The sequence below is a fragment of the Streptomyces sp. TOM-9 genome (genome assembly GCF_056858595.1).
This window is the reverse complement of the sequence record NZ_JBXEQB010000001.1, coordinates 7,807,481-7,863,224: the sequence shown is the minus strand read 5'-3', so window position 1 is coordinate 7,863,224 and position 55,744 is coordinate 7,807,481. Positions and strand designations below refer to the sequence as shown.

54 protein-coding genes (2 of these 54 cut by a window edge) are annotated in these 55,744 nt (G+C 73.4%); 21 read left to right on the top strand and 33 right to left on the bottom strand.

What is annotated here, in order from left to right; genetic code table 11:
* On the bottom strand, positions 1-555 hold the 5' portion of the coding sequence (locus AC1VWI_RS36240) for an NUDIX domain-containing protein (RefSeq protein ID WP_499515244.1). The gene continues 291 nt to the left of window position 1, outside the view; the window shows 555 of its 846 coding nt (coding positions 1-555); its start codon is at positions 553-555; the stop codon falls past the left edge of the window.
* A gap of 142 nt (positions 556-697) precedes the next feature.
* Here AC1VWI_RS36240 and dnaK point away from each other — a divergent pair, with 142 nt between their 5' ends.
* Together dnaK and grpE are read left to right on the top strand one after the other, a co-directional pair.
* Positions 698-2,566: a molecular chaperone DnaK gene (dnaK, locus tag AC1VWI_RS36235; RefSeq protein ID WP_499515243.1), complete on the top strand. Its 1,869-nt coding sequence runs from the start codon at positions 698-700 to the stop codon at positions 2,564-2,566.
* Entirely contained in the window at positions 2,563-3,258 is a 696-nt protein-coding gene (grpE, locus tag AC1VWI_RS36230) for a nucleotide exchange factor GrpE (protein ID WP_499515242.1), read from the top strand. The genes dnaK and grpE overlap by 4 nt, the downstream gene beginning before the upstream one ends.
* 29 nt (positions 3,259-3,287) lie before the next feature.
* Here grpE and aroQ read toward each other — a convergent pair whose 3' ends face one another.
* Genes aroQ through AC1VWI_RS36215 form a run of 3 tightly spaced genes read right to left on the bottom strand, consistent with a single transcriptional unit; the run spans position 3,288 to position 5,745 of the window.
* Entirely contained in the window at positions 3,288-3,755 is a 468-nt protein-coding gene (gene aroQ, locus AC1VWI_RS36225) for a type II 3-dehydroquinate dehydratase (RefSeq protein WP_499515241.1), read from the bottom strand.
* A 22-nt stretch (positions 3,756-3,777) separates the two neighbouring features.
* The gene (locus AC1VWI_RS36220; protein ID WP_499515240.1) at positions 3,778-4,539 is read right to left on the bottom strand and encodes a pirin family protein; all 762 of its coding nucleotides are present in this window, start codon (positions 4,537-4,539) and stop codon (positions 3,778-3,780) included.
* Positions 4,540-4,599: 60 nt separating this feature from the next.
* A complete protein-coding gene (locus AC1VWI_RS36215; protein WP_499515239.1) occupies positions 4,600-5,745 on the bottom strand; it encodes a helix-turn-helix domain-containing protein in 1,146 nt (381 codons plus the stop codon).
* A gap of 69 nt (positions 5,746-5,814) precedes the next feature.
* Here AC1VWI_RS36215 and AC1VWI_RS36210 point away from each other — a divergent pair, with 69 nt between their 5' ends.
* The 3 genes from AC1VWI_RS36210 to AC1VWI_RS36200 are packed head-to-tail and all read left to right on the top strand — an operon-like array spanning position 5,815 to position 9,515.
* Positions 5,815-7,572: an FAD-dependent oxidoreductase gene (locus AC1VWI_RS36210; RefSeq protein ID WP_499515238.1), complete on the top strand. Its 1,758-nt coding sequence runs from the start codon at positions 5,815-5,817 to the stop codon at positions 7,570-7,572.
* Between the two features lie 12 nt (positions 7,573-7,584).
* Entirely contained in the window at positions 7,585-8,451 is an 867-nt protein-coding gene (locus AC1VWI_RS36205) for a dioxygenase family protein (RefSeq protein WP_499515237.1), read from the top strand.
* Positions 8,448-9,515: a maleylacetate reductase gene (locus AC1VWI_RS36200; protein WP_499515236.1), complete on the top strand. Its 1,068-nt coding sequence runs from the start codon at positions 8,448-8,450 to the stop codon at positions 9,513-9,515. Before AC1VWI_RS36205 ends, AC1VWI_RS36200 begins: the two co-directional genes overlap by 4 nt.
* Positions 9,516-9,651: 136 nt before the next feature.
* On the opposite strand, the gene AC1VWI_RS36195 is transcribed toward AC1VWI_RS36200, so the two are convergent.
* Complete coding sequence (locus tag AC1VWI_RS36195; RefSeq protein WP_499515235.1) at positions 9,652-9,843, bottom strand: hypothetical protein; 192 nt, start codon at positions 9,841-9,843, stop codon at positions 9,652-9,654.
* Between the two features lie 49 nt (positions 9,844-9,892).
* On the opposite strand from AC1VWI_RS36195, the gene AC1VWI_RS36190 reads away from it, so the two are divergent.
* Entirely contained in the window at positions 9,893-10,348 is a 456-nt protein-coding gene (locus AC1VWI_RS36190) for a hypothetical protein (protein WP_499515234.1), read from the top strand.
* A gap of 320 nt (positions 10,349-10,668) precedes the next feature.
* Here the strand turns inward: AC1VWI_RS36190 and AC1VWI_RS36185 are convergent, their stop codons facing one another.
* Positions 10,669-11,580 carry an alpha/beta hydrolase gene (locus AC1VWI_RS36185; RefSeq protein WP_499515233.1) on the bottom strand — a complete coding sequence of 304 codons (912 nt, stop codon included), beginning with the start codon at positions 11,578-11,580 and terminating at the stop codon, positions 10,669-10,671.
* Between the two features lie 230 nt (positions 11,581-11,810).
* Here AC1VWI_RS36185 and AC1VWI_RS36180 point away from each other — a divergent pair, with 230 nt between their 5' ends.
* Positions 11,811-12,842, top strand: coding sequence for a saccharopine dehydrogenase family protein (locus tag AC1VWI_RS36180; RefSeq protein ID WP_499515232.1), 1,032 nt, complete (start codon positions 11,811-11,813; stop codon positions 12,840-12,842).
* A gap of 247 nt (positions 12,843-13,089) precedes the next feature.
* On the opposite strand, the gene AC1VWI_RS36175 is transcribed toward AC1VWI_RS36180, so the two are convergent.
* Genes AC1VWI_RS36175 through AC1VWI_RS36165 form a run of 3 tightly spaced genes read right to left on the bottom strand, consistent with a single transcriptional unit; the run spans position 13,090 to position 16,949 of the window.
* Positions 13,090-14,241 (bottom strand): glycosyltransferase, encoded by a 1,152-nt coding sequence (locus tag AC1VWI_RS36175; RefSeq protein WP_499515231.1) that lies wholly within the window; start codon positions 14,239-14,241, stop codon positions 13,090-13,092.
* Positions 14,241-15,500, bottom strand: coding sequence for a nucleotide sugar dehydrogenase (locus AC1VWI_RS36170; RefSeq protein ID WP_499515230.1), 1,260 nt, complete (start codon positions 15,498-15,500; stop codon positions 14,241-14,243). Before AC1VWI_RS36170 ends, AC1VWI_RS36175 begins: the two co-directional genes overlap by 1 nt.
* 18 nt (positions 15,501-15,518) lie before the next feature.
* Positions 15,519-16,949, bottom strand: coding sequence for a glycosyltransferase (locus tag AC1VWI_RS36165; protein ID WP_499515229.1), 1,431 nt, complete (start codon positions 16,947-16,949; stop codon positions 15,519-15,521).
* A 62-nt stretch (positions 16,950-17,011) separates the two neighbouring features.
* Here AC1VWI_RS36165 and wecB point away from each other — a divergent pair, with 62 nt between their 5' ends.
* From wecB to AC1VWI_RS36145, 4 genes are read left to right on the top strand one after another with little or no spacing between them, the layout of a single operon-like run.
* Positions 17,012-18,097, top strand: coding sequence for a non-hydrolyzing UDP-N-acetylglucosamine 2-epimerase (gene wecB / locus AC1VWI_RS36160; protein WP_499515228.1), 1,086 nt, complete (start codon positions 17,012-17,014; stop codon positions 18,095-18,097).
* A complete protein-coding gene (locus AC1VWI_RS36155; protein ID WP_499515227.1) occupies positions 18,090-18,731 on the top strand; it encodes a class I SAM-dependent methyltransferase in 642 nt (213 codons plus the stop codon). Before wecB ends, AC1VWI_RS36155 begins: the two co-directional genes overlap by 8 nt.
* Positions 18,731-20,548, top strand: coding sequence for a hypothetical protein (locus AC1VWI_RS36150; protein ID WP_499515226.1), 1,818 nt, complete (start codon positions 18,731-18,733; stop codon positions 20,546-20,548). The genes AC1VWI_RS36155 and AC1VWI_RS36150 overlap by 1 nt, the downstream gene beginning before the upstream one ends.
* A complete protein-coding gene (locus AC1VWI_RS36145) occupies positions 20,545-22,707 on the top strand; it encodes a glycosyltransferase family protein (RefSeq protein ID WP_499515225.1) in 2,163 nt (720 codons plus the stop codon). The genes AC1VWI_RS36150 and AC1VWI_RS36145 overlap by 4 nt, the downstream gene beginning before the upstream one ends.
* Here the strand turns inward: AC1VWI_RS36145 and AC1VWI_RS36140 are convergent.
* Positions 22,688-23,209, bottom strand: a complete 522-nt coding sequence (locus AC1VWI_RS36140; RefSeq protein WP_499515224.1) for a hypothetical protein — start codon at positions 23,207-23,209, stop codon at positions 22,688-22,690. The two genes, AC1VWI_RS36145 and AC1VWI_RS36140, sit on opposite strands and share 20 nt — an antisense overlap.
* Positions 23,210-23,327: 118 nt before the next feature.
* Between AC1VWI_RS36140 and AC1VWI_RS36135 the strand changes: the two genes are divergently transcribed.
* A complete protein-coding gene (locus tag AC1VWI_RS36135) occupies positions 23,328-23,552 on the top strand; it encodes a hypothetical protein (RefSeq protein WP_499515223.1) in 225 nt (74 codons plus the stop codon).
* A 31-nt stretch (positions 23,553-23,583) separates the two neighbouring features.
* A complete protein-coding gene (locus tag AC1VWI_RS36130) occupies positions 23,584-24,507 on the top strand; it encodes a carbohydrate kinase family protein (protein WP_499515222.1) in 924 nt (307 codons plus the stop codon).
* Here the strand turns inward: AC1VWI_RS36130 and AC1VWI_RS36125 are convergent.
* Positions 24,483-25,559 (bottom strand): DUF6745 domain-containing protein, encoded by a 1,077-nt coding sequence (locus AC1VWI_RS36125; protein WP_499515221.1) that lies wholly within the window; start codon positions 25,557-25,559, stop codon positions 24,483-24,485. The two genes, AC1VWI_RS36130 and AC1VWI_RS36125, sit on opposite strands and share 25 nt — an antisense overlap.
* 21 nt (positions 25,560-25,580) lie before the next feature.
* Positions 25,581-25,907: a DUF8820 family protein gene (locus tag AC1VWI_RS36120; RefSeq protein WP_499515220.1), complete on the bottom strand. Its 327-nt coding sequence runs from the start codon at positions 25,905-25,907 to the stop codon at positions 25,581-25,583.
* A 190-nt stretch (positions 25,908-26,097) separates the two neighbouring features.
* On the opposite strand from AC1VWI_RS36120, the gene AC1VWI_RS36115 reads away from it, so the two are divergent.
* The 6 genes from AC1VWI_RS36115 to AC1VWI_RS36090 are packed head-to-tail and all read left to right on the top strand — an operon-like array spanning position 26,098 to position 32,251.
* On the top strand, positions 26,098-27,051 hold the full coding sequence (locus AC1VWI_RS36115) for an STM4015 family protein (protein WP_499515219.1): 954 nt from the start codon (positions 26,098-26,100) through the stop codon (positions 27,049-27,051).
* A 7-nt stretch (positions 27,052-27,058) separates the two neighbouring features.
* Positions 27,059-28,024 (top strand): STM4015 family protein, encoded by a 966-nt coding sequence (locus AC1VWI_RS36110; protein ID WP_499515218.1) that lies wholly within the window; start codon positions 27,059-27,061, stop codon positions 28,022-28,024.
* Positions 28,005-29,162 (top strand): STM4014 family protein, encoded by a 1,158-nt coding sequence (locus AC1VWI_RS36105; protein ID WP_499515217.1) that lies wholly within the window; start codon positions 28,005-28,007, stop codon positions 29,160-29,162. The genes AC1VWI_RS36110 and AC1VWI_RS36105 overlap by 20 nt, the downstream gene beginning before the upstream one ends.
* Position 29,163: 1 nt before the next feature.
* Entirely contained in the window at positions 29,164-29,973 is an 810-nt protein-coding gene (locus AC1VWI_RS36100; RefSeq protein ID WP_499516999.1) for an STM4013/SEN3800 family hydrolase, read from the top strand.
* A complete protein-coding gene (locus AC1VWI_RS36095) occupies positions 29,970-31,349 on the top strand; it encodes an STM4012 family radical SAM protein (protein WP_499515216.1) in 1,380 nt (459 codons plus the stop codon). The genes AC1VWI_RS36100 and AC1VWI_RS36095 overlap by 4 nt, the downstream gene beginning before the upstream one ends.
* 11 nt (positions 31,350-31,360) lie before the next feature.
* Entirely contained in the window at positions 31,361-32,251 is an 891-nt protein-coding gene (locus AC1VWI_RS36090) for an STM4011 family radical SAM protein (RefSeq protein WP_499515215.1), read from the top strand.
* Positions 32,252-32,272: 21 nt separating this feature from the next.
* On the opposite strand, the gene AC1VWI_RS36085 is transcribed toward AC1VWI_RS36090, so the two are convergent.
* On the bottom strand, positions 32,273-33,079 hold the full coding sequence (locus AC1VWI_RS36085; protein WP_499515214.1) for an SAM-dependent methyltransferase: 807 nt from the start codon (positions 33,077-33,079) through the stop codon (positions 32,273-32,275).
* An 85-nt stretch (positions 33,080-33,164) separates the two neighbouring features.
* Complete coding sequence (locus tag AC1VWI_RS36080; RefSeq protein ID WP_499515213.1) at positions 33,165-34,031, bottom strand: Sco1979 family transcriptional regulator; 867 nt, start codon at positions 34,029-34,031, stop codon at positions 33,165-33,167.
* Between the two features lie 214 nt (positions 34,032-34,245).
* Between AC1VWI_RS36080 and AC1VWI_RS36075 the strand changes: the two genes are divergently transcribed.
* Positions 34,246-34,626: an ATP-binding protein gene (locus AC1VWI_RS36075; protein WP_499515212.1), complete on the top strand. Its 381-nt coding sequence runs from the start codon at positions 34,246-34,248 to the stop codon at positions 34,624-34,626.
* A gap of 42 nt (positions 34,627-34,668) precedes the next feature.
* On the opposite strand, the gene AC1VWI_RS36070 is transcribed toward AC1VWI_RS36075, so the two are convergent.
* Complete coding sequence (locus AC1VWI_RS36070; protein ID WP_499515211.1) at positions 34,669-35,460, bottom strand: SGNH/GDSL hydrolase family protein; 792 nt, start codon at positions 35,458-35,460, stop codon at positions 34,669-34,671.
* A gap of 245 nt (positions 35,461-35,705) precedes the next feature.
* On the opposite strand from AC1VWI_RS36070, the gene AC1VWI_RS36065 reads away from it, so the two are divergent.
* Positions 35,706-36,530, top strand: coding sequence for a tyrosine-protein phosphatase (locus tag AC1VWI_RS36065; RefSeq protein WP_499515210.1), 825 nt, complete (start codon positions 35,706-35,708; stop codon positions 36,528-36,530).
* A 20-nt stretch (positions 36,531-36,550) separates the two neighbouring features.
* Here the strand turns inward: AC1VWI_RS36065 and AC1VWI_RS36060 are convergent, their stop codons facing one another.
* From AC1VWI_RS36060 to AC1VWI_RS35975, 18 genes are all read right to left on the bottom strand, one after another.
* Positions 36,551-36,676: a DUF6126 family protein gene (locus AC1VWI_RS36060; RefSeq protein ID WP_499515209.1), complete on the bottom strand. Its 126-nt coding sequence runs from the start codon at positions 36,674-36,676 to the stop codon at positions 36,551-36,553.
* A 14-nt stretch (positions 36,677-36,690) separates the two neighbouring features.
* A complete protein-coding gene (locus tag AC1VWI_RS36055; RefSeq protein WP_499515208.1) occupies positions 36,691-37,308 on the bottom strand; it encodes a helix-turn-helix domain-containing protein in 618 nt (205 codons plus the stop codon).
* An 83-nt stretch (positions 37,309-37,391) separates the two neighbouring features.
* Complete coding sequence (locus AC1VWI_RS36050) at positions 37,392-38,795, bottom strand: aspartate aminotransferase family protein (RefSeq protein WP_499515207.1); 1,404 nt, start codon at positions 38,793-38,795, stop codon at positions 37,392-37,394.
* Entirely contained in the window at positions 38,776-40,701 is a 1,926-nt protein-coding gene (dxs, locus tag AC1VWI_RS36045; RefSeq protein ID WP_499515206.1) for a 1-deoxy-D-xylulose-5-phosphate synthase, read from the bottom strand. The genes AC1VWI_RS36050 and dxs overlap by 20 nt, the downstream gene beginning before the upstream one ends.
* A 37-nt stretch (positions 40,702-40,738) precedes the next feature.
* Entirely contained in the window at positions 40,739-41,905 is a 1,167-nt protein-coding gene (gene ispG, locus AC1VWI_RS36040) for a flavodoxin-dependent (E)-4-hydroxy-3-methylbut-2-enyl-diphosphate synthase (RefSeq protein WP_499515205.1), read from the bottom strand.
* Positions 41,906-41,912: 7 nt separating this feature from the next.
* Positions 41,913-42,941, bottom strand: coding sequence for an adenosyl-hopene transferase HpnH (gene hpnH / locus AC1VWI_RS36035; protein ID WP_499515204.1), 1,029 nt, complete (start codon positions 42,939-42,941; stop codon positions 41,913-41,915).
* 5 nt (positions 42,942-42,946) lie between these two features.
* Positions 42,947-43,549, bottom strand: a complete 603-nt coding sequence (locus AC1VWI_RS36030) for a phosphorylase family protein (RefSeq protein ID WP_499515203.1) — start codon at positions 43,547-43,549, stop codon at positions 42,947-42,949.
* On the bottom strand, positions 43,549-45,576 hold the full coding sequence (gene shc / locus AC1VWI_RS36025; RefSeq protein WP_499515202.1) for a squalene--hopene cyclase: 2,028 nt from the start codon (positions 45,574-45,576) through the stop codon (positions 43,549-43,551). The genes AC1VWI_RS36030 and shc overlap by 1 nt, the downstream gene beginning before the upstream one ends.
* A 98-nt stretch (positions 45,577-45,674) precedes the next feature.
* Positions 45,675-46,796: a polyprenyl synthetase family protein gene (locus tag AC1VWI_RS36020; RefSeq protein WP_499515201.1), complete on the bottom strand. Its 1,122-nt coding sequence runs from the start codon at positions 46,794-46,796 to the stop codon at positions 45,675-45,677.
* Positions 46,793-48,238 (bottom strand): hydroxysqualene dehydroxylase HpnE, encoded by a 1,446-nt coding sequence (gene hpnE, locus AC1VWI_RS36015; protein ID WP_499515200.1) that lies wholly within the window; start codon positions 48,236-48,238, stop codon positions 46,793-46,795. Before hpnE ends, AC1VWI_RS36020 begins: the two co-directional genes overlap by 4 nt.
* Positions 48,239-48,424: 186 nt before the next feature.
* Positions 48,425-49,333: a presqualene diphosphate synthase HpnD gene (gene hpnD / locus AC1VWI_RS36010; RefSeq protein ID WP_499515199.1), complete on the bottom strand. Its 909-nt coding sequence runs from the start codon at positions 49,331-49,333 to the stop codon at positions 48,425-48,427.
* Positions 49,334-49,359: 26 nt separating this feature from the next.
* On the bottom strand, positions 49,360-50,289 hold the full coding sequence (hpnC, locus tag AC1VWI_RS36005) for a squalene synthase HpnC (protein WP_499515198.1): 930 nt from the start codon (positions 50,287-50,289) through the stop codon (positions 49,360-49,362).
* A 572-nt stretch (positions 50,290-50,861) separates the two neighbouring features.
* Positions 50,862-51,653 (bottom strand): ABC transporter ATP-binding protein, encoded by a 792-nt coding sequence (locus tag AC1VWI_RS36000; protein WP_499515197.1) that lies wholly within the window; start codon positions 51,651-51,653, stop codon positions 50,862-50,864.
* The gene (locus AC1VWI_RS35995) at positions 51,646-52,569 is read right to left on the bottom strand and encodes an ABC transporter permease (protein ID WP_499515196.1); all 924 of its coding nucleotides are present in this window, start codon (positions 52,567-52,569) and stop codon (positions 51,646-51,648) included. Before AC1VWI_RS35995 ends, AC1VWI_RS36000 begins: the two co-directional genes overlap by 8 nt.
* Before the next feature lie 72 nt (positions 52,570-52,641).
* Complete coding sequence (locus tag AC1VWI_RS35990; protein ID WP_499516998.1) at positions 52,642-53,487, bottom strand: glycosyltransferase family 2 protein; 846 nt, start codon at positions 53,485-53,487, stop codon at positions 52,642-52,644.
* A 53-nt stretch (positions 53,488-53,540) separates the two neighbouring features.
* Entirely contained in the window at positions 53,541-54,326 is a 786-nt protein-coding gene (locus AC1VWI_RS35985; RefSeq protein WP_499515195.1) for a CDP-alcohol phosphatidyltransferase family protein, read from the bottom strand.
* The gene (locus tag AC1VWI_RS35980) at positions 54,304-55,365 is read right to left on the bottom strand and encodes an iron-containing alcohol dehydrogenase family protein (RefSeq protein ID WP_499515194.1); all 1,062 of its coding nucleotides are present in this window, start codon (positions 55,363-55,365) and stop codon (positions 54,304-54,306) included. Before AC1VWI_RS35980 ends, AC1VWI_RS35985 begins: the two co-directional genes overlap by 23 nt.
* On the bottom strand, positions 55,353-55,744 hold the 3' portion of the coding sequence (locus tag AC1VWI_RS35975) for a phosphocholine cytidylyltransferase family protein (RefSeq protein WP_499515193.1). The gene runs 358 nt beyond the window's last position; 392 of the gene's 750 nt are visible here — the last part of the coding sequence; its start codon lies off the right edge, out of view; it ends in the stop codon at positions 55,353-55,355. The genes AC1VWI_RS35980 and AC1VWI_RS35975 overlap by 13 nt, the downstream gene beginning before the upstream one ends.

The window sequence follows — 55,744 nt, the reverse complement described above, 5'->3', positions numbered from 1 at the left end:
CAGCCCGGTCTCCTCCGCGAGTTCGCGCAGGACGGCCGTCTCGGGGGTCTCCCCCGGCTCGACCCCGCCGCCGGGGATCTCGTAGTAGTCGCCGCGCCGGTGGCGGTAGCGGATCAGCAGCATGCGCCCGTCGCGGACGATCACCGCGCCGGCCCGGGTCCGTTTGGGCGGCCGGCCGAGCGGGTCCTCCAGTACGAGGCGGCCCCGCCACCAGGGCGGGCCGTCCCAGGACCGCAGGATGGCCTCCCACGCCGTCCAGGGCGCGAGCGGCAGGTGCAGGGCCTCGGACCTGCTGAGCAGCCGGGTGGGCGGGGGGCCGGACGGCAGCGGCACGGCGGCCCGGTAGTACAGATGGGTGCCGCCGGTCGCGCGGACCTCCAGGCAGGGCCGGAGGTCGGTCCTGACGTCGACGCCGAGGCCGTCGCGGGCCGCCGCACGGGCGGTCTCCGCGGGGTCGCCGCGAGGCGGGACGGGGGCCTGCGGCAGGCTCAAGTCGCTGTGTACGGCGAGGCGTTGGTCGTGGAAGAGGATCACTCCCGCATGCAGTGAGGACATCCCGCCGACGCTAGCAGCGCCCGCTGTCCGGGCCCCGCGATTATTCCGGGACATTGCCCTGCGCTCCCCGGTGCGGGTTGCGGCGGCCGTCTGGTGGTCGGCCCGCGCGCGTCGCACCCTGGAGGGGAGGAGGCGAGCTGACATGACACGTCCGGTCGGTATTGACCTCGGCACCACCAATTCGGTGGTCTGCGCTCTGGAGGGCGGTGAGCCCACCGTCATCACCAACACGGAAGGGGCACGGACCACACCTTCGGTGGTGGCCTTCAGCAAGGGCGGCGAGGTCCTCGTCGGCGAGATCGCCAAGCGCCAGGCCGTGACCAACGTGGAGCGGACCGCCCGCTCGGCCAAGCGGCACATGGGCGACCCCGACTGGCGGTTCCCCGATTCCGGCACCATCGACGGCAAGCGCTACACGGCCCAGGAGATCTCGGCCCGGGTGCTGCAGAAGCTGAAGCGGGACGCGGAGGCGTACCTGGGCGAGGACGTCACGGACGCGGTGATCACGGTGCCCGCGTACTTCGACGACGTCCAGCGCACCGCGACCAAGGAGGCCGGGGAGATCGCCGGCCTGAACGTGCTGCGGATCATCAACGAGCCCACGGCCGCGGCCCTGGCGTACGGCCTGGACAAGGAGAACGACCAGACGATCCTCGTCTTCGACCTGGGCGGCGGCACCTTCGACGTCTCCCTGCTGGACATCGGCGAGGGCGTGGTGGAGGTCAAGGCCACCAACGGCGACACGGAGCTGGGCGGCGACGACTGGGACCAGCGGGTCGTCGACCACCTCGTGGAGCGCTTCAAGAACGCGTACGGGCTGGACCTGGCCAAGGACAAGATGGCGCTGCAGCGGCTGCGCGAGGCGGCCGAGCGGGCGAAGATCGAGCTGTCCTCGTCCACCGAGACGACGATCAACCTGCCCTACATCACGGCCTCCGCCGAGGGCCCGCTGCACCTGGACGAGAAGCTCACCCGCGCCCAGTTCCAGCAGCTGACCGCGGACCTGCTGGAGCGCTGCAAGGGTCCCTTCCACCAGGCGGTGAAGGACGCGCGGATCAACGTCGCCGACGTCGACCACGTGATCCTGGTGGGCGGTTCGACCCGGATGCCGGCGGTGACGGAGCTGGTGAAGTCGCTGACCGGCAAGGAGCCGCACAAGGGCGTCAACCCGGACGAGGTCGTGGCGATCGGCGCCAGCCTCCAGGCCGGGGTGCTCAAGGGCGAGGTCAAGGACGTCCTGCTGTTGGACGTCACCCCGCTGTCCCTCGGCATCGAGACCAAGGGCGGCATCATGACCAAGCTGATCGAGCGCAACACGACCATCCCCACGAGGCGCTCGGAGATCTTCACGACGGCCGAGGACAACCAGCCGTCGGTGCAGATCCAGGTCTACCAGGGCGAACGCGAGATCGCGGCGTACAACAAGAAGCTCGGGGTGTTCGAGCTGACCGGTCTGCCGCCGGCCCCGCGCGGTATCCCGCAGATCGAGGTCTCCTTCGACATCGACGCCAACGGCATCATGCACGTGACGGCGAAGGACCTCGGCACCGGCAAGGAACAGAAGATGACCGTGACCGGCGGCTCCGGGCTGCCGAAGAGCGACATCGACCGCATGATGCGCGAGGCCGAGCAGTACGCGGAGGAGGACCACAAGCGCCGTGAGGAGGCCGAGACCCGCAACAACGCGGAGAGCCTGGTCTACTCCACCGAGAAGCTGCTGCGGGACAACCCCGACAAGGTCCCGGGCGACCTAAAGTCGGAGGTCGAGTCGGCGGTGGCGGACCTGAAGGAGCAGCTGAAGGGCGAGGACTCCGCCGGCATCCGCCGGGCGACCGAGCGGCTGACCGCCTCGGCGCAGAAGATCGGCACGGCGATGTACGCCCAGGCCCAGGCGGAACGGTCCGCGGCGGGCGAGGGCGGGGCCCCGCACGCGGCGCCGCCGGAGGGCGACGAGGACGTGGTGGACGCCGAGATCGTCGACGACGACAAGCGGGAGGGAGGCACGGCGTGAACCGGGCCGGTCCGCCTCCGGGCGGCGGGCTGCGGGCGCGGCTCGTCGAACGCACGGCGGACCTGCAACGGCTCAAGGCCGAGTACGACAACTACCGCAAGCGCGTGCACCGGGACCGGCTGGCGGTGCGGGAGATCGCCGTCGCGAACGTGCTGCACGGACTGCTGCCGGTGCTGGACGCCGTCGACCGGGCGCGGGAGCTGGGCGAGGTGACCGGCGGCTTCCGCGCCGTGGTCGAGGTGCTGGAGGCGCGGCTGGCGGAGCTCGGCCTGCGGTCGTTCGGCGAGCCCGGGGATCCCTTCGACCCGGCGCGTCACGAGGCGGTCGGCTCGTCGGGCGCCTACGGCGCGGACCGCCTGGTCTGCGGCACCGTCGTGCGCTCCGGCTACCGGGTCGGCGGGCACCTGCTGCGCCCCGCGGAGGTGGTGGTCACCGGACCTGCGGGGGCACCGGCCCGGGTGCACCCTGGAGGCATGGAGACAACCCACAAGGTCGACGTGGCCCCGCTCGGGGCCGACCACCGTTACCGCAGGGTGCACATCCGGGGTGTGGGCTGGGAGCAGTTGGAGCGGGAGGAGTTCGAGCTGCGGGTGCGCGGGACCTTCCCGGACATCGACGTGTCGGACCCCGATCAGGTGCACTGGGCCGACCACCCCGGCGAGTGGCCGGACTGGCAGCCGGGCGAGGCCTGAGCGCGGCCCGGCGCTGGTTCAGCGGCGGTTCAGCGGGCGCCGGCGTCCAGGAGCGCGGCGATCCGCTCGACGGCGAAGGCGTAGCCCTGGACGCCGCAGCCCGCGATCACGGCGTCGGCCCGCGCCGAGACGTAGCTGTGGTGCCGGAAGGCCTCACGCCGGTGGATGTTGGAGATGTGGACCTCGATCACGGGCAGGCCGTCGCAGGCGCTGAGGGCGTCCAGGATCGCCACCGAGGTGTGGGAGTAGGCGCCGGGGTTGATCACGACGCCCGCGTGGTGCTCGCGGGCCTCGTGGATCCAGTCGATCAGCTGTCCCTCGTGGTTGCTCTGCCGGCAGTCGGCGGTCCCGCCGAGCCGAGCCGCCGTCGCGGCGCACAGGGCCTCGACGTCGGCGAGGCTCTCGGAGCCGTAGATCTCGGGCTGCCGCCGGCCGAGCAGGTTGAGGTTGGGACCGTTGAGGACCATGATCGGCGCGCTCGCGAGGGTGCGGGTCATGGCCCCAAGGTCTACCACGTGATCACCCGAAGCTGACGGCGGCGTCCATCTCCCAGACCAGCACCTCGGCACCCTCGGCGCCGGCGGTGAGCCGCTGGCCCTCGGCCCCGGTGACGCGCACGGCGTCGCCCTTGGCGAGCAGACCGGCGCCTTCGACGGCGACCTCGCCCTTGGCGACGTACAGGTGCACCAGGGGGGCGGTGGGCAGGGCCAGGGTCTGCTGCGGCGCCATGCGCGCGGCCTGCAGCGCGGCGTGTTTCTGGGCGATGGAGATGGCCCGCTCGTCGCGGTCGCGGTCCATTCCGGAGGCGACGGTGACCCAGCCGCCGCGGGCGAGTTCGTCGTTGATGTCGAGCTGCTCGTAGCCAGGCTTGATGCCCTGCTCGTCGGGGAACACCCACATCTGCACGAAGTGCACGGGGTCCTTGTGCTCGGGCGCGCCGGTCAGCTTCCAGCTGTCGTTCTTCTCGCTGTGCAGGATGCCGGTGCCCGCGCTCATCCGCTGGGCGAGGCCCGGGTAGATGACGCCGTTGTGGCCCTCGGAGTCCTGGTGGACCAGGCCGCCGTCGAGCACCCAGGTGACGATCTCCATGTCCCGGTGCGGGTGCGTGTCGAAGCCGGTGCCGGGGGCGACGACGTCGTCGTTGGAGACCAGCAGCAGACCGAAGTGGGTGTTCTTCGGGTCGTAGTGGTGGCTGAAGGAGAAGCAGTGGTGCGAGTCGAGCCAGCCGGCGCGGGTGTGGAACCGCTGGCCGGCGCGGCGGACATCCAGCTGGGTGGCCATCGGGGATCTCCTTCTGCGGGGTGTGTCTCTGTCGCCCAACCTAACATGTTGAATCTCGAACTATATTCCTTGGATGCCGTAGCTCCGCAGCTTGCGGTAGACCGTGGCCCGCGCGATGCCCAGCGCCTTCGCCGCCCGCGCCTTGTTGCCGCCGTGGGTGCGCAGCGCCTCCAGGATCGCGTCCCGCTCGGCCCGCTCCAGGCTGCCCAGACGGCGGCCGCCGGCCCCGCCGCGCACGGCGTCCGGCAGCTCCTCCGGGCGCACCGGACCGCTCAGCCTGCGCTCGTCCGCGAGGGTCCTGACGACCGTCGCCAGCTCGGCGACGTTGCCCGGCCAGGTGTGCCGCTCCAGGGTGCGCCGGGCCTCGACGGTCCAGGTCAGCGGCGGGTGGCCGGGCGCCGGTCGCGGGCTGAGGGCGGCGAGCAGCACCGGGAGGTCCTCGGGGCGCTCGCGCAGCGGCGGTACGGACAGCGAGCGCGCCGCCAGCCGGCCCAGCAGGCGGTCCAGGCACGGGTCCGTACGGTCCCCGGGGGTGTGGGTGGCGGTCAGCCGCAGGACGGGGCGCTGTTCGAGGAGCGCCACCAGCGCGGCCGCGGCGCCGGCGTCCAGCGCCTCGACGTGGCGGACGAGCACCCGGCCCGGCACGGGGCGCACGGCCAACCGCCGCACCCAGTCACGGGCCGCGGCACCGGTCACCAGCGCCGCGTCCAGCTCCACGTCGCCGGCCCGGACGGCGCGGGCCAGCGCCGTCTTGCCGGTGCCGGGCTCCCCCGTCACCAGCAGCGGCCCCTGCTCGCCCCCGAGCCGCACCGCGCGGGCCACCGCCGCGCGCCAGGACAGCGACGCGCCCACGAGCCCGGGCAGCCTCGGCTCGGGGACCGCCGGCGGCCCGCCGGAACCCTCCGCCGCCGCGGACAGCACGGCGACGGCGCCGATGACCTCGCCGGAGTCCAGGACGGGGCTGAGCCGGGCCCGCCAGCCGCCGTCCGGCAGCGGCAGCTCGTACCCCTCGGTCCGGCCGTCGCGGACCATGCCGCCGGCCCGCCGCTCCAGCAGCGCCAGCGACTCGTCGGACAGCCGCCGCGCGGCCTCGGCGCTCACGATCCGCGTCCTGCCGTCGGCCGCGACGACCGCGCGGCCGTTCGGCCGCTCGCGCAGGTAGGCGCCGAGCAGCAGCTCTTCGGGGGATGTATCGGATTGAGACACGCCGGCGGTCTCCCTCTGATCCACGATCGGTTCGTTGCCATTTCAATTATCCGTCAAGGAGCCGCGTTGATGGAGACCGTCGAGACCGACGTGCTGATCGTGGGCAGTGGGCCGGCCGGCGCGGGCGCCGCGCTCGCGCTGAGCACGTACGGGGTGCCGAACATCGTCGTCACGCGCTACGACAGGCTGGCCGACACGCCTCGGGCCCACATCACCAACCAGCGCACCATGGAGGTGCTGCGCGACCTCGGCGTCGAGCAGGAGGTCGTCGCCAAGGCCACTCCCCAGCACCTGATGGGGAACACCGTCTTCTGCACCAGCCTCGCGGGCGAGGAGCTGGGGCGGCTGCGCTCATGGGGCAACGACCCGCTGGTCCAGGCCGCGCACGACCTGGCCAGCCCGAGCCGCATGTGCGACATGCCGCAGAACTGGATGGAGCCGGTGCTGGTCGAGGCGGCCGTGGCGCGCGGCACCCGGCTGCGCTACGGCACCGTCTACAAGTCCTTCGAGCAGGACGCCGACGGCGTGACCGCCGTGGTGGAGGACCGGCTGCGCGGCGACGAGTACGCCATCCGCGCCAAGTACCTGATCGGCGCCGACGGCGGACGCAGCAAGGTCGCCGAGGACGCCGGGCTGCCCATGGGCGGCAAGATGGGCGTGGCGGGCAGCGTCAACATCGTCTTCGAGGCCGACCTGTCCCGGTACGTCGCCCACCGCCCCAGCACCCTGTACTGGGTGCTCACCCCCGGCGCGACCGTCGGCGGCATCGGCGCGGGCCTGGTGCGCTGCGTGCGGCCGTGGAACGAGTGGCTGATCGTGTGGGGCTACGACGTCGAGGGCGCGCCCCCGGACCTCACCGAGGAGTACGCCCTGTCGGTGGTCCGGCAGCTCATCGGCGACGACGACCTCCCGGTGACCATCCGCTCCTCCTCGGCGTGGACGGTCAACGAGATGTACGCCGAGACGTACTCCCACGGCCGGGTCTTCTGCGCGGGCGACGCCACCCACCGGCACCCGCCGTCCAACGGGCTCGGCTCCAACACCTCCATCCAGGACGCGTACAACCTGGCCTGGAAGCTGAAGCTGGTCCTGGACGGCACCGCCGCGCCCTCGCTGCTGGACACCTACACCGCCGAGCGGGCGCCCGTCGGCAAGCAGATCGTCACCCGCGCCAACAAGTCGATCGGCGAGACCGCCCCGGTCTTCGACGCGCTGGACCTGCTCGCCCCGCAGAGCCCCGGGCAGCTGATCGCCAACATGGAGTCCCGCAAGGACGCGACCCCGGCCGGCGAGAAGCGGCGCGCACGGCTGCGCGAGGCGATCGACTTCAAGCGGTACGAGTTCAACGCGCACGGCGTGGAGCTCAACCAGCGCTACGCCTCGGCCGCGGTCGTCCCGGACGGCACCGCAGACCCGGGCTTCGACCGCGATCCCGAGCTGTACCACCAGCCGAGCAGCCGCCCCGGCGCCAAGCTGCCGCACGCGTGGCTGACGGCGGGGACCCGCACGCTGTCCACCCTCGACCTCGGCGGCGGGGGCCGGTTCGCGCTGCTGACCGGCATCGGCGGCGAGGCCTGGGTGGCGGCGGCCCGCGCGGTCGGCACCGAACTGGGGCTGGACATCGCGACCGCGGTGATCGGCCCCGGCCGGGAGTACGAGGACCCGTACGGCGACTGGGCGCGGGTGCGCGGCATCGGTGACACGGGCGCGCTGCTGGTCCGGCCGGACCTGTACGTGGCCTTCCGGCGCGCCGACGGGGCCGCCGACGACGCCGAGGCGCGGTCCGTGCTCGGCTCCGCGCTGCGGCGCATCCTGGGACGGGACTGACGAGGAGAGAGCATGGACTTCACCGAACAGAGCGCGACGCCGGCCGTCGTGGAGAGCTTCGCGCGGACGCCGGACCCGCGGCTGCGGGAGATCCTGGGCAGCCTGACCCGGCACCTCCACGACTTCGTCCGGGACGTCGAGCCGACGATGGGGGAGTGGGAAGGGGCGATCGGCTTCCTCACCCGCACCGGCCAGGCGTGCACCGACACACGGCAGGAGTTCATCCTCCTGTCCGACGTGCTCGGGGTGTCGATGCTGGTCGAGACGATCAACCAGCGGAAGTCGGCCGGGGAGGGGGCCACCGACTCCACCGTGCTGGGCCCGTTCCACATGGTCGACTCCCCCGCGCGGGAGTTCGGCGACGCGATCGACATGATCGGCTCGGGTGAGCCCTGCGTGGTCACCGGGCGCGTGGTCTCCGTGGACGGCACACCGCTGCCGGGCGCCACGGTGGACGTCTGGCAGGCCGACGAGCACGGCTTCTACGACGTCCAGCAGCCGGGCGAACAGCCCCGGGGCAACGGGCGCGGGCTGTTCGAGGCCGACGGGGAGGGCCGCTTCCGGTTCCGCACCGTCGTGCCCGCGCACTACCCGATCCCGACCGACGGCCCGGTGGGCGACCTGCTGGACGCCACGGAGCGCCATGCGTACCGGCCCGCGCACATCCACTTCATCGCGGCCGCCGCCGGCCACCAGCCGGTCACCACGCACGTGTTCGTCCAGGACAGCCCGTACCTGGACTCGGACGCGGTCTTCGCGGTGAAGAAGAGCCTGGTCCAGGAGTTCGCCGAGGTGGACGACCCGGAGCGGGCGGCCGGGTACGGGGTTCCCAACCCCTTCCGGCTGGCGACCTTCGACATCGTGCTGCAGCGGTCATGAGCCGGGAGTTCGTCCACGAGGCGCTGCCGATGCGGGTCGTCTTCCGACCCGGGGCCGCCACCACGGCCGTGGCGGAGGAGGCCGGCCGGCTCGGCCTGCGCCGCGTGCTGGTGCTGTCGGGCCGGCACGGTGAGGACACCGCGCGCTCCGTCGCCGCGTCGCTCGGGGCGGTCTGCGTGGGCGTCCACCCGGGCGCGGTGATGCACGTGCCGGTGAAGGTGGCCGACGAGGCCGTCGCGGTGGCGCGGGAACTGGACGCCGACGGGCTGGTCGCGGTCGGCGGCGGTTCCGCGGTCGGCCTGGGCAAGGCGGTCGCACTGCGCACCGGGCTGCCGCTGCTGGCCGTTCCGACGACGTACTCGGGCTCCGAGATGACCCCGGTCTGGGGCCTGACGGAGGACGGCGTCAAGCGCACCGGCCGCGACCGCCGCGTCCTGCCGCGCAGCGTCGTCTACGACCCGGAGCTCACCTTGTCGATGCCGCCGGCGCTGTCGGGTACCAGCGGCGTCAACGCCCTCGCCCACGCCGTCGAGGCGCTGTACGCCCCCGACGCCACCCCGATCGTGTCGCTGATGGCCGAGGAGGGGGTGCGCGCCCTGGCGGACGCGCTGCCGCGTGTCGTCGCCGACCCGGGCGGCCTCGACGCGCGCGGACACGCCCTGTACGGGGCCTGGCTGTGCGGGGCGTGCCTCGGGGCCACCACGATGGGCCTGCACCACAAGCTGGCCCATGTGCTCGGCGGCGCCTTCGACCTGCCGCACTCCGCGACGCACACGGTGCTGCTGCCGTACGTCCTCGCCTTCAACGCCCCGGCCGCCCCGGCCGCGACGGCCGCGCTCCGCCGGGCGCTGGGAACCGAGGACCCGGCGCGCGCAGTGCACGAGCTGGGCGGGCGGCTCGGCGCGCCGCGCTCGCTGGCCGAGGTCGGTCTGCCGGCCGACGGCATCGGCCGCGTCGTGGAGCTGGTGGGCGCGGCCTCGTACGCCAACCCGCGCCCGGCGGACGCGGAAGAGCTGCGCGCGCTGCTGACGGCGGCGTACGAGGGGGCGCCGCCGACGGGCTGACCGGATTCCGGCCGGGCATTCCCCCGTACGCACACGAACGCCTTTGCGCTTTTCGGCCGTGCTGCCGAGCGCATTCCCCGGCAGCGGTCCCGGAATTCCCGGCGGAACCCGTGTTCCGCCGGCGCGCGGGAATCCCTCAGCCCCGGCGCCGGGCCTCCCGGTCCGGGGCCGCGGGCGGCCCGCCGCCGTAGTCCAGCCGCTCCGCCGTCCTCACCAGCCGTTCGAGTGCGGCACCGTCCCGCGGCCCGCCGTGCAGGGCACGGCGGGCCCGCGCGACAACGCCGCACAGGCGTACGGAAAACAGGCGTTTCGCGCTCCAAAACGCCATCCCCCGCCACCCCTTCCGCCGGTTAGAAATATCTACCAAGGTTGAGCGTATGAGAAATGCGGCACCGAAACAGGCAATGGAGTGGCTGGCCGCCGCCGCGGCGGATCCGCGGGCGTGCAAGCGGGAATGGGAACACGGCGAGAGCGGGACCGTCCTGCTGCCCGCCGGGCGCTTCTGGGACGTGCTCAGCGTGCCCGAGGACCTCGGCCTGCTGGCCCTCGACGCCCTGCTGCGCCTCCCCCGCACGGAACCCGGGCCCACCCTCGCCGACACGGCCTCCCGCCGGGTCGGCTTCTTCCTCCCGCCGGACCCCGTCAGCAGATGGGTGGGCACCGGGATCCGCTACGCCGGCAGGGGCGCCTGGATCGCCGTCCCGCCCCCGTACCGGGCCGCGGGGGCCCTGCGGTGGCTGGTACCCCCCGACGGAACGGGCACCCTCCACACCCCTACCGTGGTGGAACTGGCCCTGTTCCAGGCAGCAGTTGCGGCAGACTGCCGCCGCTGAAGGAGGCCGCGCGCGGTACGTCCGGCCCCGCGTAGCCGGGGAGGGCGCGCCCGTGGGCCCGCCAGTCGGCGAGGAGTTCGGTGTAGATGGGCGGGTCCATCCAATAGGCGCCGGTGAGTTCGGCGAAGGTCCGGTGGTGGTCCGGGTGGCCCTGGAGAAGGCATCCACGGGTCGAGGATGTGCTGCTGTCCATGTCCCCTTGCAACGCGGCTCGTGCGCCGGTGGTACGTCCGGAGCAGGCAGCGCCACTGGATCGAGTGAGCGCGCCCCCCTCGTTAGGGGCCTTCCTCTCACCCTCTGACCCGCTCATCGTCTCATCGTCACGCGACGGGAGGTCCCGGCAGCCCGAGCGCGTGGGCGAGCAGCGGCCAGGCCGTCGCGAACTCCTGTCGCCAGTAAGCCCATTCGTGTCGGCCGCCCTCGTAGTAGTGCGTCGTCACCGGGATGTCACGGAGTTCCAGCGCGGTGGCGAAGACATGCGTGGCGGGCCACAGGGTGCTCTCCAGCACCTCCGGCAGCAGCTCGGTGCCGCCGCCCGCGGCCGGGGCGGCGGCACCGCTTCCGCAGGACACGTACAGCGCTGTGCCGCGCAGCCCTCCCGCGCGCGCCGTGGGGTTGAAGGACCGCCAGGTGTCCCACCGGTCCACGGGGTCGCCCCACAGGGACCCGGGGCAGAGGCTCTCGCGGAGCAGGAGGGCGTCGAGGGCGGTGGGCACCCCGGCGAAGGTGGTGTCCAGGACGCCGCTGAAGGAGGCGGCGGCGCGGAACGCCCCCGGGTGGCGGGCCGCGTGGGCCATGGCGCCGTGGCCGCCGGTCGAGACGCCCGCCACGGCCCGTACGCCGGAGGCCCGGTAGTCGCGGCGCAGCAGCCCGTCGACCTCGCCCAGCTGGAAGGTCTCGTAGTCGGAGCCGTCGAGCCAGTGGCTGGACAGGCCCGCGGGGCCGCAGTCCGGCATGGCGAGGATGAGGCCGCCGCCCTCGGTGAGCCGCTCGACGCCCGCCTGCCGGCTCCAGGCGGTGTGGTCCTCGTGCGGCCCGTGCAGCAGGTACAGCACCGGCCAGGTGCGCCCGGGCGCACGCGCGAAGTCCGTGGGCAGGACGATCCGCACCGCCGCCGGGCGGCCGAGCGCCGCCGAGGCGACCGTCAGGTCCCAGGTGCGTGCGTCGACGCGGGTCGCGGCGGCCACCTCGGCGGCGGTCCCTCCGGGCGCGCGTGCGGTGCTGGGGGTCATGGGGGTGGCTCCTCACAGGACAGGTGCGCGACGGGGCGCGCACGGACCGGGCGCACTCCCTTTACCCGGGGTAACGGACGGCGGCCGGGAGTGGTTCAACGGCTGCCGCGGTTCCCCCTCGGCGCGCCGCAAGCCCGCGACGCGCCGGGGGCGAAGTGCGGTGACCGACCGGTAGGTTCGGTGCCGGGGCCCCGCCGCGGGGGCCGGAACCGACGAGGGAGCACACGCGCATGACCTGGTTGCTGTACGGAGCCACGGGCTACACCGGCCGCCTCGTCGCACGGGAGGCCGTGGCCCGTGGGGAACGCCCGGTGCTCGCGGGCCGGTCGGCCGCCGCGCTGGCCCCGCTGGCGGCCGGACTGGGCCTGGACCACCGGGTGGTCGGCCTCGGCGACGCGGCGGCGCTGCGCGCAGCGCTCGCGGACGTGGACGCCGTGGCCCACTGCGCGGGGCCCTTCTCCGCGACGGCGCTGCCGATGGCCGAGGCGTGCCTGGACACCGGCACGCACTACCTCGACATCACCGGCGAGATCGACGTGCTCGAGGCGCTGCACGCGATGAGCGCCCGGGCCCGCGCGGCGGGTGTGGTCCTGCTGCCCGGGGCGGGGTTCGACGTCGTCCCCACCGACTGCCTCGCCGCGACCGTCGCCGCCGCGCTGCCCACCGCCACCCACCTGGACATCGCCTTCGTGGCCGGCGGGGGTGCGAGCCCCGGCACGGCGCGCTCCGCGCTCGAGGCGCTCGACAAGGGCGCCGGCGGCCGCGCCCGCGTCGACGGGGTGATCCGCGACGTCCCGCTCGGGCACCCCCGGGTGACCGCGTCCTTCCGCACCGGCCGGCGCCAGGTCGCCGGCATCGCCTGGGGCGACGTCAGCACGGCCTACCACTCGACCGGCATCCCCAACGTCTCGACGTACACCTGGCTGCCGGGCGCCCCGCTGGCGGCACGCGTGCTCCGGGTCGGCCCGGTACGGCGGCTGGCCCGCGCGGGGGTCGACCGTTTCCTGACGGGCCCCGGCGAGCGCGCGCGGGCGCGCACCCGTTCCCAGGTGTGGGCCCGCGCCCGCGACGCGCACGGCGGTGCGGCCCAGGCGGCGCTGTCGGCCCCCAACGGCTACGCGCTGACCGTCGATTCGGTGCTGCGCATCGTGACCCGGCTGCCGCGGCTCCCGCACGGCACCCAGACCCCCTCCTCGGCCCTCGGCGCCGACTTCGTCCTGGAACTGGACGGAGTACGCCGGGACGGACCCCACGTCAGCTGATCCCCCGCGGCTACGACGGACGCGCCGCCGCGGGACGCGGTCGCCGAGGCCGACCCGCGCCGCGGTCGGCCGGTCCCTGCAGGGCTACGACAGAAGGGCGGTACCACGCGCCCACTCCCGCGACCGGGCGCACGCACCCGCGCCAGGCACAGCAGCAAGGTTCGGACGACGACGTGGGCCCCCGACCCTGCCGCCGAACCCGCGGCACCGGTCCGCGACCGGGCCCCCGCGCCGGCCGAGACTCCCGCTACGACGGACGCGCCGCCGAGGCGCGCGCCGAGGCGGCGGTGGCCGCCGCCACCGCCCAGCCCTCCAGGCTCGTGACGAAGTGCCCGGCGCAGTCCGGCCAGTGCAGCCCGCCGCGGGCGGCGGCGTGGCCGCGGGCGCCCATCGCGCGGCGCAGTTCCGGATCGTCGCGCAGCCGCCGGACCGCGTCCGCGGCAGCCGCGGGGTCCTCGAAGGGGACGAGGAGGCCGCAGTCGTGCCCGCGGACCAGTTCGGCGGCGAGGGGGTTGGGGGTGCTCACGACGGGGATGCCGTAAGCCATGTACTCGACGACCTTGGTGGGCCGCGAGTGGCGGTAGTTCGCCTCGTCGCGCAGCAGCGACACCCCGGCGAGGGCGCCGCGCAGCCGGCCCAGGGCCGCGTCGTTGGGCAGGAAGCCGTGCCAGCGCAGCGCGCCGTCGCGGTCGGCCGCCGCCAGCAGTCCGCGGACGTCGCCGTCGGCGGCGCCGATGAGCTCGACGTGGACGTCCGGGGCCAGCAGCCGTGCCATGGCGACCAGTTCCTCGGCGCCGCGGGCCCGGGACAACTGCCCGAGGTAGACGACGCGGTCGTCGCCCGGCGCCGGCGGGGGGTCCGTGGGGACGGTGACCAGGTTCGGCACCACGGGGTGCGCGCGGCGGAAGCGCCGCTGGTAGGCGTCCTCGGCGAGCAGCAGGTGCAGATGCCGCTCGGCGGCGAGTTCGGCCGCGCGGACCACGAGGCGCAGCGGCGGGCGCAGTGGCCGCGGCACCCAGCCCTTCATGGCGAGGGCGGCCGCGGTGTCCTCGTGCACGTCCCACACCACGGCCGGCCGCCGGGCGCCGGTGCGGTGCCAGTGCCGCAGCGCCCGCGGCAGGGCGAGCAGCAGTTCGGGGTCGTGGAGCAGGACGGCGTCGACGGTGGGCCCGCGCCGCGCCAGCAGGCGCCGGGCCGCACGGACGGCCGCGCGCCGGTCCCGTCCGGTGGCCCGGGGCAGGTCGACGCCCTCGACCCCGGGGCGGGGCGGGGTCGCCCGCGCGGTGAAGGGCGCGGCGTAGGTGACGGTGTGACCGTGGGCCAGGAGGGCGGCTATCTGCCGGTGCAGGATGCGCGCGTCCTCGGGGTGGTGCACGACGGTGACGACCAGTACGTGCATCACAGCACCTCGACGTCGGGCCGGAAGATCCGTCCGCGCGTGTCGAACAGCAGGCGGGCCCGGTCCGCCACCACCTGCAGGTCGTAGGCGCTGTGGTCCTGCAGGAGGACCGTCAGGTCGTGCTCGCGCAGGGCGGCCGCCAGGTCGCCGGCCCGGGGGACGGGCTCGCCGTCGACCTCCCAGGCCTCCACGAACGGGTCGTGGAAGGAGATCCCCGTGCCGAGCCGGCGCAGCAGCCGCGCCACGGGGACGGCGGGGCTCTCGCGCCGGTCGGCGATGTCGGGCTTGTAGGTGACGCCGAGCAGCAGCACCCGTGAGCCGTGCAGCGCCTTCCCGGCCGTGTTGAGCAGGTCCTGCGCCCGGCGCACCACGTACTCCGGCATCCGGTGGTTGATCTCCCGGGCGAGTTCGACGAAGCGGAACTCGTAGCCGAGCGTGCGGACCTTGTACGACAGGTAGTTGGGGTCGATCGGGATGCAGTGGCCGCCCACGCCCGCGCCGGGCCGGAAGGCCTGGAAGCCGAAGGGCTTGGTGGCGGCGCAGTCGATGACGTTCCAGATGTCGACGCCCAGTTCGCGGCAGAGTATGGCCAGTTCGTTGACGAGCGCGATGTTGACGTGGCGGTAGGTGTTCTCCAGCAGCTTGGCCATCTCGGCCTCGCGGGTGCCCTTGGCCCGCACGACGGTGTCGACGAGCTTGCCGTAGAACGCGACGGCGCGCGCCGCGCACCCGGGGGTGTGCCCGCCGACGATCTTCGGGGTGTCGCGGAAGCCGTGGGTCCGGTTGCCCGGGTCGATCCGCTCGGGCGAGAAGGCGAGGGCGAAGTCCGCCCCGGCGCGCAGCCCCGAGCCCGCCTCGAGGAGGGGCCGGACGACCTCGTCGGTCGTGCCGGGGTAGGTCGTCGACTCCAGCACGACCAGGACGCCGGGGCGCAGCCGTGCGGCGACCGCCTCGGCGGCCCCGGTGACCGCGGTCAGGTCCGGTCCGCCGTCCTCGGACAGCGGGGTGGGGACGCAGATGACGATGGCCTGGGCCTCCCCCAGGCACTCCTGGCCGGTGGTCGCGGTGAACCCGGAGGCCAGCATGCGCCGCAGGTCGTCGTCGCGGACGTCGTCCACGTGCGAGCGGCCGGAGTTGAGGGCGTCCACCACCGCGGGGTCCAGGTCGTGTCCCACGACGCTCAGTCCCACCGCCGCCGCCTCCCTGGCGAGGGGCAGCCCGACGTATCCGAGGCCTACGACTGCGAGATCCACCGTCATGCCGCACCATCCAGAGCGCTATACGGCCCCCAGACCGCGGTAGGCGTCGCGCGTCCGCCCCGCGATGTGGGCCCAGGTACGGTCGCGGGCCACTCGTGCGCGGGCGGCGTCGCCCATCATCCGCCGTTGATTTGGACTATAGAGCAATATTTCGAGCGTATCTGCCCAGGCATTTACGTCTCCTGACGGAATTAGCCGTCCGTTCACCTGGTCTTCGACCAGCTCCCCCATCGCCGTGACATCACTTGCTGCAAGGGGAAGACCGCTCGCCATCGCCTCCACCGGTTTGAGAGGGGTCACGAGATGGCACACCCGCTCTCCCGTCCGCGGCACCGCGAAGACGTCCAGCACGGCATGGTGGGCCCGCACCTCGGCGTACGGCACACGGCCCGTGAACAGGGCGCTCCCGCCGAGGCCGAGCCCCGCCGCCTGCCGCTCCAGCGCGGGCCGCTGCGGGCCGTCCCCCACGATCAGCAGGCGCAGCGGCACACCCCGGCGGCGCAGCACGGCTCCGGCGCGCAGCAGGGTGCCGATGCCCTCGTGGGGCGTGAGCGTGGAGACCGTGCCCACGACCATCTCGTCCGGGCCGATGCCGAGACGGGTGCGCAGGTCACCGGGGTCGGGCAGCGGCTGCAGGAAGACGTCGTCCACGGCGTTGGGCACGACCCGCACCCGCTCCTCGGGGATCCCCCGGGAGACGATCTCCGCCTTCATCGCCTCGCCGAGGGTGAGCACCAGGTCGGCGGCCTTCATGCAGTGCGTCTCCAGGGCGCGCCGCTCCCGGTACGACGCGCTGTCACGGTCACGCCCGGGTCCCTGCGTCAGCCAGGTCTCCTCCAGGAAGCCGCGCACCTCGTAGACGACCGGCAGGCCGAACGATTCGCGCAGTGCGAGCGCCACTCGGCCGTTCGGGTGATCGGTGGCCGCGTGCAGGACCGCGGGGCGGAGCCGTTCGACGAGCCGGGCGGCGAGCTCGGCGTTGCGGGCGAGGGCGGCCGCGGGCGTCCCCGGCATCCGCACCGGCAGCAGGCGGTGGTACGGCACCCCGTCCACGACCTGCTCCGGCCGTCCGTCCCAGACGCCCTGGGCCACGGGGAAGCCCAGCCGTGTGACGACCTGCGGGTCCAGGCCCGCCTGCCGCTGGGCGCGCGCGATGGCGTGCGTCCTGACGGTGTAGCCGGCGTTGCGGTACGGCAGGGAGTTGGTGACCAGGTGCAGCACCCGCCCCGGCACCGCCGTCCCCGGCACACCTGCCGGGGCGGGCACACCCCGCGGCCCGTACGCGGTGGCGCCGCCGCGCACGCGGTGCGGATCGCGCTCGGGCAGCCGGGCCAGCGCCCACCGGGCGGGCCCCCGGGCCGGCCCCGGGGCGACCCTCAGGGCCAGGGACGCCGCACGCACCGGGTCGTCCCGCAGATGACGGATCGCCACGGAGACGGCGAGAATCAAGGCACGAAGAGTACGACGACGCACAATCCCACCCTAAGCACGGCAAGTGAACGGGAGGCACCGTGCTCGGCTCGGTAGTCCACGTGGTCGGTGCCCGGCCCAACTTCGTCAAGGCCGCCCCGGTCGTCGCCGCGCTGCGCGAGGCCGGGCAGCCGCAGTCGGTGGTGCACACCGGACAGCACTACGACGAACGCATGTCGCACGTCTTCTTCCGGGAGCTCGGTCTGCCCGAACCGGACGTGGACCTCGGCGTCGGCTCCGGCAGCCACGCCCGGCAGACCGCCGCCCTGCTGACCGCCCTGGAGGACGAGCTGTCGGCCCGGGCGCCCGCCCTGGTCACGGTCTACGGGGACGTCAACTCCACGCTCGCCGCCGCCCTGGTCGCCGCCAAGCTGGGGCTGCCCGTGGCGCACGTCGAGGCAGGCCTGCGCAGCTTCGACATGACGATGCCGGAGGAGGTCAACCGGCGGCTGACCGACCAGCTCGCCGACCTGCTCTTCGTCACCAGCCCGGAGGCGGTGGGCCATCTGGGGGACGAGGGCGTGGACACCGCCCGGGTGCACTTCGTCGGCAACCCGATGATCGACACCCTGATGGCCCACCTGCCACGCTTCGACCCCGAATCCGCCCGCGCCGCCCACGGGCTGCCCGGCCGCTACGGCGTCGTGACGCTGCACCGTCCCGCCAACGTCGACGACCCGGCCGCCGCGGCCGCCGCCGTGGCGGCGTTGCGCGAGGCGGCCGAGCACCTGGAGCTGGCGGTCCCGCTGCACCCGCGCGGGCGGGCCGCGCTGGAGGCGGCGGGGCTCGGCGACACGCCCGGCATCCGGATCCTGGAGCCGCTCGGCTACCTGGAGTTCATGGGGCTGCTGCGGGGCGCCGCCGCGGTGGTCACCGACTCGGGCGGGGTGCAGGAGGAGACCACCGTCCTGGGCGTGCCCTGCCTGACGCTGCGGCCCAACACCGAGCGGCCCGTGACGGTCACCCACGGCACCAACCGCCTCGTCGCCCCCGAAGGGCTGGTCCCGGCCCTGCTCAAGGCGCTGGACGGCGAAGCCCGCGCCCCCGAGGGCCCCCCGCTGTGGGACGGCCGCTCGGGGCCCCGCATCGCCCGCGTCATCACCGAGTGGCTTGACCACCATGTCTGAGCCGCGTCTGGAGGACCCCCTCGCGTACTGGGACAGCCGTCACCGCGAGCACGACGACCTCGCCTCCGGCGGCCATATCGGACTCGACCGGCCGGGCAACGAGATCTTCTACGCGCTGCGCTTCGCGGAGGTCCTGCGCATCACCGGTGATTTCGAACGGGCCAACGACCCGCTGCTCGTACTCGACGCGGGCTGCGGCAAGGGCCACTTCGCCCGGGCCCTGGCCCGCTGCGGCCACCTCGTCGACGCGATCGACGCCAGCCCCTCGGCAGTGGACCACGGCCGCGCGCTGGGGGGCGGCCCCCGCTACGCGGTGGCGGAGCTGTCGGCCTGGCGCAGCCCGTGGCTGTACGACGTGGTGCTCGCCGTGGACGTGCTCTTCCACGTGCTCGACGACGCCGCCTGGCGGGCGGCGCTGGTCAACCTCGCCTCCCTCGTCCGGCTGACCGGCCGGCTGGTCGTCACCGACGAGGACGCGCCCGGGCGCGTGGCGCGCGGCGACTACATCCTGCACCGCCCTGCGGCCGAGTACCGCGCCGCCGTCGAACCGCTCGGACTGCGGTACGGCGGCTTCACGCCGTACGGTTTCCGGGAGAACAGGGTCGGTTTCCACGTCTTCACGAGGACCTCCTGATGCGCCTTCTCGATCTGCTCCACCCGCACCTGGACGGGGTGACCGAGGTCGTCGACGCGACCGGCGGCGGCATCCCGCTCGAACCGTACCTGCACCTGCCGGGCGGCGTCCGGCTGTGCCCCTCCCCGGCCGGTGACCAGGACCCGGTCGGCGAGGGACGGCTGGCCCTGCTCAGTTACGGCCCCGACCCCACCCGGCACGGCGACGAGGACGCGTGCCTCGCGGCGCTGCGGCGGATGCGCCCGGGCGGCAAGGGCCTGATCGTGTTCGGCCACGCCGGTGCCGAACTGCCGTACCACCGGCTGCTCGACGCCCTGGTGGCGCACCGCTGCCAGGTGCTGCGGGCAGCCGGCCTGGACTACCTGCACCTGCACGGCGGCGCGGTGTTCACCTGCACCGAGGCACTGCTGCCGCTCCTGGACCCGGCCGGTCGGCCGGTGGCGGGCGGGGAGACCACCGCACTGCGGGTGGCCGGCGAGTACGTGCTGGCGGAGTTCGTCTCGCGTGCCGAGCGGGCCCGGGTGCTGGAGCTGGAGCGGCGGCACGAGGAGGACCGTCGCGCGCTGGAGGCGCTGCAGGACGGCACGGACGGCGAGCGGACGGCGGCCGTGACGCACGAACGCGACCGGCTCGCGGCCGAGCTGCGACGCGCCAGGGAGCGGATCGGGGTGCTGGAGACCCGGGTCGCCATGCTGCAGGGCTCGACCTCGCTGCGGGTCGGCCAGGCGCTGGTCTCGGCCGCGCGCTCCCCCTTGCGCGGCTCGACGCGGCTGCCGCGCGAGCTGTACGGGATGTGGCGCGGCCGCGGCAAGGGCGGTCGCCCCGCAGCCGCCCGGCCGGGCACGCCGGCCGCCGCCTCCCCGGCACCGGGTGGGGGCGGTCCGGCGGCCGACGGACACCTGCACCTGGCCCACCGGGCGTTCACGGCCGGCCCCCGCGACCGGCTGGTCATCGCCGGTGTCCTGGACGCCACGACCACCGCCGACTTCGCCCACGACGCCGTCGTCAACCGCGTGCTGCCGCACGACGCACGGCAGGTCGCCGAACGCACCGACCCGGACGTGCTCGTCGTACAGCTCAGCGCCTGCCTTGCCGGGCCGTGGGCGCACACCGGCACCGGCACCGCACCCGACCTGGACCGGCGGCTGGCCGAACTCCTCGCCACCGTCCACGCGCTCGGCCGTACCGCAGTGCTGTGGCGGGACGCCCCCGCCTCCGCCGCGCCGGGGCTGGCCCCGTTCCCCTGGGACGCCGTGCTCGACGGGGACACCGGGGTGCAGCCGGCCCGGCTGGACCCGGCGTCGGTGGACCGCGCCGACCTGCGGGAGATCTTCACCTCCCGGGCCACCCGGGTCCGGCTGTCGGAGCTCGCCCGGATCGCCGGGGCGGCGGACCCGCTGGACGCCCGGCGGGTGGCCGTGCTGGCCGACCCGCGTGACGGATCCGAGGTGTCACGCCTGGTCGCGCAGGTGATGGCGCAGCGGCTGCGCCCCGCCGAGGTGCTGGTGCCCGTTCCCGGGGCGGCCTACGCGGAACTCACCGCGGGCGGGGTCATCGTACGGGCCACGGCGGACGGGCCGGGCGCGCCCTGGGTCGCGGACTGGACGGACCTCGCGGAGGAACGGCCGGCGGTCCACCTGCTGGACCTGATGTGCGCCCAGGAGTGCTCCGGGGCCGACGCGGTGGGCTTCAGCGCGGACACCCCGGGCTTCGTTCCGCACGTCAACGGCTTCCGCCCGGCCCTGCTGCGCAGGACGCTCTGGCCGTCCCCCGGGGCGGCACGGCTGTTCACGATCCGCCCGGAGGAGGTCCGATGACGGGCACACGCACGGTCAGGGCGATGGTCTACGGGGACGTGGACCTCAACCTCATCGACGGTTCCGCGGTGTGGGCCCAGTCGACGGTGCAGGCGCTGGCGCGGGCCGGCTGCGGGACCCGGCTGGTGCTGAAGGCGCCGGTGCGCACCGGACGGCTGGTCGATCCGCTGGCGCAACTGCCGGGGGTGTCCGTCGTACCGACCGGGCACGTCCTGTCCCCCGTCCAGGCCTCGCGGGTGCTGCGCGAGCAGGACGAGCGGGAGCCGTGCGACCTGCTGGTGCTGCGCGGTCGCCGGCTGGTGGCGCAGGTCGTCGCCGACGGCGCCTTCGACGGGCGGATCTGGGCGTACCTCACCGACATCCCGCAGTCGGCGGCGCAGATGACGGACGAGGCGGTCGACGAACTGACCCGGATCGCCGAGGCCTGCCGCTACCTGCTGTGCCAGACCGAGGAGTTGCGCTGCTTCACCGAGGCCTGGGTGCCGGCCGCGTGCGGCAAGTGCGTGCTGTACCCGCCGAGCGTGCCCGTCCCGGACTTCGCGGTGCCGGAGCACGACGCGGCGCGCGACCCCGTCCGCATGGTGTACACGGGCAAGTTCGCGCCGCGCTGGAACACCCTGGAGATGACCGAGTTGCCGGGCGCGCTGGCCACCCGCGGGATCCGGGCCGAGCTGCACACCGTCGGCGACAAGGTCCACGACGACCCGCGGCACCCCGGCTTCCACGCGGCCATGGAGCGTGCGCTGCGGAGCGCGACCGGCGTGGTGCACCACGGCGGCACCCCCCGCCAGGAGGCCATGCGGATCGCCGCGGGATGCGACCTGGGGCTGGGCTGGCGCCATCCGGAACTGGACGCGAGCCTGGAACTGTCCACGAAGGTACTGGAGTTCGGGACGCTCGGGCTGCCCGTCGTGCTCAACCGCACGCCCGCGCACGAGGCGCTGCTCGGCGCCGACTACCCGCTGTTCGTCCCCGGCCGCGGCACCCTCGACGACGCGGCGGAGGCGGTCGCCACCGCCGCCCGTTCCCCCGAGGCCTACCGCACGGCCGCCCGGCGCTGCCGCGAGGCCGCCGCGCACTTCTCACTGGACCGGGCCGCCGAACGGCTGCGCGGCCTGGTCGAACGGGCGCTGCCGGCGGCACCGGTCGCGCTCGCCGGCCGCGGACGGCCGCTGCGGGTCGTCGTCGCCGGGCACGACCTGAAGTTCTTCACGCGTCTGCTGGACCACCTCCAGGCCCTGCCCGGGGTCGAGGTGCGGGTCGACGCCTGGGAGGCACTGGCCCGGCACGACGCGGCCGCCGGCCGCGAACTCGCCGCCTGGGCCGACGTCGTGGTCGTGGAGTGGTGCGGGCCGGCGGCCGTCTGGTACAGCCGCCACAAGCGCCGCGGCTCCCGCCTGCTGGTGCGCCTCCACCGCTTCGAGCTGTACGCCGGTTACCCCGCGCAGGTCGACATCGACGCCGTCGACCGCGTCGTGTGCGTCAGCCCGCACTACAACCGGCTCACGCGAGAACGCACCGGCTGGCCGCGGGAGAAGCTCGTCACCGTCCCCAACTGGGTCGACGACCGGCAGCTGGACCGCCCCAAGGTCCCCGACGCCCGCTACCGCCTCGGCATGATCGGCATCGCGCCCTCGCGCAAGCGGCTCGACCTGGGCCTGGACGTGCTCGAGGAGCTGCGGGCCAGGGACCCGCGGTGGCGGCTGTCGGTGAAGTCCAAGATGCCCTGGGACTACTGGTGGATCTGGAACAAGCCCGAGGAGCGGGCGCACTACGACGCCGTGCTGCGCCGTGTGCAGTCCGGTCCGCTGGAGGACGCCGTGGTCTTCGACGACTTCGGCCCCGACGTGGCGAGCTGGCTGCGGCGCATCGGCTTCGTGCTCTCCACCAGCGACGACGAGAGCTTCCACCTCGCGCCCGCCGAGGGCATGGCCTCCGGCGCGGTGCCCGCCCTGCTGCCCTGGCCGGGCGCCGACGCGATCTACGAACGCCGCTGGATCCACGACTCCCCCTCGGCCATGGCGGACGCGATCGCGGCGCTCGCGGCCGACGGCTGGCAGGAGGCGGGCGAGCAGGCCCGCGACTGGCTGCGCGGGGCCTTCGGGCTCGACACGGTCCGTGCGGCGTGGACGGAACTGGTCACCGGCTCGGCGCCGTGACACCCGCGGGGGCGGGCGCGGGGGCGGGCGCCGGGGCGGCTGTCTGCCGGCGGGCGGCCACCGCGCGACTGTAGCGCGCGGTGAAGACCACCGGGAGGGCGAAGCCGCAGACCTTGACGGCGATGATCCCGGCGAGCGCGTGCGGGGCGGCCGAGAGCAGGACGGCCGGCAGCGCGGCGTTCACGGTGAAGGACGCCGCCCACACCGCGGTGATGATCATGTTGGTGCGGAGGAAGACCGGGTTGTCCCAGACCGCGGGCGGGACCATGGTCCTGGCGATGCCGAGGGTGAACGGCCTGGAAACGGCCAACGAGCCCCAGGCCGCGAGGGCGAGCCAGCCCAGGGAGAGCGCCGTACTGTAGGACTCGAGCGGTGAGTCCGGGACGGCGAAGGCCAGCGCCGCCAGCAGGGCGAAGAACACCGCGGAGCTGAGTTCGATCACGAACCGGTCCGCCGGGTGGCCCGCGCGGCGCTCCGCGCCGACCAGCCCGGCCGAGAGCACGAGGCCGGCGAGCGGATACGACCGGCTCAGGGCGTTTCAGACGTCCCTCACCAACGTCTGGCCCGCCACCCAGAGCCAGCTCTACACGGAGCTGAACCGGCTCGCCGAGGCCGAGCTGGTGACCGTCGCCGCCGAGGGACCGCGCGGGCGCAACCGCCGCAGCGACGCGCTGCGGCGGGTCTTCTTCCTCCACCAGGTCGACCCCGGGCGGGCCCGGGCCTACGTGGAGCGCGAGGGGGCGCTGGCCGCGGAGCGCCACGAGGGGCTGCTGGAGCTCGAGTGGGCCGCCTGGGCGGCCGAGCACATCAGTGACCGGACACCGGGGGACACCGAACGGCCGTAACATGGCGCCGGGGTGGTGACTGGAGGTGCACATGACCACGGAAGAGTCGCCGTACGACGTGCTCGTCGTGGGCGGTTCCGGGGTGGACACCGTCGTGCGGGTGGACAGCCTGCCCGTACCGCTCGTGGACTCCCTCGGGGTGGAGCCGGTCCGGGAGTGGCCCGGCCAGACCGGCGGCAACGTGGCGCTGGGCTGCCGCGCGCTCGGCATGACCGTGAAGTTCCTCGACTTCGTCGGCGACGACTGGATCGGCACCCTGCTCAGGGAGCGCCTGGCCAAGGGCGACGTCGACTTCGAGCCGCTGATCTCCCCCGCCGGGACACGGCGGGCCGTCAACCTCGTGGACGCCACGGGCCGCCGGATGTCCTTCTACGACGGGCGCGACCCGGCGGACCTGCGGATGCCGCGCGAGTTCTACCTGCCGCACCTGCGCCGGGCCCGGCACGTGCACCTGTCGATCTCGCACTTCACGCGCTTCCTCTACGACGACATCGAGGAACTCGGCCTGCCCGTCTCGACCGACCTGCACGACTGGGACGGACTGGCCGAGCACCAGCGGGAGTTCGCCCGCCGCTCCGACCTGGTCTTCCTCAGCGCGGCGGGAGCGGGCGAGCGGATCGCGGACATCATGCGCGCGATCCTGCGCGACGGCCGCGCCCAGGCCGTGATCGCCACCGCTGGCGCGGGCGGCGCCTATCTGCTCGCGCGCGACGGGGGCAGCATGCCCCGGCACATCCCGGCCGTCACCCCGCCCGGCCCGGTGGTGGACTCCAACGGGGCGGGCGACGCCTTCCTCTGCGGCTTCCTCCACGGGCGCATGCGCGGACTGGACTTCGAGTCCTGCGCCCGCCTCGGCGCGACGGCAGGTGCCCACACCTGCACGGCGGGCGGCAACCTCGCCCTCATCGACGCCGCGACGCTGGAGTCCGCTCAGGTCTCCCTCTCCGGCACGTAGTCGGCCTCCTCCAGTCCGAAGGTCCAGGCGACGCCCTCGCGGGCGGTCCGGGTCCGCGGCGGCACCCGCAGCCAGTAGGTGCGGTGGGTGCCGTCCGGCTCCGGCGTGGAGTTGACGACCTCGACCATCACCAGCGGCTCGTCCCCCTCCAGCTCGATCCGCCACAGCACGCCGGCGGCGTCCCGCTGCACGGGCTCGGCCCCGGACTCCTCCAGGTATCGCTCGTAGCCGTAGTGCTCCAGCATCACTCGGCGCAGCTCGGCGTTCTCCTCCTCCCGTATACGGCGCGGGGTCAGCCCGGCGAGCCCGTCGAGGAACTCGGCGGGGACCGGCATGCCCCGCCAGGCGTGCAGCGCGAAGCCGTCCGCGTAGGCCAGCGCGGGGCCGTCGCCGCGGTCCAGCCGGCCCGCCTCGTCCCGGTGCAGCTCCAGGGGGCGTTCGGCGACGACCGCCGTCCGCTCGTACGGCCACCACCAGCCGGCGTTCCGGGCGACCGCGGCGATCCCGGCCAGCTCCGGCGTGCCCCCTTGGTCGTCGAAAGCGGCCAGCCACGCCGCGTCGTGCTGCCCGAGCACGGCGTCGAGCAACGCGAGCCGCACGGCCTGCCCGCCGCCGGGCACCCCCGGTCCGGCGTCCACCACCGCGGTCCGTATCCGCTCGGTCAGCAGCACCGTCGTGTCCCACAACTGCGCGCCCGTGACGGCCCAGTGGTCCGCCCACCCGGCCGGTCCGAGCCGGTCGGCGACCCGCTCCCGCGCGGCCGCCCACGGTCGGGTCCGCACGGCGTCGCGGACGCTGCCGCCCGCCGTGCCGTCCGCCGTCAGGCGCACGACCAGGGCCACCGCCTCCAGGGGCGAGGCCGCCCACACGATCCGTTCCGGCTCGGGCAGCCCCGCCAGCCGGTAGGCCAGGCGCACCCCCTCCTCCGTCGCCGCCCGGTCCGCGGGTCCGGTCGCCGCGACGACCTCGCGCCACAGCGCCGTCGTGTCTGCTGCCGGCTCCGTCGCCGTACCCGTGCCCGAACTCGTACCCGCGCTCGCCACCGTCGTCATCGCTCCGCTCCCCCGTCCTGGTCAGTCCGCCACGACGCGTACCGCGCCGGGCACGTACTCGCGCTGCCGCACCACCCGGTACCACCCCTTCGGCAGCGGTATCGCGGCGTGCTCCTCGTGGACCACCCGCCCGCCGTCCGGGAGATGGAGGTACGCCGCCCCGAACGGCCCGGCCTCGCGCACCAGCGTCCCCGGCCCGACGACCGCATGGGCGTGCCCGGTCACCTCGCCGAGGGCCAGCACGAGCCTGCCGCGCGCGTCCCTCGCCTGCCGCGGCATCCGGTCCGTGCCCGGCGGCACGGCCGCTTCCGCGACGGGCACGATCAGGACGTCCCCCTGCCGGTACATGCGCGTCTCCCTCCGCCGTCGGCACCCGCCGACCCGATGTCCACGACGCTACGCGGGGGGTGTGACAACGCCCCCCGGCGACTTGTGCACAGCCCGCGGCAGGCGCTGTCGGAGCGGCTTGGTAGAACTCTTCGCGAGCGAGGCACCACCACGTCAAGGCACCGCGTCCGTCCACCTCGGGAGACCACCGATGTCCCACGTCGAACATCTGCAGGAACTGAACGGCCTGCCGGCCTTCGACTTCCCCGCGCCCGGCGCGCGGCAGGAGCTCCCGGCGGCGGGCGCGGTGGCGTGGCGGCTGGCCGTCAACCCCTGGGACGACGCGAAGGAGACCTTCGCGCAACTGTGGGACCGCTTCCTGGAGACGGTCGAACCCGCCGGGGTCCGGGCCCTGGTCGTGGGCCAGTGGGGCGAGCCGTACGACAACGACTCCGGTGTCCTCGTGCGGCTGCTCGTGGACGCGCGCGAACGGCTGACCGCGCTGGAGGCCGTGTTCCTCGGCGACCTGGAGATGGAGGAGGCCGAGATCTCCTGGATCGAGCAGTCCGACGTGACGCCGGTGCTCGAGGCCTATCCGCGGCTGGAGGAGTTCGGCGTCCGCGGCGGCACCGGACTGCGCTTCCCGGCGACCCGCCACCAGCGGCTGCGCACGCTCCGCTTCGAGGCGGGCGGCCTGCCCGGTGAGGTGGTCCGCGGTGTCGCCGCGAGCGAACTCCCGGCGCTGGAGCACCTGGAGCTGTGGCTGGGCGTGGAGGAGTACGGAGGCGACGCCACGGTCGCCGACCTCGCGCCGGTCCTGGCCGGCGGCCGCTTCCCCGCGCTGCGCCACCTCGGCCTGCGCAACAGCGAGATCCAGGACGAGATCGCCGCCGCCGTCGCCGCGGCCCCCGTCGTGGCCCAGCTCTCCTCGCTCGACCTGTCCCTGGGCGTGCTCACCGACGACGGTGTGACCGCCCTGCTCGCCGGCCAGCCGCTGACCCACCTGAACTGGCTGGACCTGCACCACAACTTCGTCACCGAGCCGGTCGCCGAGCGCGTGCGGGCCGCCCTGGAGCCCTCGGGCGTCGAGGTCGACCTCTCCGAACCCGGTGACGAGGACGAGTGGGACGGCGAGGTCCACCGCTACACCGCCGTCGCGGAGTGAGGCCGTCATGACCGTCACACGTCACCTGGAGACCTTCCACGGGCTGCGCGTGCACACGCTGCCCGAGGCCGGCACGGCCGAGCTGCCCGGGCCCGAAGCCGTGGCCTGGCGGCTTGACTGCTTCGAGGCCGGCGAGATCCCCTTCCCCGAGCTGTGGGGCCACTTCACCGCGGCGGTCGACACCACGCGGGTGCGCGCGCTGGTCCTCGGCCCCTGGTGGGACGACGAGTACTCCGAGCTGCGTCCCGCGCTGGAACTGGTGCTCGCGGACGCGGAGCGTCTCCCCGCGCTGCGCGCCCTGTTCCTCGCCGACGTGACCGGCGAGGAGTGCGAGGTCTCCTGGCTGCAGCTGACCGACGTCACGCCCGTCCTCGAACGCTTCCCGCTGCTGGAGGAGTTCGGTGTCCGCGGCGGCGACTCGCAGGGGCTGGGCGAGGAGCCGCTGTCGCTGCGTCCCGTCCGTCACGAGGCGCTGCGCGTGCTGCGCCTGGAGTCCGGCGGGCTGCCCGGCTCGGTGGTGCGGGCGGTCGGCGCCTGCGAGCTGCCCGCGCTGGAGCGGCTGGAGCTGTGGCTCGGCGTGGAGCAGTACGGAGGGGACTCCACGGTCGCCGACCTCGCGCCGGTCCTGGCCGGCGGGCGCTTCCCCGCGCTGCGCCACCTCGGCCTGCAGGACAGCGAGTTGCAGGACGAGATCGCGGCGGCGGTGGCCTCCGCTCCCGTCGTCGCGCAGCTGGAGACGCTGAGCCTGTCCATGGGCACCCTCACCGACACCGGCGCCGAGGCGCTGCTGCGCGGCCAGCCGCTCACCCACCTCAAGCGGCTCGACCTGCACCACCACTACCTGAGCGGGGCCGTGGCCGAGCGGCTGCGCGCCGTCGTGGGCTCCGCGGGCACCGAGGTCGACCTGTCGGAGCACTGCGAGCCGCATCGCTGGCGGAACGAGGAGTGGCGCTATGTCGCCGTCTCCGAGTAGCGGGACCGGCGGTGCGCTCCGCATCGCCGTCGTCGGCAACCCCGGCAACCGCAGGACGACCCTCTTCGCCGACGCGGTGCGTGCCGCGGGGCATCCCGCGCCCCGGGTGCTGGCGTGGCGCGACGTACTGCGCGGCCGGTACGCCTTCGCGCCCGGTGAGTTCGTGCGCGTCGACTCGCCCGGCGAGGACACCGAGGTCGACCGCCTGCTGCGGGGCGCCGACGACCCGGCCAGGGTCGAGGGCACCGCGTTGTGGTACCGCCGTTTCACCGCCGCCGTGCACGAGGTGACGGCGGCGGCCCGCCGGGCCGGCGCGGTGCCGTCGGCGGACGCCGGGGAGGTCGCCGTGCTGTTCGACAAGCGGCGCTGCCACGCCCGGCTGGCCGCCGCGGGCGTCCCGGTGCCGCCCGCTCCCGACGGGCCGCCGGTGCGCGGCTGGGCCGAGCTCCGGGAGCGCCTGCGGTCCGCCCGGATCTCCCGGGCGTTCCTCAAGCCCGCGCACGGCTCCTCCGCCTCCGGAGTGGTGGCGCTGGCGATGGCGGGCCCCGGCCGGGTCAAGGCCACGACCTCGGTGGAGACCACCGCCGACGGACGCCTCTTCAACTCGCTGCGGGTACGCGAGTACCGCACGGAGCGGGAGGTCGCCGCCCTCGTGGACGCGCTGGCCCCGGACGGGCTGCACGTCGAGCGCTGGCTGCCCAAGGCGTCCCAGCACGGGCGGGCGGCCGACCTGCGGGTGGTGGTGGTCGCGGGCCGCGCCACGCACGCCGTCGTCCGCACCAGCCCGCACCCCATGACGAACCTGCACCTAGGCGGCGCCCGCGGCGACCTGGACACGGCCCGCGCGGCGATCCGCGCCGCGGGCGGCGACTTCGGGGAGGTGCTGACGACCGCGGAACGGGCGGCCGCGTGCTTCCCCGGCACGCTCTGCGTCGGTGTGGACGTCCTGCCCGCGACGGGCTGGCGCCGCTTCGCCGTCGGCGAGGTCAACGCCTTCGGGGATCTGCTGCCCCGGCTCACCGGCCTCCCCGGCAGCGGCGCCGAGGGCCTGGACACCTACGCCGCCCAGGTCGCCGCCGTACCGGCCGCGATGCACGGCGCGCGACGCGAGGAGCACCACCATGACGCCACCGCTTGACATGAACCAGATCGTGGGCAGCCACAACATCCTGCTGGTCACGCTGGACACCCTCCGGCACGACGTGGCCGAGGAGCTTGCCGCGGCCGGCCGCATCCCCCACCTGGCCCGCCATCTGCCCGGTGGCCGCTGGGAGCGCCGGCACGCGCCCGGCAGCTTCACCTACGCCTCCCACCAGGCGATCTTCGCGGGCTTCCTGCCCACGCCCACCGCGCCCGGTCCCCACCCGCGGCTGTTCGCGGCGCGCTTCGCCGGCAGCGAGAGCACCGCGGACGGCACCTTCGTGTACGACACCCCCGACCTGGTGTCGGGCCTGGCCGAGGCCGGCTACCGCACGGTGTGCATCGGCGGCGTCGGCTTCTTCAACAAGCAGGCGCCGCTGGGCTCGGTGCTGCCCGGGCTCTTCCAGGAGAGCCACTGGGAGCCGGAGTTCGGCGTGCCCTCCCCGACCTCCTTCGAGGCCCAGGTGGCCCGCGCCGAGGAGGTCGTCGCCGCCCTGCCGCCGCAGCAGCGGCTCTTCCTGTTCGTGAACGTGTCGGCGCTGCACCAGCCCAACTGGTTCCACCTGCCGGGCGCCACCCGGGAGGCGGGCGACTCGCGCGCCACCCACGCCGCCGCCCTGGAGTACGTCGACCGCCACATCGGCAGGCTCTTCGCCGCCGTCTCCAGCCGCCGTCCGTGCCTGGCCGTCGTCTGTTCCGACCACGGCACGGCGTACGGCGAGGACGGCCACACCGGCCACCGCATCGGCCACGAGGTCGTGTGGACGGTGCCCTACGCCCACTTCCTCCTCGACGGGGCCGCCCGATGACCCTCACCGACGTGACGCTCTCCGCCGCGCCCCCGGCCACGGCCGCCGTGCGCCCGTACCGGCACTACGTGTACGCGTACCCGCACAAGACGGCCTACCGCGCGCTGCCCCGCGAGCACGCCCGGCTGCGCGACCTGTGGGCGGACGAGCCGAAGGACGCGCTGTCCCTCTACTTCCACATCCCGTTCTGCGAGGTCCGCTGCGGCTTCTGCAACCTCTTCACCAGGATCGGGGCGCCCGACGGCCTGGCGACCGCCTACCTGGACGCGCTGGAGCGCCAGGCCGCGGCGGTGCGGGAGGCGCTGGGCGGGGGCGCGCGGTTCGCCAACGCGGCCTTCGGCGGCGGCACCCCCACGTACCTGGAGGCTGCCGAGCTGGAGCGGCTCTGCGATCTCGCCGAACGCGGCCTGGGGGCGGACCTGCGGGCGATACCGCTCTCCGTGGAGGCCTCGCCGGCCACCGCGACCGCCGACCGGCTGTCGGTGCTGGCGGAGCGCGGCACGACCCGGCTGAGCCTGGGGGTGCAGAGCTTCGTCGACGCCGAGGCGCGCGCCGCCGTCCGTCCCCAGCGCCGGGCCGACGTCGAGGCGGCGCTGGGCAGGATCCGGGAGGCGGGCATCCCCGTCCTCAACATCGACCTGATCTACGGCATCGACGGCCAGACCGAGGGTTCCTGGACGCAGTCCCTCGACGCGGCGCTCGCCTGGCGGCCCGAGGAGCTGTACCTGTACCCCCTGTACGTCCGCCCGCTCACCGGCCTCGGCCGGCACGCGGCCGACGCCGCGCGGGGCGAAGCGGCGTGGGACGAGCAGCGGCTGCGGCTGTACCGCCACGGCCGCGACCATCTGCTGGCGCACGGCTACGAGCAGGTGTCGATGCGCATGTTCCGCCGTGCGGACGCGCCCACCACGGGCGGCGGGGACTACGCCTGCCAGACCGACGGCATGGTGGGCCTGGGCTGCGGCGCCCGTTCATACACCTCCTCGCTGCACTACTCCTTCGACTACGCCGTCGACATGCACCACATCCGCGGCATCATCGACGACTACACGGCGCGCACCACGCAGGAGTTCGCCCACGCCGACTTCGGCTGGGCGATGGACGCCGAGGAGGCCCGCCGCCGTCATCTGCTGCAGTCCCTGCTGCAGGCCGAGGGCCTGCCCGTCACGGAGTACCGGGCCCGGTTCGGCACGGCTCCCGGGGAGGACTTCGCCGGGGAGCTGGAGCGCTTCGCGGACCGGGGCTGGCTCGACGCCGCCGCGGGGCCGGAGGTGCTGCGGCTGTCGCCCGAGGGGCTGGCCCACTCCGACGCGGCCGGACCCGAGCTGTTCTCCGCCGCCGTCCGCCGGCGCATGGCCGCCTACGAGCCCAAGTGAGCGCCTCCGCCATGGACCTGACGATCCTCTACCGCGGCCCGCTGGCCTCGTGCGACTACGACTGCCCGTACTGCCCCTTCGCCAAGCGCCGTGACAGCCGCGCCCAGCTGACCGCCGACCGCGCCGCGCTGGAGCGCTTCGCGGGCTGGGCGGCCGGGCGGACCGACGACCGGCTCTCCCTGCTGTTCACCCCGTGGGGCGAGGGCCTGGTGCGCTCCTGGTACCGGCGTACGCTGGCGGAGCTGAGCCGGCTTCCGCACGTCCGCCGGGTGGCGATCCAGACCAATCTGAGCTACCGCACGCAGTGGCTGGACGAGGCCGACCTGGACACGCTCGCCCTGTGGTGCACCTTCCACCCGGGCCAGACGCCCTACGACCGCTTCCTGGCCAAATGCCGCGAGCTCGCGGACCGCGGCGTCCGCCACAGCGTGGGCATCGTCGGGCTGCCGGAGCACCTGGAACAGGCCGACCGGCTGCGGGCCGACCTCCCGGACCACGTCTACCTGTGGGTCAACGCCGCCGAGGGCCACACGTACACCGACGCCGAGGCGGCGCGGTGGACCGCGCTGGACCCGCTCTTCCCTTACAGCCGGCATCCGCACCGCAGCGCGGGCCTGCCGTGCCGCACGGGCGAGTCGGTCATCTCGGTGGACGGCGAGGGCACGGTGCGCCGCTGCCACTTCGTCCCCGAGGAACTGGGCAACCTCTACGACGGCTCCTACCTAGCGGCGCTGCGCCCGCGCGCGTGTCCGCTGGCCGTCTGCGACTGCCACATCGGCTACGTCCACCTGGAGACGCTGCCGTTGTACGACGTGTTCGCGGGCGGGGTGCTGGAGCGGATCCCCGCCGTGCCGCCGCCGGGGCGGACACCGCTCCCGCTCCTGCCGCCCCTGCTCCCGTAGCGGGCGGCCGGCGCCCCCGCGTCAGCTCTTGCGGCCGACGCCTCCCCAGAAGGCTGCGCGGGCGTGCTCGCCCTCCCGCGCGGACGGGGAGTCCGGGCGCCACCGCGGCACCTGCACCAGGCCCGGCTCGACCAGGGGGAACCCCTCGAAGAAGGGCTCGATCTGCGGCTTGCTGCGCAGGTTGAGGGTGGAGGTGGCGTTCTTGTACGCCTCACCGGCATCGGCGTCGACGTCCCGGTGGAAGTCGGTCGTGCCGTGGCTGAGGATCAGGAAGCTGCCGGCCGGGAGGTTCTTGGTGAGGGTCCGCACGATCCCGGCCGGGTCCTCGTCGTCGCGGACGAAGTGCAGCAGCGCGACCAGCATCAGGGCGACGGGCTCGTCGAAGTCGATCAGCTCCCGGATGGTGGCGTGCTCCAGGATGGTCTCGGGCTCACGGACGTCGCCGAGGAAGAAGCCGGCGTTGCCGGTGTTGGTGAGCCGCGCGCCGGCGTGGGCGGCCACGATGGGGTCGTTGTCGACGTAGGCGACCCGGGCCTCCGGGACGACGGAGCGGGCGACCTCGTGGGTGTTGGGCGAGGTGGGGATGCCGGTGCCGATGTCGACGAACTGCCGGACGCCCTGCCCCGCCGCGTAGCGGACCGCGCGCTGCATGAAGTCCCGGTTGGCGCGGGCGCTGGGGCGCGCGTCGGGGGTCATGCGGATCACCATCTCGGCCGCCTCGCGGTCGGCCTCGTAGTTGTCCTTGCCGCCGAGGTAGTAGTCGTACATCCGGGCCGGGTGCGGCCGGCTGGTGTCGATCTCCTCCGCGGGGAAGCCCTTGTCGGTCAACGCCCTGCTCCGTTCGGATTCCGGTGACCCTTGCGGGTCGAGGTCGGTGCGGTCATCTCGTCGCCGTCGTGGGTCCGCTCCATGGTCACGTCTCCCTCTGGATGCCGACGAGGATCCGCTCGGTGCTCTGGGTGGGCGCGGCCTGTGCGCACATCCGGTCCAGTGCCTCCAGGAACGCCGAGACGTCGTCGCGGTCGTCGAAGTAGACGCCCCCGACCAGGCTCTCCGAGTAGACGACGTCCGGGAGCTCGTGCGTCTGGAACCGGAAGATGTGGAACGGGCCGTACATGGCAGGGTGCGGTCCGGCCGTGAACGGCATGATCTGGAGCCGTACGTTGGGCAGCGCGCAGGAGTCGATCAGCTTGGCGATCTGGGCACGCATGACCGCCGGACGGCCGATGGGTCTTCGCAGCACCGTCTCGTCGATGACGATCCAGACCAGCGGCGCGTCCTCACGGGTGAGCAGGGCCTGGCGCTCCATGCGCAGCGCGACCCCGCGTTCGACCTCCGCGTCGCCGGCGCCCGGGTTCCCCGCCCGCAGCACCTCGCGCGCGTAGTCCTCGGTCTGCAGCAGTCCGGGGACGTAGTGCGGCTCGTAGGCGCGGATGACACCGGCCTCGCCCTCCAGGCTCACGAAGGCGCTGAACCAGTCGGGCAGGACGTCGCGGTAGCGGTGCCACCAGCCCGGCTGGTTGGCCTCGCGGGCCAGCGCCAGGAACCCCTCGACCTCTTCCGGGTCGGTGACCCCGTAGGTGCGCAGGAGCTTCTCGACGTAGGGGATCTTCAGGCCGACCTCGGCCTTCTCCATGCGGCGGACGGTGGCGTGGGTGACGTCGAGCGCCCGGCCCGCGTCCTCGAAGGAGAGTCCGGCCTTCTCACGCAGGTCCTGGAGCCGTTTTCCGAGCACCACACGGAGGACGGTGGGGGCACCGGCTGACCGCGCGTCCGTCACGACCACTTCCCCAACTCCCCTCTGCCACAAGCAGTGTGTCATGCCGTCAACGAAAACCGACAGTGCGCATCGGCCGTTCTGTAAATTACAGATCGCATCTTGCCAACAGTGAGAACGGCACCGCATAGTTAGCGACGTGGCCTCCTCACCAGACGCTCTGCGGTTAGAGCGCCGTGGCGACCTCGACGCCCCTCGCTGCCAGGACCTCTTCCGTTTGCCCGCTCACGGGTCCTCGGTCGCCGACGCACGCCATCGCGTGCGGGCACGGTTGCGGGAGTGGGAGGCGGACGAGGGACTCCGCGACGACGCCGAGATGATCGTCTCCGAGCTCTTCACCAACGCCGTCATGCACACCGGCAGTGAGTTCATCACCTGCGGACTGCGCTACGACGGCACCCGGCTGCGCCTCGAAGTCAGCGACCAGGGGCACGCGCCGACTGCGCCCCGGCCGCGGGCGGCGGGCGTCGACGAGGAGGGCGGCCGCGGGCTGCTGCTGGTGGGCGCGCTCTCGCAGGCATGGGGCGTCCGGCCCACCGACGACGGTGGCGGCCGTGTCGTGTGGGCCGAACTCGCCTCCGGGGCCTCGTCCTTCTGACGCCGCGTCGCGCCCGCGCGCGGTACGCCCCGGGTCCGCCGGTTACAGCGGCAGCAGGTCCGGGCGCTTGGGCTCCACGTTGTCGCCGGAGGACTCCCCGCGCAGGCGCCGGCCGATCCAGGGCACGAGGTACTCGCGCGCCCACTGGATGTTGTCCCGCCGGATCTCGGCGGGCGCGCGGAACGGCTCCGGCGGCCACGCCTGGTCGGGGTCGGCGGGCACCTCGAGGCCCAGCACCTGCGCGGCGCGCAGCGCGACCCTGGTGTGCCCCTCGGGCGACAGGTGGAGGCGGTCGGAGTCCCAGGCCCGGCGGTCCTGGACGGAACGGAGCGACCACAGGTCCAGCACCGGGGAGTCGTACCGGTCGGCGATGGCGCGCACATGGGCCGTGTAGGTGGCGATCTTGCCGCGCAGATGGCGCAGCACGGGGATGCCGCGGGTGTCGAAACCGGTGCACAGCACGACGGTGCCGACGGACGCGGTGAGGCGGGCGACCGCCGCCTCGTAGCGCTCCGCGACGTCGTCCGGGTCGCTGCCGGGGCGGAGGATGTCGTTGCCGCCCGCGCAGAAGGTCACGAGGTCGGGCGCGAGCTCCACGGCCCGCGGCACCTGCTCCTCGACGATCTGGTCGAGCAGGCGGCCGCGCACCGCGAGGTTCGCGTACCGGAAGTCGTGCTCCGGGCGGCGGTCGGACAGGAGGACCGCCAGCCGGTCGGCCCAGCCGATGAACGTCCCGTCGGGACCCGGATCGCCCACACCTTCCGTGAAGCTGTCCCCCAGGGCGGTGTACGACCCGATGGCGGCACTGTGGTTTCTCTTCGAATCGTCTGGCACGTCAGCACATACTTCACCTCCTCAAGTGACCTACGCCACCGTAACCAAGGGTTGACGGGGGGTGATGTATCCCACCCGGCCGGATCCGCCGGAAGCGGAATACGGCGGCGTCGCGACCGCCGCGCACAGCCCCCTCCCGCGATCACATACCGCGCGGTACGGGGCGCGCCCGGGGTGTCGTATGGTCGGGAGTGGTCCGGCCGCCGGTGATCCGCACCGTCCGGCCCCTGAGCGAAGGAGCCCCGGTGACCGAGCAGACGCCGCAGACCGCCCCGTCGGAACCCGAGCTGACCGGGGTGCGCAACTTCCGCGACGTGGGCGGCCTCCCGACGACCGACGGCCGCCGGGTGCGGTACGGACGGCTCTTCCGCAGCGGCCACCTGGCGCACGCCACCGCCGACGACGCCGCCTTCCTCTCCGCCCTCGGGCTGCACACGGTCTTCGACTTCCGCAACGCCTCCGACATGAAGCTGGAGGGCCCGGACGTCGAGCTGCCCGGCGTGCGCAACGTCAACATGCCGCTGAGCGACCCGGCCTCGGGCGCCGAGTTCTGGACGACGGTCCGCGACGGCGACATCGCGGCGCTGCGCGAGATCCTCGGCGAGGGCCGCGCCGCCGCGCGCATGGTGCACGCCTACCGCCGCATCGTGCTGGACCGCACCGCCGAGCACGCCCGCATGCTGGAACTGCTCGCCGAGGACGAGTCGGTGCCGGCGCTGCTGCACTGCGCCGCGGGCAAGGACCGGGCCGGGACCTCGGTCGCCGTCATCCTGCTCGCCCTCGGGGTCGAGCGCGACGCGATCGTGGAGGACTACCTCAAGAGCAACGAGGCCCACCGCCGCTACCGCATCAAGCGCGGCGACGACGCGGAACCGGCGACCACCCCCGAGGTCATGGAGCTGCTCGGCCCGCTCTTCGACGCGCGCAAGGAGTACCTGGAGACCGCCTTCGACACCATCGAGGAGCACTGGGGCTCGGTGGACCGCTACCTGGAGGAGGGGCTCGGCCTCACCCCCGGGCGTCGCGAGCGGCTGCGCGCGCTCTTCCTGGACGGCGCGCAGCCGGCCTGACACGAGGCGGCGGGGCCGCCCTACTTGGCCCCGGCCAGGTGGAAGATCAGGAAGAAGAACGCGGCGATGATGTGGACCCCCACCAGATAGATGAAGGTGCGCACCTTGAAGCCCATGGGGGCCTTGCCCCCGGAGTTGCCGGACACGGTCAGTCCTCTCGTCATGCGCCGTGGGGGCGCGTTGAACGGCCGTCGCCCAGGCACAGCTCCACGACGGAACTCCGCAGCAGCGTGTGGACGAACAGCAGATCGACACCGTCCGGCGAGGCCGCCGCGATGCGGTGCGGGGTGAGCGAGTCGAAGTGGGCGCTGTCGCCGGGCACCAGCCGGTGCACGGCGTCCCCGAGGGTGAGCCGCAGTTCGCCCCCCAGGACGTACAGCCACTCCTCGCCGGCGTGGACGCGGACCAGCCCCTCCTGGGGGCCGGGCGGCACGTGCAGCCGCAGCGCCTGCATGGCCCGCCCGGGGTTCCCGGCCGGCCAGTACGTCCAGCCGCCGGCCTCCGCGGGAGGCACGGAACCGCCGCGGACGACCGGATCGCGCTCGGGGGAGGTCTCGCCGAGCAGGTCGGACACCGTGGTGCCGTAGGTGCGGGCGAGGGTCAGCAGCATCGGGAGCGAAGGCTGCCGCTGCCCGGTCTCCAGCCGGGACAGGTGCGCGGGCGACAGCCCGGCGCGGGCCGCGGCCGCCTCCAGCGTCAGCCCGCCCCTGCGGCGCAGCGCGCGCAGCTGGGGGGCGACGTCCGGCAGGGGCGCCTCGTCCGCGGATGGTGAGGTCATACCTCAGGTATAGACGCGGTTCGCCCCTGAGGCAAAAAACTTGCCTCAGGGGCAAAGCACCGGGGGCCGGACGCGGGCCCGGGTCAGCGGTTGGCGACGGCCTGCTTCACCAGTGTCCTGCCGAACTCCCACATCAGGCCACCGCCGCCGTGTGCGTCGTCCATCACGGCGGTGAAGGCGTCCACGAAACGGTCCACCTCGCGCTCCCCGATGACCAGCGGCGGGATCAGCTTGATCACTTCCAGGTGGTCCCCCGAGACCTGGGTGAGGATACGGTGCCGCTGCAGCAGCGGCACGACCACCATCTGCGCGAACAGGCCCTTGCGGGCCGCCTGCAGCATCGTCCAGCGGCTGCGCAGCCCCAGCGACTTCGGCCGGCCGAACTCGATGCCGATCATCAGGCCCCGGCCGCGGACCTCGTGCAGCAGCTCGTAGCGGTCGACGAGGGCGGCCAGACGCTCGCGGAGCAGGTCCCCGGTGGCCCGCGCGTTGGCGACGACCTTCTCGTCCTCCATCACCGTGAGGGTGGCCAGCCCCGCGGCCATGGCCTGGGCGTTGGAGCCGAAGCTGGCGGAGTGCACCAGCACCCGGTCCATGGACGAGTAGACCTTCTTGAAGATCCAGTCCTTGCCGAGGGTGGCTCCCACCGGCACGTAGCCGCCCGACAGCGCCTTGGCCACGCACACCAGGTCCGGCTCGACGCCCTCCTCGTGCCGGTACGCGAAGAAGTCGCCGGTGCGGCCGATGCCGGTCTGCACCTCGTCGGCGACGAGCAGCGCCTTGTGCCGGTGCAGCAGCTCCTGCGCCGCCCGCAGGTAACCGGGCGGCGCGGCGTGCACGCCCTTGCCCTGGATCGGCTCGACGATCAGCGCGGCCACGTCGCCCTTGGCCAGCTCCCGCTCCAGGGCCGCCAGGTCGCCCAGGGGCACGGCGGTGTCGGGGAGCAGCGGGTCGAAGCCCTCGCGGAAGCCGCCCTCGCCGTTGACGGAGAGCGAGCCGGTGGTCAGCCCGTGGAACGCGTGGTCGCAGTAGAGCACGCGGGGCCTGCCGGTGGCGTAACGGGCGAACTTCAGGGCCGTCTCGACGGCCTCGGTGCCGCTGTTGCCGAAGAACACCCGGTCGAGCCCCGGCGCGTACGACAGCAGCTTCTCCGCGAGCAGGCCCGGCAACGGCTGGCAGTCGAAGCGGGTGAGGTCGGCCAGCCCGGCGTCCAGGACGTCGTGCAGCGCCTTGCGGACCACGGGGTGGTGGCGGCCCAGGCCCATCACCCCGAAGCCGGCGAGCATGTCGAGGTAGTCCCGGCCCTCGTCGTCCCAGAAGTACGCGCCCTCGGCCCGCTCGTAGACCTTGTCGAAGCCGATGGTGTGCAGCATGCGCGGCAACTGGTGGTTGAGGTACCTGGCGTGCAGGTCGTAGCGCTCGGCTCCGCGCTCGGCCAGCAGCGTCGCCAGGTCGAACCCCTTGGGCTCAGGTTCGGGCGGTGTCATCGCTCACGTGCCTCTCGTTCGGGTGCTGCTCGTTCACCGCGAGACGGGTCAAGGTGGCCCCGATCCGGCCGGCGATCTCGGCGGGGGTGAGCCCGATGTCGGCCAGCACCTCGCCGCGCTTGGCGTGCGCCAGGAACTGCTGCGGGATGCCGAAGTCCCGGACCGGCACGTCGGTCTCCGCGTCACGCAGGGCCTGCGCCACCGCGGAACCCACGCCCCCGGCACGGCCGTTGTCCTCGATGACGGCCACCATGCGGTGCCGGGCGGCGAGCGCGGGCAGCTCCGCGTCGAGCGGCTTGACCCAGCGGGGGTCGACGACCGTGACGCCGACGCCGCGTTCGCGGAGCAGGGCGGCCGCGGCCAGGGAGACCGAGCCCAGGGCACCGACGGACACCATCAGCACGTCCGGCCGGTCGCCGCGGTGCAGGACGTCCATGCCGCCGACCCGGTCGATGGCCGGCAGGGCCTCGCCGACGGTCTCCTTGGGGAAGCGGACGACGGTGGGCGCGTCGTCGACGTCGATCGCCTCGCGGAGCTGGGCGCGCAGTTGGTCGGCGTCGCGCGGGGCGGCGATCCGCAGGCCCGGGACGACCTGGAGGATCGACATGTCCCACATGCCGTTGTGCGAGGCGCCGTCGTCGCCGGTGACGCCCGCCCGGTCCAGCACGAAGGTGACACCGCACTTGTGCAGCGCGACGTCCATCAGGACCTGGTCGAAGGCGCGGTTGAGGAAGGTCGCGTACACGGCGACCACCGGGTGCAGGCCACCGGTCGCCAGGCCCGCCGCCGAGACCGCCGCGTGCTGCTCGGCGATCCCGACGTCGTAGACGCGGCGCGGGAAGGCCTTGGCGAACTTCTCCAGCCCGACCGGCTGCAGCATGGCCGCCGTGATCGCCACGACCTCCGGGCGCTCGGCGCCGATCCGGACCATCTCGTTGCCGAAGACCGAGGTCCACTTCGGGCCGCTCGACGGGGTGAGCGGTTCGCAGGTGAGCGGGTCCATGGCGCCCACGGCGTGGAAGCGGTCCGCCTCGTCGCGCTCGGCGAAGGCGTAGCCGCGGCCCTTCTCGGTGAGGCAGTGCACGAGGACGGGGCCGTGGAAGCGCCGGGCCCGGCGCAGCGCCGACTCGACCGCGGTCACGTCGTGGCCGTCGATCGGGCCGAGGTACTTCAGCCCCAGGTCCTCGAACATGCCCTGCGGGGCGAAGGCGTCCTTGAAGCCCTTCTTGGCGCCGTGCAGGGACTCGTACAGCGGCTTGCCGACCACGGGCGTCTGCTGGAGCACCTGCTTGCCCCAGGCCAGGAAGCGCTCGTAGCCGTCGGTGGTGCGCAGGGTGGCCAGGTGGTTGGCGAGGCCGCCGATGGTGGGGGCGTAGGAGCGCTCGTTGTCGTTGACGACGATGATCAGCGGACGGTCCTTGGCGGCGGCGATGTTGTTCAGCGCCTCCCAGGCCATGCCGCCGGTGAGCGCACCGTCCCCGATCACGGCCACGACGTGGTCCTGCCGGCCGAGCACCTGGTTGGCCTTGGCCAGGCCGTCGGCCCAGCCGAGCACCGTGGAGGCGTGGCTGTTCTCGATGACGTCGTGCTCGGACTCGGCGCGCGAGGGGTAGCCGGACAGGCCCCCCTTGCCGCGCAGTTTGGAGAAGTCCTGACGGCCGGTCAGGATCTTGTGGACGTAGGACTGGTGACCCGTGTCCCACAGGATGCGGTCGGCCGGCGAGTCGAAGACCCGGTGCAGGGCGACCGTCAGCTCGACCACGCCCAGATTGGGTCCCAGGTGCCCCCCGGTCCTGGCCACCGCCTGCACCAGGAATTCACGGATCTCCACGGCGAGTTCGCCCAGCCGCTCCGGCGGAAGGGCCTTCAGGTCGCGTGGACCACGGATGTTCTCGAGCAGCGACACTTTCCCACCTCGCTCCCCTGCCGGGGATTGTTTCGCTTTAGCTCACACTGATCTGGGGCTCTCCTGACGGCACTCCGTCGGCCTGCATGCGCTCGGCGAGCTTCATGGCCTCTTCGATGAGGGTCTCCACGATCTTCGACTCCGGCACGGTCTTGATGACCTCGCCCTTGACGAAGATCTGCCCCTTGCCGTTGCCCGAGGCCACCCCCAGGTCCGCCTCGCGCGCCTCACCCGGACCGTTGACGACACAGCCCATCACCGCGACCCGCAGCGGCACCTCCATGCCCTCCAGGCCCGCCGTCACCTGGTCCGCCAGCTTGTACACGTCCACCTGCGCACGACCGCACGACGGGCACGAGACGATCTCCAGCCGCCGCTGCCGCAGGTTCAGCGACTCCAGGATCTGGATGCCGACCTTGACCTCCTCCGCCGGAGGAGCCGACAGCGAGACCCGGATCGTGTCCCCGATGCCCTCGCTCAGCAGCGCACCGAACGCCACCGCCGACTTGATCGTGCCCTGGAACGCCGGACCCGCCTCGGTCACGCCCAGGTGCAGCGGGTAGTCGCACTGCGCCGCCAGCAGGCGGTACGCGTTGACCATCACCACCGGGTCGTTGTGCTTCACCGAGATCTTGATGTCCCTGAAGCCGTGCTCCTCGAACAGCGAGCACTCCCACAGCGCCGACTCCACCAGCGCCTCCGGGGTGGCCTTGCCGTACTTCTCCAGCAGGCGCCTGTCCAGCGACCCGGCGTTCACCCCGATCCGGATCGGCACACCCGCCTCGGAGGCCGCCTTGGCGATCTCCTTCACCTTGTCGTCGAACTGCCGGATGTTGCCCGGGTTCACCCGCACCGCCGCACAGCCCGCGTCGATCGCCGCGAACACGTACTTCGGCTGGAAGTGGATGTCCGCGATCACCGGGATCTGCGACTTCCTCGCGATCTGCGGCAGCGCGTCCGCGTCGTCCTGCGAGGGGCAGGCGACCCGGACGATCTGGCAGCCCGCCGCGGTCAGTTCGGCGATCTGCTGCAGGGTCGCGTTGACGTCGGCGGTGAGCGTGGTCGTCATGGACTGGACGGAGACGGGGGCGTCGCCGCCCACCGCCACCGACCCGACCTGGATGCGCCGCGAACGGCGGCGCTCCGCGAGCGGCCGGGCCGGCACGGAGGGCAGGCCGAGCTGGACGGGCTCGACAGCTGTCATCGCGACGTCACTTCCCGCGGTTGCCGGCGATGGTCTCCCGGGTGGCCCTGATGGACTCCTTGAGGGAGGTCATCGTGGCCAGGACGGCGGTCGGCTCGTAGCCGCAGTGCGCCATGCAGTTGGCGCAGCGCGGGTCCTTGCCGCGGCCGTACTTGCTCCAGTCGGTGTCCTCGACGAGCTCCTTGTACGTGGTCACGTAACCGTCGCTCATCAGGTAGCAGGGGCGCTGCCAGCCGAACAGGGAGTAGTTGGGGATCGCCCAGGCGGTGCAGGGGAAGTCGACCTTGCCTTCGAGGAAGTCCAGGAAGAGGGGGCTGTGGTTGAGCCGCCACTTCTTCCGGTTGCCGCCCGAGAAGGCCTTCTTGAACAGTTCCCGGGTCTGTTCCACGCCCAGGAAGTGCTCCTGGTCGGGAGCCTTCTCGTAGGCGTAGGCCGGCGAGATCATCATCTCGTCGACCTGCAGGTCGTCATTGAGGAAGTTGAGCACCTCGATGATGGTCTGCGGGGTGTCGGTGTTGAAGAAGGTCGAATTGGTGGTGACCCGGAATCCGCGTCGCTTTGCCTCCTTGATCGCCTCCACCGCCTCGTCGAAGACGCCTTCCTTGGCGACCGACTCGTCGTGCCGCTCGCGCAGTCCGTCGATGTGCACGGCGAAGGCGAAGTAGGGCGAGGGGGTGAAGTTGTCCATCTTCTTGCGCAGCAGCATGGCGTTGGTGCAGAGGAAGACGTACTTCCGCTTCGCCACCAGTTGCCGCACGATCTCGTCGATCTGAGGGTGCATCAGCGGTTCGCCGCCGGCGATCGACACCATCGGCGCGCCCGATTCGAGGACGGCGCCGACGGCCTGCGCCACCGGCATGCGCTGCTTCAGCACACCCGCCGGGTGCTGGATCTTTCCGCAGCCCTCGCACTTCAGGTTGCACGCGAAGAGCGGCTCGAGTTCGACGATGAGCGGGAACTTCTCGCGCCTGCGGAGCATTTTCTGTTCGAAGAGGTAGGTGCCGACCCTGATGGACTGTCGGAGTGGCATGGCCATCTAGCTCACCTCCAGGGGAGCGTGGTAGAGCGGTGCCAATCGAGAAAGGCAGGAAGCAGGTCCCTCAGCACGCGGAAAGCGGTGATCCCCGTGCGGAGCGTGCCGACCCGCACGAGCTCGAACTCGGGCGTGTCGACGACCACGCGGGCCGCGGCGACCGGGCGTGGACCCCGGGCGAGCGCGGCCCGCATCATCGCCGCCGACTCCATGTCGACGGCGACGGCACCGGTGGCCCGGAGCGCCGCCCGCTCCGGGCCCCGTACGACGTGGTCCGACTCGGCGAGCCGGCCGACGTGCACGGTGTGTCCCGCCGCCTTGAGGGCGGCGGCGAGTGATTCCCCGTCACGCGGCTCGTCGGCGACGACCACGTCGCCCGGCCGCATCCCGGGGGCCAGCCCGGCGCAGAAGCCGGTGGTGAGGACCGCCGCCCCGTCCAGGGCGGGGTCGTGCAGCGCGGCGGTGACGGCACGTTCGGCGGCCTGGGGCCCCATGCCCGTGCGCACGAAGGCGATCGGGCCCGCGGCGTGGCTGCGGTCGCCGCCGCGCAGGGCGAACCGTTCCACCCGTAGCGCGCAGACGATGAGCAGAGGTGGGCCGGCCGGCCCCATCAGGCCCCCTTCCGTAGCCCGCCGAACGGCTCGCCGTGCACATAGCGCCCGAGGGCGGTGAGCGGGAAGACCATCCGGTAGAGGTGGTAGTTGATGGAGAAGTCCCGGGGGAAGCCGGTGCCGGTGAAGTACGGCTCGTCCCAGGACCCGTCCTCCTTCTGGGTCCGGGCCAGCCAGCGCACCCCGCGCCGTACGGCCTCGCCCTCGCGTTCGCCGGCCGACAGCAGGGCCAGCAGGGCCCAGGCCGTCTGGGAGGCGGTGGACTCGCCGCGGCCGACCCACTCGTCGGAGGAGTAGGAGCGCAGGTCCTCGCCCCAGCCGCCGTCCTCGTTCTGGACGGACTCCAGCCAGCCCACCGCCCGCCGGATCGCGGGGTGGCCCGCGGGGAGGCCGGCCGCGACGAGGGCCGGGACCACCGATCCGGTGCCGTAGATGTAGTTGACGCCCCAGCGGCCGAACCAGGCGCCGTTGCGCTCCTGTTCGGCGAGCAGCCAGTCGATCCCGCGCCGGGTGTGCGGGTCGTGCTCCAGGCCGAGGGCGGCCAGCATCTCGACCACGTGGGCCGTGACGTCGGCCGACGGCGGGTCGATGACCTCGCCGAAGTCGCAGAAGGGCAGCCGGTTGGGGAAGGCGCTGGTGTTGTCGGCGTCGAAGGCGCCCCAGGCGCCGTTCTTCGACTGCATCCCGACGTTCCAGCGCACCCCGCGGTCGACCGAGGCCTTCACCCGCTCCGGGTCCGGGTGGTCGACCCTGATCAGGGCGAGGACCACCTCGGCGGTGTCGTCGATGTCGGGGTAGGTGTCGTTCTGGAACTCGAACGCCCAGCCACCGGAGGGCAGACCGGGCCGCTGCACGGCCCAGTCGCCGCGCTTGGTGATCTGCTCCCCCAGCATCCAGTCCACCGCCTTGACCAGCGCCGGGTCGTCGGCGGGGACGCCCGCGTCGGCCAGCGCGATGGTCGCCAGACAGGTGTCCCAGACCGGGGACTGGCACGCCTCGATCATCCGCGTGTCCTTGTCCGGCCAGACCGCGAAGTCGTCCAGCGCCTTGAGTCCGGCGCGCAGCACGGGGTGGTCGAGGTCGTAGCCGAGCAGGTGGAGCGCGATGACGGAGTAGACGGCGGGCGGCTGGATGCCGCCGAAGCAGCCGTCGTTCTCCTGGCGTTCGATGATCCAGCGCGCCGCCGAGCGCATCGCGGCACGGCGCAGCGGACGGACGGTGACCTTGCGGTAGGCGTGCAGGGCCCGGTCGACCCGCTGGAAGAACCCGTCCCAGCTGGACAGCGGTGCCCGCGGGACCGGCGGATTGGGCCGCGCGGGGTCGGTGTGCAGCTCGTCGAGGGTGAACGGGGCGGGTCGTACGGGCCGGTGGGCGCCGACGATCGTCAGCGGCACGATGGTCTGCCGGGCCCAGCTGGCGAAGGAGTAGATGTTGAGCGGGACCCACTTGGGCAGGTAGATGAGCTCGGGCGGCAGCTCCGGGAGGTCGTCCCAGCGCCACCAGCCGAACAGCGCGAGCCAGATCCGGGTGAAGACCCGTGACCGCGCGATGCCGCCCTGCTCGCGGACGAAGGCCGAGGCGGCGGCCATCCACGGCTCCTCCGGGGCGTCACCGGCGAGCCGCAGCGCGACGTAGGCCTCGACGGTGGCCGAGAGGTCGCGCGGCCCCCCGTGGAAGGTGGCCCAGGCGCCGTCGTCGCGCTGCTGGGACCTGATCCAGCGGGCGGCGGCCCCGACGACCCGTTCGTCCTGGATGCCGAGGAACTGACGGAGCAGCAGGTCCTCGGCGTCCATCGTCACGTTGGTCTCGAGGTCGCCCTTCCACCAGCCGTCGGGATGCTGACGCGCCAGCAGGTGGCCGGTGGCCCGGCGCGCGGCCTCGGCCGCGAGCTCCTCGGTCGTTCCGGTGCTGCCGCCGGGCCAGGGAACTGACGCCGGTTCCGGAATCGCGCCCGAGGTCTTCGTTCTGGCCGAGGGTGTCCCGCGGGCCGCCTCGCCCCCGGGACCGCCGTCGGTCGTCGCTGTCATGGCTTCCCCTTTGCACAGTCGTTCCGTCTGCGGTGTTGGGGCTGCCGTCGGCCGTCACGCGCGCCCGGCCGGCGACGTACTGCGCTCCAGTTGTTTCCCTACTTCTCGCGAACCACCACGAAATCCGCCAGGCCCACGAGCTTACGGCGAACTTCTCCCGGCATGTCCATTTTGTCGAGTGCGGCGATCGCGGTGGCGTACTGCCGGCGGGCTTCCCGGGAGGTCCACTCCCGGCCCCCGGCCTCCTCGATCAACGCCGCCCTGGTCGCGAACTCTTCCTCGTCGAAGGACTCGATGTCATTACGGTCCGATGAATCCGCGGCCTTCGCATCCGCGGCCAGGAGTTCGGCCAGGCGCTGCGAGGCCGAGCCGCCCGCGGCCAGCGCCGCGACCACCGGCAGGGACTTCTTGCGCTGGCGCAGGTCGCTCCAGGTCTGCTTGCCGGTGGCGGCCGGGTCGCCCCAGATGCCCAGCAGGTCGTCGACGGCCTGGAAGGCCAGGCCGAGGTGGTAGCCGTACTCCTCCAGGGCGTCCGCGTCGGCCTCGGAGGCGCCGCCCAGCACCGCGCCGATGGAGCAGGCGCAGGCCAGCAGGGCGCCGGTCTTGTTGCCCTCCATCTCCAGGCACTCCTCGACGGTGACCCGCTCGCGGTGCTCGAAGGAGATGTCCTGGGCCTGACCGTCGATCAGCTTGCGGGTGGCGGTGGTGATCCGGCGGGTGGCCCGGCCGGCCTCGACGGTGCCCTGCTCCAGCAGGATCTCGTTGGCGAGGGCGAAGAGCGCGTCGCCGACCAGGATGGCCTGGGCGGGACCGTGCACCTTCCACACCGTGTCGCGGTGGCGGCGCTGCTCGTCACCGTCCATCAGGTCGTCGTGCAGCAGGGAGAAGTTGTGCACCAGCTCCACGGCGACCGCGCCGGGGACGCCCACCTCGGGGGCGGCGCCCGCCGCCTCAGCGGACAGCAGTGCGAGTGCGGGGCGCACGGCCTTGCCGCTGTCGCCGTGGGACGGGTTGCCCGCGGCGTCGATCCATCCGAAGTGGTAGGCGGCGACGGTGTCCATCGGGGGTGCGAGGCGGTCCACGGCGGCGCGCAGCACCGGCGTGGACAGCTCGCGGCCGCGCTCCAGCAGCACGGTCACGGTCTCTCTGTCGACGCCCGCGGTCATCTGCTCGTTGCCAGCGGTCACATTCTCTCCTCTGATTGCACTGGTCATGCTCATACCGGCTCCAGGCCTTCGATTGCGAAGGTACGTGGGTCGAAGGGATGGCGGAGTGCGGTCAAAGCTGCTCGGGAGGCTTGCAAACCGCTGCGGACCGCGCTTTCCATCGTCGCGGGCCAGCCGGTGGCGGTCCACGCGCCGGCGAGCCAGACGCCCTGCGCGCGGGTACGGGGACCCGGGCGGAGGGCGCCGACACCGGGGGCGGGCGCGAAGGTCGCGGTCCGTTCCCTGGTGACGAAGAAGTCCAGTACGGCGGCCTCACGCGCGGCCGGGAGCAACCGCTCCAGCTCCGGCAGGTAGCGCGCCCGCAGCTCGGCCACGGGGAGGTCGATCTCCTCCTGGGCCGCCGACTGGGACAGGGCGACGTACTGGCCCTCACCGGTCAGGCCGGAGTGCTCCGTACGGTCGAAGACCCACTGCACGGGGCTGCCGAGGGCGGCGAGGAAGGGCTGCCGCAGGACCGTGCGGTCGTACACGACGTGCACGTTGAGGATCGGAGCGGTGCCGATGCGCAGCAGCGCGTCCTGGTCCGCCAGGGCCCCGGCGGGCAGCAGCCCGTGGGCTTCCTGCTGGGGCACGGCCAGCACGACGGCGTCGGCCGTGAAGCGCTCGGCACGCCCCGGTCCGGTCTCGGCCTCGACCTCCCAGACCGGTCCGCCCTCCCCGGAGCCGCCGTCAACGGACCGTACCGGCTCGGGCGCGTCCGTGCGGGTGAGCGAGGTGGCGCGGGTGCGCAGCAGGGTGCGCACGCCCGCCTTGTCCAGGGCCGTGCGGGCGCGGTCGTCGTGCAGCTCGCCGAGCGGGCGGGCGGCCCAGCCGATGTCCGCCGCGCCCGGCGCGGAGAGCAGCCCGGTCTTGAAGACCATGGCGGCCAGGCCCAGTGACGCCTCGTCGGCCGTGGCGTTGAGCGTCGCGACGCCGACCAGGTCCCACAGTGCCTCGACGGTGCGGGCCGACTGGCCGTGCTCGCGCAGCCAGCTGCCGAAGTCGACGGCGTCCAGCGCCGGGTCGGTGGGGTCGAGCGAGCGCAGCGCGAGCGCGGCCCGCCCGACGGACGCGCGCTCGCCCAGGGACAGGTGCGGGTAGGTGGCCAGGCTGGCGGCCAGGTGCAGCGGTACGGGCAGCCCCGCGCGGCGCAGCCGGCCGAGCCGGGGCCGGGGGGTGGCCACGTCGAGCACCGGCACGTCGAGCCGGTCCTGGAGGGTGACGAGGTCGGCCGCGTCGATGCGTTCCAGGAACCGCAGGTAGGCGACGCAGCACCGAAGGAAGACGTGCTGGCCGTTGTCGACGGTCAGGGCGCCGCGCCGGAAGGAGAAGGCGAGCCCGCCGAGGCGGGGCCGGGCCTCGAGCAGGGTGACGCGGAGCCCGGCGTCGGCCAGTGCCAGCGCCGCCGTCGTGCCCGCGAGCCCGCCGCCGATCACGACGGCCGTGCGCTCAGCCATGCGTCCTCCCCCGGGTGCTGCCGCGCACGGCGCGGCGCACCATTGCCGACAGTGACGCCTCCGGCACGACGGCGGTTGCCTCACGGCGGCGGAAAACGGCGGTTTTCCGCGAGGCTGCCGCTCCCGTGCCGGTTGCGGTGCTTTTGCCGGTGCGGGGGAAGGGGCCCGCGGCCGGTGGAGCGGGCGTCACACGCGCCTCCTGGCGGCACGTCGGGCGTCGAGACCGGCGAGGCCGCGCGCCGCGACGTACGCCTTCTGGTGACCGGGCAGCGAGACCCGGCCGCGGAGGACGGCCTCGGGGTCGGCGGCGATGCGCTCCAGGAGGCGGCGGTAGATGCCGGCCATGGCGGAGACGCAGGCGCCGCTGCGGCGGTCCAGCATGGGCAGCAGCCGGTACCCCTCGGCGAACAGGGCGCGGGCCCGCTTGACCTCGAACTCGACCAGGCCCGCGAAGTCGGACCCCGGCGGCGGGGTGTCGGTGAGGAACCCGCCGGAACAGCCGAACTTCGCGAGGTCCTCGGCGGGCAGGTAGGTGCGCCCGTTGGAGGCGTCCTCGCGCAGGTCCCGCAGGATGTTGGTGAGTTGCAGGGCGAGCCCCAGGGTGTCCGCGTACTCCGCGGCGCGCTCCCGGCCAGGCGCGCCGGGCACGGTGCCGAAGACGCCGAGCGAGAGCCGGCCGATGGCGCCGGCGACGCACCGGCAGTAGGAGGCGAGATCGTCCCAGGTCTCGTAGGTGTCGCCGCGCAGGTCCATCTGCACGCCGTCGATCAGCTCGTCGAGCCCGCCGAGCGGGAGCGGGAACCGGCGGGCGGCGTCGGCGAGCGCGACGGCCACCGGGTCGGTGTCGTCCTCGGTGACGGCGCCCTCCCGGACCCGGGTGAGCAGCGCCCGGGTCCCGTCGAGCCGCTGCTGCTTCTCGGGGAGGTCGAGGTCGCCGTCGCCGATGTCGTCCACCCGCCGGGAGAAGGCGTACAGGGCGGACATGGCCTGTCGCTTGGGGGTGGGCAGCAGCCGGATGCCGTAGGCGAAGTTCCGGGCCTCGTGGCCGGTGACGACCTCGCAGTAGCGGTAGGCCGCGAGTACCGGTCCGGACATGCGATCGGAGCCGTTCACGGTCCGGCTCACCCCTCTCTTCGCAATGTCGACCCCACCTCGCGCAGCAGGCTGAACGTGCCCGCCTTGGGCGGACCCGGCAGCACGTCGTACCCCGCGTCCGCGATCGCCCGCAGGGCGGCGCGGCCTCCTCCGGCGAACCCGGCGAGCAACAGCCTGAGCCTGCCGTGGACGCTACCCACCAAGGGGGTGCCTTCATTCAGGAGGTCTCGGGCGCGTTCCGCTTCGTACGCAACCAGTGCGCGCACCTGTGCGCCTGCGTTCGCGGCGGTGAGATCGGTTTCGGTGACGCCGAAGCGCTTCATGTCCTCGGCGGGCAGGTAGATGCGGTCGCGGCCGAGGTCCTCGGCCACGTCCTGGAGATGCTCGACGATCTGCAGTGCGGTGCAGATCGCGTCCGAGCGGCGGATCCGCTCGGGTGTGGCGGTGCCGGTGATGCCGAGCACGAGGCGGCCGACCGGGTTCGCCGACAGCTCGCAGTAGGCGAGGAGGTCCTCGTAGGTGGCGTAGCGGCGGACGACCTGGTCCTGGCGGTTGGCCTCGACGAGGCCGAGGAAGGGCGCGGGCGTGAGGCCGTGGCGCCGGACGGTGGGCTGCAGGGCGCGCAGCAGTGGGTGGCGGACGTCGTCGGGGCCGGCGTCGAAGACCCGGCGCAGGTCCGCCTCGAAGGCGTCGAGCATGGCGAGGCGGTCCTCGGCCGCCTCCGCGGGCAGCCCCAGCCGTACCGCGTCCGTGCGGCCGCCGTCGGCCAGGTCCCCGTCGCCGATGTCGTCGACGAGCCGGGCGAAGCCGTAGACGGCCATCAGGTCGGCGCGCCAGGAACGCGGGACGAAGAAGGGTGCGACGGGGAAGTTCTCGCGGGCCGCCTTGTCGAGGACGGCACGTGAATGGGGATCCGGCGCCGTGCCAGCCCGCGCCTCGGGCTTGAGACCGGTCACCGTGGACGTCCCGGTGTGCGGGCGGTGGGTGTTTTCTCCCCAGGGGTCCACAGAGCCATTGCCGTCACATCCCCCGTTCTACACCGATAGCCCATTACACCCAATTTCGGACACGCCGCTCCTATAATTCCTGCTCCTGGCTGTCCCGGCACTCGAACCGACTCTCCGGACGTATCGCCCGAGATCCGGCGATTGAGTACCGCTACAGCTTACGGCGCGGACCCGCTCCGGCGTGCGCCGGGGGGCGGACCGATGTGGATCCGAAAGCAGCAACGCACAAACCGTGGGTTTCCGTCCCCGGTGTCTCGCAAAATCCCGGGAAAATCATCGGCCTCATTCGCCCCGTGGTCCGCGCGCCGCGGATGCGCCGGGCGCGCGCCCACTCACTTGGCGTATCCGTACGGGCACCCGCCGGCGTCCCGGACGAAGGGATCCGCGCCGGGTGGGCGGCCACCGTCGCGGCCGTGGCCGGGCGCGGGCGAACACCACGCGGGAGCGGGAGAGTTCGGCGGACCGCCCGGGACGTGCGCCGGCCCGCGCCTCCCGTCGGGGGCGCGGGCCGGCCTGCGGGGTCACTTCGAGGTGAACTCCTCGTACGCCTTCAGCACGACGTCCGTGGGGCCGTCCATGCGCAGCTCGCCCTTCTCCAGCCACAGCACGCGGTCGCAGGTGTCGCGGATCGACTTGTTGTTGTGGCTGACCAGGAAGACCGTGCCGGCCTCCTTGCGCAGCTCGCGGATCCGCGCCTCGGAGCGCTTCTGGAACGAGCGGTCACCGGTGGCGAGCGCCTCGTCGATCATCAGGACGTCGTGGCTCTTGGCCGCGGCGATCGAGAAGCGCAGCCGGGCCGCCATGCCGGAGGAGTACGTCCGCATCGGGAGGGAGATGAAGTCGCCCTTCTCGTTGATGCCGGAGAACTCCACGATCGAGTCGTAGCGCTCCCGCACCTCGTCCTGCGACATGCCCATCGCGAGACCGCCGAGGATGACGTTGCGCTCGCCGGTCAGGTCGTTCATCAGGGCGGCGTTCACGCCGAGCAGCGAGGGCTGCCCTTCGGTGTACACCTTGCCGCTCTCCGCGGGCAGCAGGCCCGCGATGGCGCGCAGCATGGTGGACTTGCCCGAGCCGTTGGAGCCGATCAGCCCGATCGCCTCGCCCCGGTAGGCGGTGAAGCTGACGCCGCGCACGGCGTGTACCTTGCGGACGTTCGGATCGCCCTTGCGGGTGACCAGACGGGACAGTGCGCCGACGGCACTGCCCTTGCTGCTGCCGGCGCCGTGCACCCGGTACACGATGTGCAGGTCGTCCACGATCACGGTGGGGACGCGCTCGCCGCCCTCGGCGGTCTCGTTGTGCTCAGCCACGGCCGTACCTCTCCTCGGCCTTCCAGAAGTAGACGAAGCCCCCGACGCCCATGACCAGGGCCCAGCCGAGCGCCAGCGCCCACACGTGCGGGGGCAGCTGCTCGGAGGTGAAGCTGTCGATCAGCGCGAAGCGCATGAGGTCGATGTAGACGGCCGCCGGGTTGACGTCCAGGGCGATCTTGACCGCGGTCGGCGCACCCGCCGCGAAGTGGCTGATGCTGTACATGACACCGGAGGCGTACATCCAGGTCCGCAGGATGAACGGCATCAGCTGCGCGAGGTCGGTCATCTTGCTGCCGAGCCGCGCCATCACCAGCGCCAGGCCCGCGTTGAAGACGCACTGCAGGACGAGCGCGGGCGCGACGAGGACCCACGACGGCCCGGGCACCTCGCCGGTCATCAGCACGATCGCCAGCAGCACGAACATCGACATCAGCAGCTGCTGCAGCTGGACCAGGGTGAAGGCGATCGGCAGGCTCGCCCGCGGGAAGTGCAGCGCGCGGATCAGCCCGAGGTTGCCCGAGACGGCGCGCACCCCCGCCAGCACCGAGGACTGGGTGAAGGTGAAGATGAAGACGCCGGTGACCAGGAAGGCGATGAAGTTGTCGACACCGCGGTCGGTGCCCAGCAGCAGGCCGAAGATGAAGTAGTAGACGGCCGCGTTGAGCAGCGGCGTCAGCACCTGCCACAGCTGGCCCAGGCGGGCCTGGGTGTACTGGGCCGACACGCGGGCCCGGGCGAACGCCGAGATGAAGTGACGGCGGCTCCACAGCTGCCGTACGTACTCGCCGAGACCCGGCCGGGCGCCGCTGACGGACAGGCCGTACTTGGCCGCCAGCTGGGACGGCGTGAGGCCGCCGCCCGCCGGGGGCACCGGGCCCACGGCGACCGCACCGCCGTGCGTTGTCTCGCTCACAGTTGACACTTTCGTCCTCTTGGCGCGCCACGGGCCGGGCCCGTCGCGCGGGGTCACTCATTTCCGAGCTTGTCAGATGATGGGGGGCCGGCCCAGTCGGGCGAGACGCCACACGGTCCGCCACCGCATGGGCCGGCGCGGGCCGCTCGGGGTCGTCCAGCCCTCCTTGAAACCGCCGAACCACGCTCTCAGCGCGGGGCCCGAGGGTCTGCGCAGCAGGGTCAGCAGCATCCACACGCCGAGGTAGACGGGGACCAGGGCCCAGGGCAGGTTGCGGCGGGCCAGCCACACGCGGTTGCGGGCCACCATCCGGTGGTAGACCGCGTGCCGGCTCGGAGCGGTCAGCGGGTGGAACAGCACCATGTCCGCGCGGTAGTCGATCATCCAGCCCGCGTCGAGGGCCCGCCAGGCGAGGTCGGTCTCCTCGTGGGCGTAGAAGAACTCGTCGGGCAGCCCGCCGACCTCCCGGAAGACCTCCGTGCGCACCGCGTTGGCACCGCCGAGGAAGGTGGTCACGCGCGAGGAGCGCAGGGGGTCGGAGGCCCGCAGCCGGGGGACGTGGCGGCGCTGGGTGGTCCCGGACTCCGGGTCGGCGATCCGGAAACTGACGATGCCGAGCCGCGGGTCCGCGGCGAAGGCCTCACGGACCAGCTCCGCGGTGTCCTCGTTCGGCAGCAGTCCGTCGTCGTCCAGGAAGAGCAGGACGTCCACCTCGCCGCCAGCGGGGCCGAAGGCCTCGATGCCGACGTTGCGGCCGCCGGGGATGCCCAGGTTCTCGGGCAGCTCGACGGCCCGCACCCCGGCGGGCAGCTCGGGCAGCGGTGAACCGTTGCCGACCACGGCGACCTCGATCGCCGGGCCGCGCTGCTTGGCGACCGAGTCCAGCAGGTCGCGCAGTTCCTCGGGGCGGTTGCCCATGGTGATGATCACCGCGCCGAGGCGGATCGTTCCGGCCGACGTCCCCACGGCGCTCACCTCAGCCTGCTCGACGCGAGGATCGACACCAGGTGCAGCAGCGTCTGCAGCACGGCGATGGCGGCCAGGAGGCAGACGGCGATGCGGGTGAAGAGCAGGTCGCCGTGGACGAAGTCCGCGACACCGGCGGCGAGGATCAGCAGCGAGGCCTCGACACCGCCCACCAGCCGGTGGAACTTCAGCGCGGCCGCGGCCTTGCGGGCCAGCGCCAGTCCGGAGGACCGGGGCACGGAGGCCTCGTCCTGGACGGCGGACAGGCCGCTGCGGGCGCGGGCCACGTCCACCAGGTCCGTCTCGGCCTTGATCAGGATCGCGCCGAGCGCGGCCAGCGTCCCGAGGAACGCCCAGCCCCACTGGGTGGTGGCGCCGTCGCGGTGGAAGAGGTCGGCCGCGCGCAGCCCGAAGCCGACCAGCAGCGCCGCCTCGGACAGGTAGTGCCCCACCCGGTCGAGGTAGACGCCGGTGATCGAGGTCTGCTTGCGCCAGCGCGCGACCTCGCCGTCGACGCAGTCCAGCAGCAGGTACAGCTGGATCAGCAGCGCGCCGGCGACGGCGCCGGGCAGGCCGGGCACGAGCAGCGCCGCGCCGGCCGCGATGCCCGCGACGATCATGAGGTACGTGAGCTGGTTGGGGGTCACCCGGCTGTTGACGAGGTGCCGGGTCCAGCGCAGCGAGATCTCCCGCATGTAGATGCGCCCGGCCCAGTGCTCACCGCTGCGCCGGTCCTTCAGCCCCGAGGGGTGAACGACCGGCCGCAGCTCAGCTACCGATGGTTTTGGCATAGTCGGCGTATGCGTCCCTGATCTGGTCGGTGGAGAGCTCCAGGTGCTCCAGGATCGTGTAACGCCCGGGGCGGGTCTGCGGAGCGTATTCGACGGCCGTGACGAACTCGGCCTCGGTGAAGCCGATTTCACCCGGCGTCGTGGGCAGCCCGTGGCGGTGCAGCACCTCCGCGAAGAGGCCCGCCTCCTCCTCGGCGCCACGCAGGAACATCGCGAAGGCGGCGCCGATGCCGACCTGCTCGCCGTGGGCGGCGGCCCGCTTGGGGTACAGCAGGTCGATCGCGTGGCTGATCTCGTGGCACGCCCCGGAGGCGGGGCGGCTGTCGCCGCTGATCGACATCGCGATGCCGGTGAGCACCAGCGCCTCGGACAGCACGGTCAGGAACTCGTCCTCACCCGTGCCGCCGGGGTGCCGCAGCACCGATTCGCCGGCGGTGCGCGCCATGGCGGCGGCCAGCCCGTCGATCGGCTCACCGGTCTCGCGGTGGGACAGCTCCCAGTCCGCGATCGCCGAGATGTTGGACAGGGCGTCGCCGATGCCGGAGCGCACGTAGCGGACCGGGGCCTCGCGGATCACGTCCAGGTCGATGACGAGCCCGATCGGGGTCGGCACGCCGTAGGAGCCGCGGCCGTTGTCGTTGTCCAGGGTGGACACCGGCGAGCAGATGCCGTCGTGCGAGAGGTTGGTCGCCACCGCCACCAGCGGCAGGCCGACGCGCGCGGCGGCGTACTTGGCGGCGTCGATGATCTTGCCGCCGCCGAGCCCGACCACCGCGTCGTAGCGGTTGCCGCGCATGGCGTCGGCGAGCTTCACCGCGCCGTCGATGGAACCGCCCGCGACCTCGTACCAGTCCGCGCCCGGCAGCGCCGGGGCGAGCCGCGCCCGCAGGAGGGCCCCCGAACCGCTGCTTATCGCGATGGCCAGCCTGCCGGAACTGGAGATGCGCTGGTCGGCGAGTACGGTCGCCAGGTCGTCCAGGGCTCCGGCACGGATGTCGACGACGACCGGCGAGGGGATGAGCCTCGTCAGTACCGGCACGCGATCTCCCGGGCACGGTTCAGGTCGTCGTGGTTGTCGATCTCGACCCAGGAGACCTCGCCGATGGGGGCGACGTCGACCTGGAAGCCGCGGTTGACCAGCTCCTGGTAGCCGTCCTCGTAGTACAGCTGCGGGTCGCGCTCGAAGGTGGCCTTCAGCGCGTCGGCGAGGTCGGCGGCGGCCTCTCCCTCGATGAGGGTGACGCCGATGTACTCACCGGTGGCGGACGCCGGGTCCATCAGCTTGGTGATCCGCTGGACGCCCTTGCCCTCGGCCGTGATGACCTTCATCTCCTCGTCGGCGAGCTGCTTCACCGTGTCGAGGGCGAGGACGATGCGCTGCCCGTTGCCGCGGGCGGCGAGCAGGGTCTTCTCGACGG

Coding starts and splice junctions, on each gene's coding strand:
- AC1VWI_RS36145 (WP_499515225.1), top strand. CDS start 20,545: ATGACGGGCACACGCACGGTCAGGGCGATGGTCTACGGGGACGTGGAC.
- AC1VWI_RS36130 (WP_499515222.1), top strand. CDS start 23,584: ATGACCACGGAAGAGTCGCCGTACGACGTGCTCGTCGTGGGCGGTTCC.
- AC1VWI_RS36210 (WP_499515238.1), top strand. CDS start 5,815: ATGGAGACCGTCGAGACCGACGTGCTGATCGTGGGCAGTGGGCCGGCC.
- AC1VWI_RS36180 (WP_499515232.1), top strand. CDS start 11,811: ATGACCTGGTTGCTGTACGGAGCCACGGGCTACACCGGCCGCCTCGTC.
- hpnE (WP_499515200.1), bottom strand. CDS start 48,238: ATGGCTGAGCGCACGGCCGTCGTGATCGGCGGCGGGCTCGCGGGCACG.
- AC1VWI_RS36200 (WP_499515236.1), top strand. CDS start 8,448: ATGAGCCGGGAGTTCGTCCACGAGGCGCTGCCGATGCGGGTCGTCTTC.
- AC1VWI_RS36190 (WP_499515234.1), top strand. CDS start 9,893: ATGAGAAATGCGGCACCGAAACAGGCAATGGAGTGGCTGGCCGCCGCC.
- AC1VWI_RS36175 (WP_499515231.1), bottom strand. CDS start 14,241: ATGCACGTACTGGTCGTCACCGTCGTGCACCACCCCGAGGACGCGCGC.
- AC1VWI_RS36115 (WP_499515219.1), top strand. CDS start 26,098: ATGTCCCACGTCGAACATCTGCAGGAACTGAACGGCCTGCCGGCCTTC.
- AC1VWI_RS36020 (WP_499515201.1), bottom strand. CDS start 46,796: ATGAGCATGACCAGTGCAATCAGAGGAGAGAATGTGACCGCTGGCAAC.
- AC1VWI_RS36095 (WP_499515216.1), top strand. CDS start 29,970: ATGACCCTCACCGACGTGACGCTCTCCGCCGCGCCCCCGGCCACGGCC.
- AC1VWI_RS36055 (WP_499515208.1), bottom strand. CDS start 37,308: ATGACCTCACCATCCGCGGACGAGGCGCCCCTGCCGGACGTCGCCCCC.
- AC1VWI_RS36120 (WP_499515220.1), bottom strand. CDS start 25,907: ATGTACCGGCAGGGGGACGTCCTGATCGTGCCCGTCGCGGAAGCGGCC.
- AC1VWI_RS36050 (WP_499515207.1), bottom strand. CDS start 38,795: ATGACACCGCCCGAACCTGAGCCCAAGGGGTTCGACCTGGCGACGCTG.
- AC1VWI_RS36105 (WP_499515217.1), top strand. CDS start 28,005: ATGTCGCCGTCTCCGAGTAGCGGGACCGGCGGTGCGCTCCGCATCGCC.
- AC1VWI_RS35990 (WP_499516998.1), bottom strand. CDS start 53,487: ATGGGCAACCGCCCCGAGGAACTGCGCGACCTGCTGGACTCGGTCGCC.
- ispG (WP_499515205.1), bottom strand. CDS start 41,905: ATGACAGCTGTCGAGCCCGTCCAGCTCGGCCTGCCCTCCGTGCCGGCC.
- AC1VWI_RS35985 (WP_499515195.1), bottom strand. CDS start 54,326: ATGCCAAAACCATCGGTAGCTGAGCTGCGGCCGGTCGTTCACCCCTCG.
- dnaK (WP_499515243.1), top strand. CDS start 698: ATGACACGTCCGGTCGGTATTGACCTCGGCACCACCAATTCGGTGGTC.
- hpnH (WP_499515204.1), bottom strand. CDS start 42,941: ATGGCCATGCCACTCCGACAGTCCATCAGGGTCGGCACCTACCTCTTC.
- AC1VWI_RS36170 (WP_499515230.1), bottom strand. CDS start 15,500: ATGACGGTGGATCTCGCAGTCGTAGGCCTCGGATACGTCGGGCTGCCC.
- aroQ (WP_499515241.1), bottom strand. CDS start 3,755: ATGACCCGCACCCTCGCGAGCGCGCCGATCATGGTCCTCAACGGTCCC.
- AC1VWI_RS36110 (WP_499515218.1), top strand. CDS start 27,059: ATGACCGTCACACGTCACCTGGAGACCTTCCACGGGCTGCGCGTGCAC.
- AC1VWI_RS36090 (WP_499515215.1), top strand. CDS start 31,361: ATGGACCTGACGATCCTCTACCGCGGCCCGCTGGCCTCGTGCGACTAC.
- AC1VWI_RS36155 (WP_499515227.1), top strand. CDS start 18,090: ATGTCTGAGCCGCGTCTGGAGGACCCCCTCGCGTACTGGGACAGCCGT.
- shc (WP_499515202.1), bottom strand. CDS start 45,576: ATGACAGCGACGACCGACGGCGGTCCCGGGGGCGAGGCGGCCCGCGGG.
- AC1VWI_RS36185 (WP_499515233.1), bottom strand. CDS start 11,580: ATGACCCCCAGCACCGCACGCGCGCCCGGAGGGACCGCCGCCGAGGTG.
- AC1VWI_RS36150 (WP_499515226.1), top strand. CDS start 18,731: ATGCGCCTTCTCGATCTGCTCCACCCGCACCTGGACGGGGTGACCGAG.
- AC1VWI_RS36030 (WP_499515203.1), bottom strand. CDS start 43,549: ATGGGGCCGGCCGGCCCACCTCTGCTCATCGTCTGCGCGCTACGGGTG.
- AC1VWI_RS36100 (WP_499516999.1), top strand. CDS start 29,164: ATGAACCAGATCGTGGGCAGCCACAACATCCTGCTGGTCACGCTGGAC.
- AC1VWI_RS36125 (WP_499515221.1), bottom strand. CDS start 25,559: ATGACGACGGTGGCGAGCGCGGGTACGAGTTCGGGCACGGGTACGGCG.
- hpnD (WP_499515199.1), bottom strand. CDS start 49,333: ATGTCCGGACCGGTACTCGCGGCCTACCGCTACTGCGAGGTCGTCACC.
- AC1VWI_RS36195 (WP_499515235.1), bottom strand. CDS start 9,843: ATGGCGTTTTGGAGCGCGAAACGCCTGTTTTCCGTACGCCTGTGCGGC.
- AC1VWI_RS36205 (WP_499515237.1), top strand. CDS start 7,585: ATGGACTTCACCGAACAGAGCGCGACGCCGGCCGTCGTGGAGAGCTTC.
- AC1VWI_RS36220 (WP_499515240.1), bottom strand. CDS start 4,539: ATGGCCACCCAGCTGGATGTCCGCCGCGCCGGCCAGCGGTTCCACACC.